General features: G+C 37.7%; 61 protein-coding genes, 2 tRNA genes, 1 pseudogene, 2 riboswitches and 1 other annotated feature (1 of these 67 cut by a window edge). Of the genes and pseudogenes, 12 read left to right on the top strand and 52 right to left on the bottom strand.

The window, feature by feature from the left end:
• Positions 1-96: 96 nt before the first annotated feature.
• The 15 genes and pseudogenes from FZC41_RS17690 to FZC41_RS01980 form a co-directional block, all read right to left on the bottom strand.
• Positions 97-219, bottom strand: a complete 123-nt coding sequence (locus tag FZC41_RS17690) for a hypothetical protein (protein ID WP_279235162.1) — start codon at positions 217-219, stop codon at positions 97-99.
• A 212-nt stretch (positions 220-431) separates the two neighbouring features.
• Positions 432-587, bottom strand: a complete 156-nt coding sequence (locus FZC41_RS02045; protein WP_420797207.1) for a transposase domain-containing protein — start codon at positions 585-587, stop codon at positions 432-434.
• A gap of 461 nt (positions 588-1,048) precedes the next feature.
• Positions 1,049-1,840: a hypothetical protein gene (locus FZC41_RS02040; RefSeq protein ID WP_148565700.1), complete on the bottom strand. Its 792-nt coding sequence runs from the start codon at positions 1,838-1,840 to the stop codon at positions 1,049-1,051.
• A 52-nt stretch (positions 1,841-1,892) separates the two neighbouring features.
• Positions 1,893-1,999, bottom strand: a pseudogene (locus FZC41_RS02035).
• Between the two features lie 128 nt (positions 2,000-2,127).
• On the bottom strand, positions 2,128-4,194 hold the full coding sequence (locus FZC41_RS02030; protein WP_148565699.1) for a CHAT domain-containing protein: 2,067 nt from the start codon (positions 4,192-4,194) through the stop codon (positions 2,128-2,130).
• 764 nt (positions 4,195-4,958) lie between these two features.
• Positions 4,959-5,288, bottom strand: a complete 330-nt coding sequence (locus tag FZC41_RS17575; RefSeq protein ID WP_243136629.1) for a lamin tail domain-containing protein — start codon at positions 5,286-5,288, stop codon at positions 4,959-4,961.
• Positions 5,289-5,649: 361 nt separating this feature from the next.
• Positions 5,650-8,154: an AAA family ATPase gene (locus tag FZC41_RS02020; protein WP_148565698.1), complete on the bottom strand. Its 2,505-nt coding sequence runs from the start codon at positions 8,152-8,154 to the stop codon at positions 5,650-5,652.
• A gap of 947 nt (positions 8,155-9,101) precedes the next feature.
• Positions 9,102-9,989, bottom strand: a complete 888-nt coding sequence (locus tag FZC41_RS02015; protein WP_148565697.1) for a hypothetical protein — start codon at positions 9,987-9,989, stop codon at positions 9,102-9,104.
• Between the two features lie 87 nt (positions 9,990-10,076).
• The gene (locus FZC41_RS17570) at positions 10,077-10,229 is read right to left on the bottom strand and encodes a hypothetical protein (RefSeq protein ID WP_243136628.1); all 153 of its coding nucleotides are present in this window, start codon (positions 10,227-10,229) and stop codon (positions 10,077-10,079) included.
• 104 nt (positions 10,230-10,333) lie between these two features.
• Positions 10,334-10,561, bottom strand: a complete 228-nt coding sequence (locus FZC41_RS17565) for a hypothetical protein (RefSeq protein WP_243136627.1) — start codon at positions 10,559-10,561, stop codon at positions 10,334-10,336.
• Positions 10,562-11,487: 926 nt separating this feature from the next.
• On the bottom strand, positions 11,488-12,246 hold the full coding sequence (locus FZC41_RS02000) for an ATP-binding protein (protein ID WP_148565696.1): 759 nt from the start codon (positions 12,244-12,246) through the stop codon (positions 11,488-11,490).
• Positions 12,243-13,010, bottom strand: a complete 768-nt coding sequence (locus FZC41_RS01995; RefSeq protein WP_148565695.1) for an ATP-binding protein — start codon at positions 13,008-13,010, stop codon at positions 12,243-12,245. Before FZC41_RS01995 ends, FZC41_RS02000 begins: the two co-directional genes overlap by 4 nt.
• 1 nt (position 13,011) lies before the next feature.
• Complete coding sequence (locus FZC41_RS01990) at positions 13,012-13,251, bottom strand: kinase (RefSeq protein ID WP_148565694.1); 240 nt, start codon at positions 13,249-13,251, stop codon at positions 13,012-13,014.
• Complete coding sequence (locus tag FZC41_RS01985; RefSeq protein WP_148565693.1) at positions 13,241-13,441, bottom strand: hypothetical protein; 201 nt, start codon at positions 13,439-13,441, stop codon at positions 13,241-13,243. The genes FZC41_RS01990 and FZC41_RS01985 overlap by 11 nt, the downstream gene beginning before the upstream one ends.
• 12 nt (positions 13,442-13,453) lie before the next feature.
• Positions 13,454-14,224: an ATP-binding protein gene (locus tag FZC41_RS01980; RefSeq protein WP_148565692.1), complete on the bottom strand. Its 771-nt coding sequence runs from the start codon at positions 14,222-14,224 to the stop codon at positions 13,454-13,456.
• A 164-nt stretch (positions 14,225-14,388) separates the two neighbouring features.
• Between FZC41_RS01980 and FZC41_RS01975 the strand changes: the two genes are divergently transcribed.
• Positions 14,389-14,970 (top strand): TetR/AcrR family transcriptional regulator, encoded by a 582-nt coding sequence (locus FZC41_RS01975; RefSeq protein WP_148565691.1) that lies wholly within the window; start codon positions 14,389-14,391, stop codon positions 14,968-14,970.
• A gap of 714 nt (positions 14,971-15,684) precedes the next feature.
• On the top strand, positions 15,685-16,314 hold the full coding sequence (locus FZC41_RS01970) for a DUF3786 domain-containing protein (RefSeq protein WP_186855121.1): 630 nt from the start codon (positions 15,685-15,687) through the stop codon (positions 16,312-16,314).
• A 50-nt stretch (positions 16,315-16,364) separates the two neighbouring features.
• On the opposite strand, the gene FZC41_RS01965 is transcribed toward FZC41_RS01970, so the two are convergent.
• From FZC41_RS01965 to FZC41_RS01955, 3 genes are all read right to left on the bottom strand, one after another.
• Complete coding sequence (locus FZC41_RS01965) at positions 16,365-16,940, bottom strand: TetR/AcrR family transcriptional regulator (RefSeq protein WP_207725013.1); 576 nt, start codon at positions 16,938-16,940, stop codon at positions 16,365-16,367.
• Positions 16,941-17,769: 829 nt separating this feature from the next.
• Positions 17,770-17,845: transfer RNA gene (locus tag FZC41_RS01960), tRNA-Thr, on the bottom strand.
• Positions 17,846-17,921: 76 nt separating this feature from the next.
• Positions 17,922-18,227: a rubredoxin gene (locus FZC41_RS01955; RefSeq protein ID WP_148565689.1), complete on the bottom strand. Its 306-nt coding sequence runs from the start codon at positions 18,225-18,227 to the stop codon at positions 17,922-17,924.
• Positions 18,228-18,394: 167 nt separating this feature from the next.
• A riboswitch (THF riboswitch) is annotated at positions 18,395-18,488 on the top strand.
• A gap of 52 nt (positions 18,489-18,540) precedes the next feature.
• Here FZC41_RS01955 and FZC41_RS01950 point away from each other — a divergent pair.
• The 5 genes from FZC41_RS01950 to FZC41_RS01930 all read left to right on the top strand — a co-directional run bounded on the left by FZC41_RS01950 (position 18,541) and on the right by FZC41_RS01930 (position 22,716).
• On the top strand, positions 18,541-19,299 hold the full coding sequence (locus FZC41_RS01950; protein ID WP_148565688.1) for a folate family ECF transporter S component: 759 nt from the start codon (positions 18,541-18,543) through the stop codon (positions 19,297-19,299).
• A gap of 311 nt (positions 19,300-19,610) precedes the next feature.
• A complete protein-coding gene (gene fba / locus FZC41_RS01945) occupies positions 19,611-20,540 on the top strand; it encodes a class II fructose-1,6-bisphosphate aldolase (RefSeq protein WP_148565687.1) in 930 nt (309 codons plus the stop codon).
• Positions 20,541-20,713: 173 nt separating this feature from the next.
• The gene (locus FZC41_RS01940) at positions 20,714-21,694 is read left to right on the top strand and encodes an RluA family pseudouridine synthase (protein ID WP_148565686.1); all 981 of its coding nucleotides are present in this window, start codon (positions 20,714-20,716) and stop codon (positions 21,692-21,694) included.
• 2 nt (positions 21,695-21,696) lie between these two features.
• Positions 21,697-22,233, top strand: a complete 537-nt coding sequence (locus FZC41_RS01935; RefSeq protein ID WP_148565685.1) for a Holliday junction resolvase RecU — start codon at positions 21,697-21,699, stop codon at positions 22,231-22,233.
• Between the two features lie 3 nt (positions 22,234-22,236).
• Entirely contained in the window at positions 22,237-22,716 is a 480-nt protein-coding gene (locus FZC41_RS01930) for an S-ribosylhomocysteine lyase (RefSeq protein ID WP_148565684.1), read from the top strand.
• Between the two features lie 28 nt (positions 22,717-22,744).
• Here FZC41_RS01930 and FZC41_RS01925 read toward each other — a convergent pair whose 3' ends face one another.
• Entirely contained in the window at positions 22,745-23,602 is an 858-nt protein-coding gene (locus tag FZC41_RS01925; RefSeq protein WP_148565683.1) for a hypothetical protein, read from the bottom strand.
• A gap of 33 nt (positions 23,603-23,635) precedes the next feature.
• The gene (gene thyX / locus FZC41_RS01920; protein ID WP_148565682.1) at positions 23,636-24,412 is read right to left on the bottom strand and encodes an FAD-dependent thymidylate synthase; all 777 of its coding nucleotides are present in this window, start codon (positions 24,410-24,412) and stop codon (positions 23,636-23,638) included.
• A 245-nt stretch (positions 24,413-24,657) separates the two neighbouring features.
• Between thyX and FZC41_RS01915 the strand changes: the two genes are divergently transcribed.
• Positions 24,658-25,191, top strand: coding sequence for a M48 family metallopeptidase (locus FZC41_RS01915; RefSeq protein WP_148565681.1), 534 nt, complete (start codon positions 24,658-24,660; stop codon positions 25,189-25,191).
• Positions 25,192-25,355: 164 nt separating this feature from the next.
• On the opposite strand, the gene FZC41_RS01910 is transcribed toward FZC41_RS01915, so the two are convergent.
• The 4 genes from FZC41_RS01910 to FZC41_RS01895 form a co-directional block, all read right to left on the bottom strand.
• Positions 25,356-25,994: a 3-oxoacid CoA-transferase subunit B gene (locus FZC41_RS01910; protein ID WP_148565680.1), complete on the bottom strand. Its 639-nt coding sequence runs from the start codon at positions 25,992-25,994 to the stop codon at positions 25,356-25,358.
• 11 nt (positions 25,995-26,005) lie between these two features.
• Positions 26,006-26,716 carry a CoA transferase subunit A gene (locus FZC41_RS01905; RefSeq protein ID WP_148565679.1) on the bottom strand — a complete coding sequence of 237 codons (711 nt, stop codon included), beginning with the start codon at positions 26,714-26,716 and terminating at the stop codon, positions 26,006-26,008.
• A 380-nt stretch (positions 26,717-27,096) separates the two neighbouring features.
• A complete protein-coding gene (locus tag FZC41_RS01900) occupies positions 27,097-27,816 on the bottom strand; it encodes a hypothetical protein (protein ID WP_148565678.1) in 720 nt (239 codons plus the stop codon).
• A gap of 4 nt (positions 27,817-27,820) precedes the next feature.
• Positions 27,821-29,119 (bottom strand): hypothetical protein, encoded by a 1,299-nt coding sequence (locus FZC41_RS01895; RefSeq protein ID WP_243136626.1) that lies wholly within the window; start codon positions 29,117-29,119, stop codon positions 27,821-27,823.
• A 332-nt stretch (positions 29,120-29,451) separates the two neighbouring features.
• A riboswitch (THF riboswitch) is annotated at positions 29,452-29,544 on the top strand.
• A gap of 139 nt (positions 29,545-29,683) precedes the next feature.
• On the opposite strand from FZC41_RS01895, the gene folE reads away from it, so the two are divergent.
• From folE to folK, 4 genes are all read left to right on the top strand, one after another.
• Positions 29,684-30,241, top strand: a complete 558-nt coding sequence (folE, locus tag FZC41_RS01890) for a GTP cyclohydrolase I FolE (RefSeq protein WP_186843883.1) — start codon at positions 29,684-29,686, stop codon at positions 30,239-30,241.
• 9 nt (positions 30,242-30,250) lie between these two features.
• Positions 30,251-30,733 carry an HD domain-containing protein gene (locus FZC41_RS01885; protein WP_148565676.1) on the top strand — a complete coding sequence of 161 codons (483 nt, stop codon included), beginning with the start codon at positions 30,251-30,253 and terminating at the stop codon, positions 30,731-30,733.
• A gap of 126 nt (positions 30,734-30,859) precedes the next feature.
• The gene (gene folP / locus FZC41_RS01880; protein WP_148565675.1) at positions 30,860-31,687 is read left to right on the top strand and encodes a dihydropteroate synthase; all 828 of its coding nucleotides are present in this window, start codon (positions 30,860-30,862) and stop codon (positions 31,685-31,687) included.
• The gene (gene folK / locus FZC41_RS01875) at positions 31,669-32,487 is read left to right on the top strand and encodes a 2-amino-4-hydroxy-6-hydroxymethyldihydropteridine diphosphokinase (protein WP_148565674.1); all 819 of its coding nucleotides are present in this window, start codon (positions 31,669-31,671) and stop codon (positions 32,485-32,487) included. The genes folP and folK overlap by 19 nt, the downstream gene beginning before the upstream one ends.
• A gap of 53 nt (positions 32,488-32,540) precedes the next feature.
• On the opposite strand, the gene FZC41_RS01870 is transcribed toward folK, so the two are convergent.
• The 28 genes from FZC41_RS01870 to acsV form a co-directional block, all read right to left on the bottom strand.
• A complete protein-coding gene (locus tag FZC41_RS01870) occupies positions 32,541-33,050 on the bottom strand; it encodes a hypothetical protein (protein ID WP_148565673.1) in 510 nt (169 codons plus the stop codon).
• Positions 33,051-33,142: 92 nt separating this feature from the next.
• Positions 33,143-34,594 carry a proline--tRNA ligase gene (gene proS, locus FZC41_RS01865; RefSeq protein WP_148565672.1) on the bottom strand — a complete coding sequence of 484 codons (1,452 nt, stop codon included), beginning with the start codon at positions 34,592-34,594 and terminating at the stop codon, positions 33,143-33,145.
• A gap of 223 nt (positions 34,595-34,817) precedes the next feature.
• Entirely contained in the window at positions 34,818-35,198 is a 381-nt protein-coding gene (gene rplL, locus FZC41_RS01860; RefSeq protein ID WP_148565671.1) for a 50S ribosomal protein L7/L12, read from the bottom strand.
• Between the two features lie 51 nt (positions 35,199-35,249).
• Entirely contained in the window at positions 35,250-35,771 is a 522-nt protein-coding gene (gene rplJ / locus FZC41_RS01855) for a 50S ribosomal protein L10 (RefSeq protein WP_148565670.1), read from the bottom strand.
• A 24-nt stretch (positions 35,772-35,795) separates the two neighbouring features.
• Positions 35,796-35,920 (bottom strand) — a sequence feature (ribosomal protein L10 leader region).
• Positions 35,921-35,991: 71 nt separating this feature from the next.
• Positions 35,992-36,681 carry a 50S ribosomal protein L1 gene (gene rplA, locus FZC41_RS01850; protein WP_148565669.1) on the bottom strand — a complete coding sequence of 230 codons (690 nt, stop codon included), beginning with the start codon at positions 36,679-36,681 and terminating at the stop codon, positions 35,992-35,994.
• A 61-nt stretch (positions 36,682-36,742) separates the two neighbouring features.
• Positions 36,743-37,168: a 50S ribosomal protein L11 gene (rplK, locus tag FZC41_RS01845; RefSeq protein WP_148565668.1), complete on the bottom strand. Its 426-nt coding sequence runs from the start codon at positions 37,166-37,168 to the stop codon at positions 36,743-36,745.
• A gap of 71 nt (positions 37,169-37,239) precedes the next feature.
• Entirely contained in the window at positions 37,240-37,794 is a 555-nt protein-coding gene (gene nusG, locus FZC41_RS01840) for a transcription termination/antitermination protein NusG (RefSeq protein WP_148565667.1), read from the bottom strand.
• A gap of 13 nt (positions 37,795-37,807) precedes the next feature.
• Complete coding sequence (secE, locus tag FZC41_RS01835) at positions 37,808-38,188, bottom strand: preprotein translocase subunit SecE (RefSeq protein ID WP_148565666.1); 381 nt, start codon at positions 38,186-38,188, stop codon at positions 37,808-37,810.
• An 18-nt stretch (positions 38,189-38,206) separates the two neighbouring features.
• Complete coding sequence (gene rpmG, locus FZC41_RS01830; RefSeq protein ID WP_148565665.1) at positions 38,207-38,356, bottom strand: 50S ribosomal protein L33; 150 nt, start codon at positions 38,354-38,356, stop codon at positions 38,207-38,209.
• Positions 38,357-38,594: 238 nt separating this feature from the next.
• Entirely contained in the window at positions 38,595-39,086 is a 492-nt protein-coding gene (locus FZC41_RS01825) for a GNAT family N-acetyltransferase (protein WP_148565664.1), read from the bottom strand.
• A gap of 71 nt (positions 39,087-39,157) precedes the next feature.
• Positions 39,158-39,343, bottom strand: coding sequence for a hypothetical protein (locus tag FZC41_RS01820; RefSeq protein WP_148565663.1), 186 nt, complete (start codon positions 39,341-39,343; stop codon positions 39,158-39,160).
• 159 nt (positions 39,344-39,502) lie between these two features.
• Positions 39,503-39,946, bottom strand: a complete 444-nt coding sequence (locus tag FZC41_RS01815) for an Hsp20/alpha crystallin family protein (protein ID WP_148565662.1) — start codon at positions 39,944-39,946, stop codon at positions 39,503-39,505.
• Positions 39,947-40,124: 178 nt separating this feature from the next.
• Positions 40,125-40,201 (bottom strand) — tRNA-Arg (locus FZC41_RS01810).
• 105 nt (positions 40,202-40,306) lie between these two features.
• Positions 40,307-41,098, bottom strand: coding sequence for a M15 family metallopeptidase (locus FZC41_RS01805; protein ID WP_148565661.1), 792 nt, complete (start codon positions 41,096-41,098; stop codon positions 40,307-40,309).
• A 139-nt stretch (positions 41,099-41,237) separates the two neighbouring features.
• Positions 41,238-41,462, bottom strand: coding sequence for a DUF8180 domain-containing protein (locus FZC41_RS01800; protein WP_148565660.1), 225 nt, complete (start codon positions 41,460-41,462; stop codon positions 41,238-41,240).
• The gene (locus FZC41_RS01795; RefSeq protein ID WP_148565659.1) at positions 41,463-41,885 is read right to left on the bottom strand and encodes a DUF3842 family protein; all 423 of its coding nucleotides are present in this window, start codon (positions 41,883-41,885) and stop codon (positions 41,463-41,465) included.
• 3 nt (positions 41,886-41,888) lie between these two features.
• The gene (locus FZC41_RS01790; RefSeq protein WP_148565658.1) at positions 41,889-42,086 is read right to left on the bottom strand and encodes a CooT family nickel-binding protein; all 198 of its coding nucleotides are present in this window, start codon (positions 42,084-42,086) and stop codon (positions 41,889-41,891) included.
• 110 nt (positions 42,087-42,196) lie between these two features.
• Positions 42,197-44,332 (bottom strand): acetyl-CoA decarbonylase/synthase complex subunit alpha/beta, encoded by a 2,136-nt coding sequence (gene acsB / locus FZC41_RS01785; RefSeq protein ID WP_148565657.1) that lies wholly within the window; start codon positions 44,330-44,332, stop codon positions 42,197-42,199.
• Positions 44,333-44,554: 222 nt separating this feature from the next.
• On the bottom strand, positions 44,555-45,064 hold the full coding sequence (locus FZC41_RS17560) for a DUF8180 domain-containing protein (RefSeq protein ID WP_243136625.1): 510 nt from the start codon (positions 45,062-45,064) through the stop codon (positions 44,555-44,557).
• A gap of 176 nt (positions 45,065-45,240) precedes the next feature.
• Positions 45,241-47,409, bottom strand: coding sequence for an acetyl-CoA decarbonylase/synthase complex subunit alpha/beta (gene acsB / locus FZC41_RS01775; protein ID WP_148565732.1), 2,169 nt, complete (start codon positions 47,407-47,409; stop codon positions 45,241-45,243).
• A 57-nt stretch (positions 47,410-47,466) separates the two neighbouring features.
• Positions 47,467-48,252 carry an ATP-binding protein gene (locus FZC41_RS01770; protein WP_148565656.1) on the bottom strand — a complete coding sequence of 262 codons (786 nt, stop codon included), beginning with the start codon at positions 48,250-48,252 and terminating at the stop codon, positions 47,467-47,469.
• A gap of 27 nt (positions 48,253-48,279) precedes the next feature.
• Complete coding sequence (gene cooS, locus FZC41_RS01765) at positions 48,280-50,178, bottom strand: anaerobic carbon-monoxide dehydrogenase catalytic subunit (RefSeq protein WP_148565655.1); 1,899 nt, start codon at positions 50,176-50,178, stop codon at positions 48,280-48,282.
• A 350-nt stretch (positions 50,179-50,528) separates the two neighbouring features.
• Positions 50,529-51,314: a carbon monoxide dehydrogenase/acetyl-CoA synthase methytransferase subunit gene (gene acsE / locus FZC41_RS01760; RefSeq protein ID WP_148565654.1), complete on the bottom strand. Its 786-nt coding sequence runs from the start codon at positions 51,312-51,314 to the stop codon at positions 50,529-50,531.
• 69 nt (positions 51,315-51,383) lie between these two features.
• Complete coding sequence (gene acsC / locus FZC41_RS01755) at positions 51,384-52,724, bottom strand: acetyl-CoA decarbonylase/synthase complex subunit gamma (RefSeq protein WP_148565653.1); 1,341 nt, start codon at positions 52,722-52,724, stop codon at positions 51,384-51,386.
• A gap of 19 nt (positions 52,725-52,743) precedes the next feature.
• Positions 52,744-53,679, bottom strand: coding sequence for an acetyl-CoA decarbonylase/synthase complex subunit delta (gene acsD, locus FZC41_RS01750; RefSeq protein ID WP_148565652.1), 936 nt, complete (start codon positions 53,677-53,679; stop codon positions 52,744-52,746).
• A 176-nt stretch (positions 53,680-53,855) separates the two neighbouring features.
• Positions 53,856-54,503: a DUF3786 domain-containing protein gene (locus FZC41_RS01745; RefSeq protein WP_148565651.1), complete on the bottom strand. Its 648-nt coding sequence runs from the start codon at positions 54,501-54,503 to the stop codon at positions 53,856-53,858.
• Positions 54,503-55,150, bottom strand: coding sequence for a DUF3786 domain-containing protein (locus tag FZC41_RS01740; RefSeq protein WP_148565650.1), 648 nt, complete (start codon positions 55,148-55,150; stop codon positions 54,503-54,505). Before FZC41_RS01740 ends, FZC41_RS01745 begins: the two co-directional genes overlap by 1 nt.
• Positions 55,151-55,165: 15 nt before the next feature.
• Positions 55,166-56,598, bottom strand: partial view of a corrinoid activation/regeneration protein AcsV gene (gene acsV, locus FZC41_RS01735; protein WP_148565649.1) — the 3' portion only. The gene runs 493 nt beyond the window's last position; the window shows 1,433 of its 1,926 coding nt (coding positions 494-1,926); its start codon lies off the right edge, out of view — the gene reads right to left on this strand; the stop codon is at positions 55,166-55,168.

The following is a 56,598-nucleotide window of genomic DNA, read 5'->3' as shown; positions in this document are numbered from 1 at the left end:
GTCGTCTGGTTGAACCCTGAACGCACGGAAGTCCTGATGCTGGATTCACTGGAAGAAGCATGATTTTAAAACGTTTACTGCCAAAATATATTTCAATTATAACTGCCAACTATCTTGACAACTACCGTTTCCAAACTTATTGTCAACTTCTTTTTTAAAGTTATTCCAATCTGCCATTTCCTCAATATGCAGGTCTGAAATATGCAACCATCTAACCATCCCAACCTCCATGTATAAAAGCATTTATTCTTTATTTTATACTGATTTTTGTTTATTTTCAATTTTATTCGTTCATATATTGAAATATCTTCAACATACAATAAATTCATCTTTCGTTATTCATGTTTCAAACGTAAGCGCTTAAATACAAGGTGCCACAAAAAATAAAAAAGAACCGGCGCTAGCAGCGGACCAGTTCTGGATAAATCCGTTTATTGTTTGCATTCCACCTGTATCTGCTCTGACCAGGGCATCAGTTCTTCCAGTACATCCGGATCATTCTGATAATCCGCATCCGGCATATAAAGCAGCAGGTGATTAAGGTAAGTGTGAACATTCAGTCCATTGGCTTTGGCTGTTTCAACAATGCTGTATATCGCAGCACTGGCAGAAGCTCCTTTGGGTGTATCTGAGAAAAAACTGGGTCATGATATTATTTCTTACTGGAGCTAGCGGGGGGAATCGAACCCCCGACCTACTGATTACGAAGAAGTAGGTAAACGGTATATTACAGACATTCATATATGATATACGACATTATTACGACACGTTTTACTCTTTTTTCCAATTGCTAACACATAGGGGCCGTCATTCTTTATGTAAGACACTTGTTGCAAAAAGAAATAAACAAATTAATTAAGAATCACTTTATCTTCATTGTCACTTTACTTGGTGGAGGCGGTCCGTACCAGTTCATGGTGACAATTGATATAGTTAATTATAGGCACCAGTAGAGTCTATGGTATGATCGAATCAGTTAGTCTAAAAAGATATCTGTCCCCAAATATTGCAATTTTGCTTGTCAAAATAAAACTTACTAAATAGTATTCTACTTTCTTTTAAATGCTTCCATTTTATTATGTTCTATACGTTTAAATGGCTGACAATAACTATCAAAGTTAGAATTTAATATCCTTTTCTTTTTCTCTCTGATTGAGACTATTTTATTTTGAATTCCACTATCGAAATTTGAATTCGCCTTATCTTTATACGTCACATACGAACTAATAATATCAGCAATTTCATTATAGTATTGCCGTAATATATCTAATTTTTGTACATTAGTATACAAATTTAAAAATGGATAATTAACTAACTTTTTATTTTTACTGTTAAATTGTTTATACCACTGACCATGTGCCAATCGATTTCGTATGGTAATGGCGTCGTCAATATCTACAAATAAGGAAAACACATTCTGATAATTTTGTTGACTAATGCTTCCATTTGAGAAATTATTAGCATAATTTTGTTCGGAAATATAAGTAAATCCATAGCTTTTGCATACGGCCATAGAAAAACATTCTTTCCATTTTATAGTCATGGTTGGAAAATTTCGAACAAGAAATATCTCATTATCTGTAAAAGCAGCGTTAGAACTTTCATAAAGCATTTTCATCAAACGAGCTTCTAACCATGAACAAATCAAAAATGTATACAATTGTGTTCCTGCAGTTATATCTTCTTCGCAAGATGAAACTTTACTGTTGTCTGAACCATTTTCTTGCAACCATAATTTGCGACCTAAAGTTACTTGAATAGATTTTTTGACTAAATTAATTTCACGTTCTAACATTTTCAAATTGGCTTGGTACACTTCATAGAAATCACTTTTTCTCATATCATCACCTAAAAATGAACTCTGCTACCGAAAAATATTGAAATTCAATACCTTTCGGTGGCAGGGTTCGAACCTGCGATACTCGTATTCAAACATCACAATTAGTACACTAGTTGTAATGTTTGAATACGTGTGTTTACCTATTACACCATCACCGCATTAATATTATACATAAAAAACAGAAATCTTTCAATTAAAAATCAATATACCGCGTATATGTACTAAATCTTGATTGATAAAGATTCTGAAATAACATACTATTATTTTATATCTAGTTCCTGTTCACTTCATTTCCTGAAAACATCATTATAAAGAAATATATTTTCTGGAAATCCTATCCATTGATAAAAAAATGATTCTGGAAAATAATTATCTTGACTAAGCACATCATCAAATTTTCCATCTAATCCTTCTTCGTGAAGCATCTCTTTTATTACTAAAATTGTATCTGTATATATTTTTGAGCTATGCAGTCGTCCTACGCTTCTTTTTAATGCAAATTCAATAAATCTAGAATGTCCATACTTATCATTTCCCATAATCCATTTTGAAAAGTTTGGTGAATCTTCTTTCATTTCAAGAATAGCATTTGTAGCTACAATCCCAGACCATAACTCAGCTAATGTTTCATATTGCATGCTTCCCTTTATCGCCTCGGCTATATATGTATACAACCGATTCATCAGTAACATATTCCTCTTTGCTCTAACAGGTACAAACGTTCCTAAAACAGCCTCTGCACCAACTCTTAGAAATAAATCCGCTACATTTACACAGCCACTCCCGCGAGGGCTTACATGACAAGCGCTTAATACTACTACGGGTGGTACTTGAAAGTTAATATCATCAGCCATCCAAAACTCATTACCGATCATTAATCCAGCCATATTATTTCTTCTATCATAGTGACCATGCGCTGAAATATGCAAAATATCTACATCCGAATTATCTTGAATAAACTTTTTTAATTCTCTTATTGTTAATGTTTCACAATAGGTCACCTGCATATTTGGGTTTTCTGAACATAATTTTTTTAGCATATACATAACACCCTCAGAACAATCTCGTATAAATTCATTCTTTTTATCGTTAATCACACACTCTGCAAATGCAATTTTACAACCCTTACCTAAAAAAAACTGTTGATGCTTTCTCATTTCAATTTGCATACAACGTGTTAAAGGACTTAATGGTCTATATGAAATATTTTTATAGCACTGCAATGAAGTATCACTCTCACTAAGTACAGCTAATCCTATTGGAAAATCAGAAAAGACCGTAATATGTTTAGCCCAATTTATTGCCCATATTTGTTCTTGTGTCAAGTTATTTTCAATTATTTCCCCGATATCGCGAAGTGTTTTTTTTACATATTTATTATTCGTTTCATTCTTGCAATTAATTTCAAGTTCATCTAATTTACCGAACAATTCCTTCCCTATCAAAGGTAATTCTATAAGTACAGCTTCTTTTGCAATCGCTCTGTGTAATCCTAATAATCTAATAACTTTCTTTTCTGATTCAGGTAAGTCATTTGCCAACCCACCATAATTTACCTGTCTCTTTGGAACTCCTGGCATAGTAATGACCACATTTATAAACGTGTTTTTTTTAGCTTTTTGCATGCCTTCTGCAAAAATTTTTCTAATTGTTTCTTCATCAACACCGACACCTATATAATCCCTACAGTTCATTAATCCATTATGAAAAATACACTGCTCCCAAATTATTTTAGTACAAGTCTCGAAATAGTTGGCCGATTTGATAATTTCACTACAAACATAATCAGTTTGTTCATATTGTCTAGCAGTATATAGCGCAGGTAGAAATAGTTGTTCATCATCAGTAAATAAAAACTGTTTGTCGACGTCTATTAATCTTATCTCATTCCAATTATTTCTTTTTGAATAAAGATCATTCCAGTGTTTTTTTAATAGTAACTCATTCAACTCACTTATAGAAACAGCACCAAGTAGTGAATTAAATTGTTTCGAGAATGATTTTATTTTTTCTGAACAATTCTCTGTGTAAATAATTAAAGTTAGTTGAATCTGCAACGGATATTGTAAAATTGCATCTTCGGGAATAATAAGAATATTCTGTGGAACATCGTATGCATTATCTAAAGTTAAAGTGTCTGTATTATATGTGTCCATTTCTGTTCTTGGCAAGTGTAAACAATACTCAAAAGCAGATAAAATAGGCACGAGACTATCGTCAAATAAATGCATTCTTCCCCTATTGTTTTTTTTCAATTCTGATATATCGGCATAACGCAAAACTGGAGATACATCCGAAGTATCCCCATCAAATAATATTATATAAGTATAATATTGCGGTATAATGTCATTCATATATTTGCTCCTTGTAAAATAATGTTAGGGTAAGGGTTGAAAACCCTACCCTAATGTTTCTTGTTCATTTATAACTTATTGTTCGGATTAACCATCGACACCCGGATTTGAAAGTTTAAACATCCATCTATAATCTTTTATTACGCTCTAATAAAGAGCTTACAAATTTCGCGTATTACATGAATTTAAAACCTATACTATCGTTTAATGACAGTAATATTTTATGTTTGTAAAGATTTATTGTTACACATTGTTTAAATATTACTCCTAATTTTAGGAAAAAGCCATTCTTAATTGAATTTTCTACACTCTCTTATCGTTATCGTAGTTTTTAATTTTAGTCTAGCATGATTCAAAATGATTGGTTTAATTTCAGATAAATACCGTTTTTATAGCTCCGTCGCGACCGCGGCGCAAGCCATCACAGCTGTAAAAGCCACGGATGACCAAGCCTCCGGCGTGAAGCCGGCACGACTACAAGAAGACCTAAAAGTAATGGTAGCCGTGCCGTAGCCCGGTAGCGACAGCGGAAGCAGGGCGGCGCAGTTCGATAGCAGTGGTCGCCAAAACGAACAAAGCCCCGGGCGTGGAGCCGGGGCGGGGGTGAACTGCTTAATGATCTCTCAACATTCCCTTATTTTTAATTGTTTAGTGTTTCCACCAGTTTACCCGTGCTGTCATATGACTCGGCCGGATCACTCTCGCTATTGTTCCAGATACCGCCGCCATCGAGCCAATGAAAATCGATGCCTGAATTAGTTGGCCTAATCGCCGATTTTAACCTCAGCACCTGCCGCTAGACTAAAGACTGGAAAGGTAAACGACTGATTACCTCTAACTGAGACAATTTTCCAGCCGGTGAGATCCACCGCATTAGCACCATAATTTTTGATCACAATATATTCGGTCTTTTTATCGAGCTCTCTGATGGTGACACTGATGTTCTGTCCATTTTGAATGGTGATACTAATTGTTTGGTTGACTTCGTCGGGATTGACATTATCAAATTCATCATTTATCACGTTGCCCTTTAAGGTGTAGGTATAACTGTAATAGCCTGGGATCTGGCTCGTCGTTGACGGATAAGTAATCACTGCCGTAAAATTGCTACAGCCTCCAGCATCGCGAATGACCTTTTCCTATACGCCTGATCGCCATCACGATTAAGGGTGCTGTCCTGTTGTGTGATATTGTAAGCGTTGGACACGCCCCCAAGCGAATCGGCGATGACATGCCCCTCATCCAGGGTTGACTTTCAGTGCCGGGAACCTTTGCCTCATCAGGATAATATCGGCCTAATTCCAGGACCAAATGAGCGCGCAAATGACTATATGAACAAACTGATTCGGGTACACGGTATAGAAATTGCTGTTTATCTCAAGCGCTTCGATCGAATCCATCAGCAGAAAGAAGCAGTTTCACAAATTTGACCATGTAACTTGGACAAGCATCTTTTTACTTTATTCTATTTTGATTAAAATACCTTTCAAAACAATTAATATATTCTTGTAATTGCTCTAAATCAGGCGCAGTTCCATTAATTTCTCTTGCTTGATCGTGACACCATGCTGAGCATTCAGTCATTCCTTCTTCAAGTTCCTGATATAACAATGTTGAAAATGGTGCTTTTTTTAATCTCTGTGTCTGAACACATGGATTAAATCTCTGTAGTGCATCATTAAATAATATTTCTTCAACTGCTCGCTCCCAACTTTCTCTGAGCAACTCACACAATTGCTTAGCTTCATAATAGTAATTATCCATATCTCCTGAATTACAAGTATGATTAATTTGTTGAAGATCATTTTTTAATTTTCCAATACGTTCCTTCACGCGCATTCCAGGCCATGGAATCACATTAGAAATATCACCTGGAATATTTCCAATTTTTCGCACCGTTTCTTGCACAAAAGAAACATCTTCTTTGTCAGCTAATGATTTCAACTCCATAAAAAACGTAATATCATGCGTAAATACAATCACCTGACGATTTTTGCTTTCATCTAATAATCGATTAGCAATAATCGATCTACGCTTATGATCCAACGAACATACTGGATCATCTAATACTATTCCTATATTATTATCATCCATCTTTACTTCTGTAAGAAAACTTGCTAAAGCAACAGCCCTTTGTTCACCTTCACTTAAAATTTCCCCTGGCTCACATCCTTTTATCTGCAATTTTTTTAATGTCACTCCACTATTACCTCTTGATTTTATCTCTGCATTAAAATTAGCATTTAAACGTTCACATTCATCGGAAAATGTGTTGATATAATCTTCCGTAACATATTTCTCAAAGAGTCCTTTTTGCTTGTAAGTAATAGAACGGGTTCCTATTTTTTTCTTTTGTGCAAGTCCTAACCACTGAAGTTGAAAAATATATTTAGAGATTAATGGTAATAATTCTATTGCCTTTTCCTTATCAGTAAAGTTTTTTTCCTTCCGTTCATATTCCTCTATGATTTCATTAATCACAGTACGATTCAATTTATCTCTTTTATCCTTTATTGCTTGATATAATTCATCAATTTTTGTCAGATCAATTAACACAATTGGTACATCTATCTTTTCTAACTTGTCTAAGCCTTGTAACACAATCACTTGATTATTTTTTATATTTTCAAATTCGGAGCAAATATTTTCCCCGTCTTCTTCAAAATTTGATTTTATCCATTCTTCCTGTATAGAAGATTTTGAATATAATGCAACCTCGATGTTTTCAATTTCCGCCTTTAAATCAGATATCTTTTCTTTACATTTATTATAATGTTGCTCAGCTGCACTTTCCAAGTATTTCCAATATTTATTAATTAGGTCTGATTCAATAATATCTTGACCACATAAAGGGCATTTTGAGTGTTTTTCAATTTGATCATAGTATTTTTTAGCAGAAACAATAAAATTTTTCCATTCCTTCGTACCTAATTTTTCGATCTTATAATCTTCAAACTGCTCAATCCCATTAGAATTCAGTAGTTTTTGGCACTCTATAGTTTGTTCAATTATATTATTATATTCCTCTATTCTTTCCTTGGAAAAATACAAAACGGATGACTCTGCATTAATCTTGACCTGTTCTATTGAACTGAGAACTTTTTCTATTTGACTATACTGTTTATCAATATCAAGAGAAATAAGCCTTGCTTTTTCTGTTTTTATTATTTTAATTTCTGCTTTTTCCTCATCTGATAGCTTAAATACTTGCTCAAGGTCATCAATTTTTGAATTCTCATTTAATTCAAAAATTTCTTTTACAATATTGCCCTCTCCAGTAAAAAATTTTAGAAATGGATTATCTTCACTCTTTTCTTTCATCTCATTTTCTAATCTATCTTGAATCTCTAAACATAAACTTGCGAATTTGTAGAAGAATTTTAACTCACTCGGCGCAAAATCAACTTCAGACTCCTTTGACATATCAACTGATGCACTTTTCCAATCAAAATCCCTTATTGTAGAAAATATAAATGAATTCTTCTCTTCCGGATATGATAAAATTGTATCATTTCCATCTATTGTAAATTTAAATTCAGCATGAATAGACTTCAAGTCATTACTGTAAATATCACTAACAATTTTCTTATCACCTCTTGATATAAAAGCATTGTTTAATAATCTTGTATAGCCAGATTTTCCACTACCATTCTCTCCATAAATAACAGTTATATTTTCACCTACTAACAATGGATCATGTGACTCTAATCTATTTACGCCCGTAATATTCCCTACAGACTTCCATAAGACAGCATTCTGCTTTGTTTTCAATTCTGTCATTTCCAAGCCACCAAAATCTTTTACAGGTCCATATAACAACCCATTTTCAATTTTGAAAACACTATAAATCTCATCTAAGAAATTCACCTCCAATGCTTCCCTTTCAAGAATTTTATCAGCCAATCTCTGTTGCCAGCTTGGAAGTGTACGTACCCAATTTGTAATATCTTCAATAATCAATTTTCGAATTTCCTTTCTGTAATTTTTGAATATTTCGGCTGAAAAAGGTTCAAACGCAAATATCTGTGTTTTGATTATTTATTGAATTGGAATCTAGCAATAATGCATATTTACAAAATTGACATTTTTAACAAACTTCAAAATGCGAAAGCACCTTTTATATATCTATTATTCATTATTGCTTTTTATCTGAACATCTTTTGAAACACTATTATTATATCATTCAGCTAATGGAATGTCGGTCTCATGTTCATTTGAATAATCATAATACTTCTGCACATCCAGATATTTTCTGCCGGAAGCTCATTTTTCATCCTACTCCATCAAAAAATCAAACCACTGATTCTTCATTGGGATAAATGCGAAATAACATTGGGCCTAGTGGTGTCGTTGTGTCCACCCATGGTTCTTTTAAATTTTAAAAATTTGCACCTTTCTTTTCTATTCGATCAACTAATTCAAGAAGGTCTTTTGCTGATCTTACCGAAGCAAGACAATTCAGTTACCATAATCGTATCACCTTCACGCAAATTAATCAAACATTCTATATTAGTTCTGGACAATCAATCGTCATTCCGTTTATTCTTATCCTGGAATATTTTATCACAACCCATATCGTTTAATTGATCAATTTGACGATCTAAATTCTGTTCGGGTTTTGAAACTTTTGTGTATCCAAATATCACAGATTCTATTCCACTTCATATTCTAAATTAGATAGTGTCATATACGTACAAACATGTTTTAATGACTATTAGTTTATGACACTTGTTTTGCCGCCAATATATCGCTATAAATTAGATAAGTTATGTTTCAATAACAAGGAGAGTCATAAACGGCCGTTTTTGACTCTCTTCTTTTCTGTTAAAAAATAATATTGAGTATAAATTGAAAATCAAATTTGAAATTTTTTTAATATATTCAATCAATAATGGGTTAAGTTATTATTATGGCATATCAAATATAATTCTAATATTATTATCTGGATTGAATAATTCATCTTCTTCCGATTCTATTTCTACTTCCTTGCTCCATGCACCAAAGAAATCATCAACCATTCCCTCTCTCAAAGTAAAATACAAATTGACTGGATATGATTGTTTTCTCTTGAAATAACCTAATCTGTAATAATCTTCATCATCAATAAATTCAAAATTCTTTCCTTCGTATATAAAACCTTTTTCTAAAAAAGATAAATCCAAGGTAAAACATCCATTTTTCATTTTATTTAAACAAAATTCTAATTGTTCACTTTGAAATTGAGCTATTTCAGCTAATGATGTACATATTTCAATAAATATATCCCAGCCATTCTCTTTGCTATCAAAATATGTTAATAAACCATTTGCCGGAAATTTATATGAGTATAATTCTCGCATTTCTTGTGCGCATGTAATGAATTTTTTTACTTTTTGCCCAAGATCACTATTTATTGATCCAATTGCACTACAAGCACTATTAATAATTTTTTTGTGTGTCATTGTCATTATTTCACCATCATTCCATTGCTTTTCTGGCGTAGTGTACACAACAGCTCTACATAATGTTAATACTGAGTAATAAAATAAATATGGTTCAACAATTCTAAGATTTCTTTCATTAGCAAAATCCATTGAATTAATCAAAAGGGTCGCGCTCATAATCATTTTAGTAGCTAAATAATGTCTTAATACCCATTCACTGTTTAATTCTTCATTCCATATATTTGTTATATTTTTAAACCGCTCTTGAACTTTAAGCTTTTTTCGACTCATTTCTTCATCTTCTATTATGCTATCCAAAATCCTATATCTATAAAAATCTCCCAATTTTCTCCTTACATATTCTTGAGTCATATTTATCCCCTTTAAATCGTATATGTTTATGGTATTCATTGTAAGATTAACGCGCTGTATTGTCAATTGATGAAACAAATCCTGTAACTAATGCTCTTTGCTCTCAACAAACCATTTAGGTTCCTCATAATAGATATAATCGTCTTTTTTCATAATTCGGCACAGGTAACGCATTCCCTGACCGCCAGCTTTCAGAGAAACGCCGGGACGCATATCTAAAACCTGATCAATTTCAAACACGCGTCCATCCTCCAGATTACCTTCTGGGGCGTAATTATTCCATCTTCTTCAAATCTTGCAATCACCGGTACAAATTTTTTTATGGCCATTCGATAACACCTCCTTTAAAAGTATCCGATCGGATGAATGATGTGATCTTTTTTTGGGTCCAGGCAGGACATTTGATCACCAATGGTAACGGCTCGACGCACTGCCAGATTGCCGAAACGCTTCCTTAGTCCATCAACGGCATCATAAAGCCGTGCCTGTCTCACCCGTATTGCTTCATTGCCAAATACATCCAACTGAATGGGTGTTGAATCCGGCACTAGATCCGTAACTCGGACGCCCATGGAGCGGATAGCCAAACTGAAATCATAATTTTTTTCAAACAGATCAATGGCTGCTTTGGCAATCTCTTTGGCAATAACAGCCGGTTTCGCTTAAACGCATGGCGACGCTTTCAGTAAGCATATATATGATGATCTTGACGTCCTTCGCAAATGTATTTGTTATCCAAAATGTCGTAAAAAAAGTGCGACAAAAAATAGGATACAAGTACGACAAAAACAGGGGTAAAATAGCCAGAGTTTTTTAATCTTTCACAGTCGGTCATACTTTAGGTGGAGATAAAAATCAAAAAATAAAAAAAAGAACCGCTAATTATAGCCGTTCTTTTAACTAAATATTATTTCTTACTGGAGCTAGCGGGCGGAATCGAACCGCCGACCTACTGATTACGAAGCAGTAGGTAAACGGCATATTGAAAGGATTCGTGACTCAAATACGACAACTTTACGACATGAAAATTGTTTTTAAATTGCAACCTATCAATATCCTATATGTAAGACACTTGTTGTCAATGAAAACATACAAATTAATTAATAAGAATCACTTTACTAGGAAGCGGTCCGTACCGGTTTGAGGGGTCAATGTAGAAAAACAAGAGTAATATTATTCTATTGTTCCAAAAAAGCTCCTTTAGTAGTACCTGGTGCAGCACCACCCTTTTCCACTAATTTAATTTCATTCCCCTCTAATCGATACCCGTAACCAGCAGTATATCTATCTCTCTGACAGGGAGAATATAGCACGATGTTTAAACTTTTCCAATACAGGTGTCGCTAATTGATCCAAACAATAAGTTTTAAATAATGAAAATCTAAATCTTTTGTCAAAGGATGTTGCAAGTTCTGGTAAATAGTTTTCCTTTAGTATATCCCTCCTTACCGCAGCATATCCTACAAAAGTAATACTAAAAATATAACCATCTGATGAATTACGATTGAAAATAACGCGATGATAATCTCCGCAAATCTGTTGCAATTGTTTCTGATAGAAATAATTCTTTGCCGGTTAATCCTGCTTCCATAATCTCTTGATCCAAACCAATTTCAGCAATAATTTTCTCGGATTTTTCAATGCTTTCACACATCACCTTTTTATTTCCATCAGTGGTCTTATTTAGTATATAATAAATTGGTTTATCAATACTTGCCGCCAAACCGGCAATTTTTTTTGTGAGCTTCAACGATTCATGCGATGGATCGACAACCATCAGAATCATATCAACGCCATTGTCAATGCTTCGACCAAAGTGTTCAACTCCTGCTTCCATATCCATCAGGGCAACCTGATCTTTATTTAGTTGCAGATTCGCAATAAATTGCCCGATCACCGTCCCCATTGCACAGGAACACCCTTCATTAGCCTGATTAATTTTCCCGCTTACCATTAGTTTAATTTTATTTTTTTCGGTATAGTATCCTGCCGGAATATCCGCTACGGTCCAAGCTTGATGAAAAAATTGATGGCTGAACTGAGACAGTAACATATCCGTCATCACCTTCTCCTTGCCACCAAAGTAACCGGTAAATCCTTTTGGCGACTCCATACCCAATTGGACATGTAAACCATAATTTGACTCGTCCGAATCAATAATCAGCACTTCTTTATTTTTTCCGGCCAATGTTTTTGCCAATAGGGTTGTAATCGTGCTTTTACCACAACCACCTTTTCCACATATTGCTATTTTCATTGTTTTTGTTCAATCCTTTCTTTAATGCTAATAATCTCATCAATCAGTCCCTGACTGCAATCAAAAGGTGATATGCCATTACGGTCAGCATCAATAACTTCCGAATTGAAATGAATCAGCCCCAACAGCTCCTCCTCGGGTATTTTTGAACGGATAAACGCTTCATCCTTCTCATCCCGAATTTTGTTGGCAACCACGCCCACGCGAGGAACCCCTAAGTCTCTGGCCAGCCGTTTGACGTTGCGATAGGTCTGGATGCTTCTGGCACCGGGCTCAATTACCACAATAAACTGATCCATTCCCTGTGTTGTTCCTCTGCCCAAATGCTCGAGACCAGCTTCCATATCCAAAATAGCTACCTCGTCCCTGAATAAAATCAGGTTGCTGATCAGTGTTTTCAAAATGATATTCTCCGGGCAAATGCATCCTCCACCAGCTGTTTCAACCGTTCCCAAAACCAGCAATTTAACACCCTCGTGCTCACGACTGTAAATTTCCGGAATATCTTCGACCCGGGGATTAAGTTTAAAAAACGTGTTCTGCTCAGTTACTCCAGTCCGTTCAGCAATCATTTTTTTCATTGCGCTGATCGGAACAATGGCATCCGCTTCTTCTTCGGTAAATCCTAATGCCAATGCCAAATTTGCATCGGGATCGGCATCGGCGGCAATCACCCGTTTTCCTTCTTGTGCATACAAACGCGCTAATGTTGCAGCAATCGTTGTTTTTCCGACCCCGCCTTTTCCTGTTACGGCTATTTTCATGCTATTCTCCCCATTTTTTCATAATCTCAATCAGATCATTTTCATAATCACCCAGAAATTCTTCAAGCTTTCCAATATTTTTCACATTGCTTTCGACACCATACTGGTCATCCATAAATTCCCAGACATGGTAACTGACACCCAGGTATTCAAAATCAATACTCCCCAGTTCTGCGACATCGGTGTAGCGATACGGCCACTCTTTTGATTCAATAAACTGTTTTATTTGATCAAGCGCCATGTTGTTCCCTTAAAATTTCTGATAGACTTAAACCTTCGCCAATCACATAATCACAGCTGGCACATTTTTCTGTTCCGATCGTTTTGCCATCTCGGACAAATAATTTAATATAATCACCGCATTCGGGGCAAGCAATTTCTTTTAAAACAAAATTATTACGGGCCTCATGACATCCTGCTAAGATACTCATTTTTTTACTCCTTTATAATTGCAGCTTATCGGCAATTTGCTTCAGTGCAGCACGAACTGGGGAATCGTCAGGCAACTTAACAATTGGTTTGCCATCACAGTCATACTGATAAACTTGCTGATCTTGTGGAACAACACCCAAAAGCGGTAATCCCTGAATTTGAACTTCTTCCAGCGTCCCGGGATCAAGCTTTCCTTCGGGTGCCCGATTGACAATTAGACCCATTTTCGTTGGCTGAACCTTTAATTCGCTTATCAGCCTGGAAATCCTTCCGGCTGCCTGTACGCCGCGGCGGGAACAGTCACTCACCAGAATCATCGTATCTATTTTTGGCAATAATCCCCGGCTGATATGTTCCATCCCGGCTTCATTATCAACAACGATAAACGGGTAATTCGTCTGAAGTCGCTGAATCTGAGTTTGGACAATCCCATTTACAAAACAGTAACATCCTTGGCCCTGTGAACGTCCCATCACCATCAGATCATAATCTTTTTCTTCGGTAATTGCATCGTTCATCCGCATTTCCATATAGACTGCCTTTGTTATTCCATTGGGAATCTCATAGCTTGAATCAACGCCAGCCCGCTCGATGATTTCTCGAAGTGCACCCATCGTTGGACCCGCCTCGACCCCAAGTACCTCATTCAAATTTGAATTGGCATCAGCATCCACTGCTAACACCGGCACCTTTCCGGTATCACACAAATACTGAATCAGTAAGCCACAAAGTGTCGTTTTGCCAACCCCACCTTTACCGGCTAATGCAATAATATGTCCCATTTTCTCTCCTCCTCAACTCAACGCATTGTAAAATTATCAACATACCGTTGATTTTTCTTACTGAATTCATTATAATAACGGGAGAGTAATTGTTCAATCATCAGTTTTTTCGATTTGTTTTGTTTATCAACAGATTGATGAATCTGTCAATTTCAGGAGTAAAAATGCGAAATCAAGAAGTAAAGAAAAATGATCGGCGAACCCGGTACACACGAAAAGCGATTAAGGAAGCTTTTTTAAATGAACTGAGCAAAAAAAAATTTGGCAAGATCAGCGTTACAATGATCTGCCAAATCTGCGAAATTAATCGGGGAACTTTTTATCTCCATTATTATGATTTGGATGATGTATTAGATGACGTATTAAGCGATGCGTTAGCCGATACCTCCGATGTTCTTGATCATGTCTTGTGTCCGGACAAAATGAACTGTACCTATCCCTTTTGTGAAAAAATGCAATCCAATCAGAAATACCGGCCGCTTTTTTTTGATGAAATCGCGGCATCGCGACTCATTGGTAAACTGTCGGATTTGGCCAAGGAAGATTTTGTGACCCGACTCATGCAAAACAGTATTCTAACCTATGAACAGGCCGAAGCCATTTTTTATTTTCAGATCAATGGTTGTCTGACCATCAACCAAATGATGTTTAAAAACCATTGCACTGACTGGAAAAAAATTCAGCTGACCATCGATGGCTTTCTTCGTGCTGGTATCCAAGCTTTTCTTGATCCTGATCGGGCATGAATTGCTTCTGCCGGGGCAGTCAGGAAAAATTACCATTGCAAAGGCAGGGCGCTTGAGTCCACACTAAGACCTGCCAGTTCGGCTAACTGATAGAGTGCAACCATATCAATTGTGACCATGCTTTCTCCATGAATAAAATCAGTGGCACTTATATCAAACAGCATGTTTGATTCCCCACATTAATTTTAATAACTTTTCCAATTTATCCATGTGTCCTGAGAAGGTTCTTGCAAATGGATCTAAAAGGCCATTTTCCTGTTTCAGGGGACGAGGCCGTTGCAACCATAATCATCACGGCATAGACATCCCATGTGGTGAAGTACGTTTCGGCGATAAGTTACGGCGGTCAAATCCTTTGGAAATCTCTGCCTATGCAACTTTTTCATTCATTTTTAACAGTCGGTTCAACAGATGCAGGCAAGCCTGCTCCTAGCTGATAACTCATATTTTTCCGCAAACTATTGTTGAGCATCACTTAAAATATCTTTATGTTTCATCGCTGTTCTGCTTGATTTTTTTTCCTGCAAATATACTGATCTCCAAAACAACAACCTCCTATTGATATTTTATCGATCTGTTATATAAATACATTAAATTTTATTGACAAATCAGAAAAACAACGTTAACATCAATGTGAATGCGTTCATAATTGAAATTGTTCACTAAAAATATTAACTCATCAATGCATGAATAGAAAATGGAGGAGAGATGGATATGCAAAAAGATAATTACAAAAATGTGTGCGAATATTGGAGACTAAAGACTTTGGAGACTGACTTCCGGGAACGCTATGTTGCCCTGGGACTACCCGGTTACAATGATAATAACCTGCCAATTACTTATTTTGGTGTCGATTATGAAATTAACCGATCTGATGCCAAAATTCATAATATTGAAAAACCAGAAGAAGAGTTGGATTTTTGTACTCAATCAGCCATTTATCATTTGTTTCATTTTTCTAAAGAAGCACCAAGAAATTCCAATAATTTTATTCCCCTACACGAACTGAGGGGAGCAGCACCATTTAGTCCGGCATTTAAAAAATCAACGCTAAATCCCTTTGCCAAAACATTTGAAGGTAAAACCCTACAATTAATCGAGACTGGAGAAAAACTTGGTTTTGAACGGTTGTCAAATTCAGATGCGGGATTTCAGGCAATGGCATTCACCTGTATGCCAATTCAGTTTCTTTTTTGGGACGGGGACGATGAACTACCGGCCCAGGCAACGATCCTGTTTGATGAAAAAATAACAGATTTTACCCATGAGGAAACCGTTATCGGAATTGGCAGTGATCTTGTGAATCGTCTTATCGATGCGGCAGGACTAAAACGACTGGCATAATTAAGATAATCGATCATGGAGAGATAAACCATTGTCAATTTATCGTGGTATTATTTCTCCAAAAGCCCGTTCATAAATAAACTTAATTTGCAACTCAGGTTTTTCTCAAAAGGGATTTTCGAATGGCTGGTGATTGCAGATTTAATTAAGCCCATAAACAGTTCAGTGATCATTTCAATGGGAATATCGTTTCTGAAGTCGCCATTTTTTTGTCCTTCCTGGATCATATTAACTAAAATATCCCTGAATTCAGTTCCGTGGGGTGGTCCCATCAGGGCGAGATGGTGATTGCATAAGTTAAATAATTGCTGATTTTCTTTAAAAATTTTTCCGATGGTTAATAAAATTTGTGCAATTTTTTCTGGCGGACTCATCGATGAGTGATTCAAGTCTTCCAGAGAATCCTTTGTGTCGTCCAGTTTTTTTGCCAGAACATACTTAAGAAGATCCTCTTTTGAATGAAAATAATTATAAAATGTTCCTGTGCCAATATCCGCTGTTGTTGCAATTTCAGATATGGTGGTTTCCTCAAATCCCTTTTCAATAAATAGTTTCATTGTAACATCAACCAGTGTAGCGAGTACCTGTCGTTTTTTTCTGTCTCTGCGACTGATTTCTTTTTTCATAAATTTACCTTCTAAAATAGGAGTCGGAATATTTCCGTTGATACATAATTCCGGTATCAATCCGTCCAAGCTGATGATTAATAGTTATTGTTAATAACTCAACTTTTATTTCTATTTCCATAATATCAGTTACCTCACATTTTCAATGATACGGCGGTAGTGTACAAGAGGATTAAGCGAGTTGAAATAGAGTATGTTTGATCGTATGTAAAGCTTAACGCAAAGAATCATAACATTCTATAATTAGTCGCCTACGATATAATTTGATAGTGTATCATTTTTATATTGCTTGTACAATGATCAAATTTAATAATCTCAACTTTCCCAGCTTCAAAATTCAGCTGAGACCTTAAAACAACACAATCTAAAGCTTCTGAAAAACAGAAGTTGACAGAAAAATGCGCCCAACATCTGATATAATGAAAATCAGATGTTGGGTGCATATCACTATGATAAACCAAAACAGCTTATCTGAACAGACAAATATTTGTGTTTTTAAAAGTCTGCCTGGGGTATTTATATCTTACTATAAACACTGTGAAGTCGAAGGATTTCTCGATACTTGGTCATAAATAGACCCCCTGTAGTTATTTATGCTTTATTGGCATATGATGATAAACTATACCCAGATGGCCCTCCTATGAACAGGGTGCTCTTTTTAATGATAATATTCAACACTCACTCAGCTTACAAAAGCACGACAAAAAATAGGGGTAAAATAGCCAGAGTTTTTTGATTTTTCACAGTCGGTCATACTTTAGGTGGAGACAAAAATCAAAAAAAGAACCACTAATTAAAGCCGTTCTTTTAACAAAATATTATTTTTTACTGGAGCTAGCGGGCGGAATCGAACCGCCGACCTACTGATTACGAATCAGTTGCGCTACCATCTGTGCCACGCCAGCAGTAAAACTTACTAAGCTATCATAACACAAACCTTCACTCTAATTCAATATCTTTTTATCATTTTTATTTTTCGACTTATCCTACCATTTCGGCCTTTGACATTTTATCAATCATATATCTTATTTCTTCTGCTTTTTGAAAAACCGCCACTTCAGAACGATCTAAATTAATATTACTTCTTTCTTTTGACAATTGAATTATTTCGTCTGATAACGTTGCCCATTTCTGATTCATCTCATTAGTGAAGTATCGATCAGAATCTTTTTGATCATTAGCTTCAATCATTTTTTTTCGAGATAGTCCGTATTGGGGACAATTATCCGGTGCTCCAATATATTCCATCATGTAATTATACTCACTGCATTTCCATAATTTTTTCATTTATTACCCTCCACCGCTTGTTATTTTGTAAACATTTACGACTATGATAATATATTTACCCAATTGACTATAAATTAACAATGTTTTCTAGATTTTCCCAATATTTTTGATAATTATTTATCCTTGTAATGATCCTTCTCTCCGTGTTAGAATGGCCATAACTTAATACCAGAGTAGACAAAGATGCGTAAAGTGTTAAAGGATGGGAAGTTGCCTTTAAACGAAATGTGACCATTGCGGTATCTTGTCGCTTCCGCTGTTACAATGCAGATTGTAGGCGCGGAAGCATTACTTTATAATCGAAGGAGGATTTATGAAAAGTAATGCTTTTATTAGTAGTCCCACAAGAACAAGAATTGTTGTCAATTGTGGTCTGCTTATTGCCATCAGCATCGTGCTGAAGATTTTATTTGAGGTGTATATCCCTCTCGGTGGTTTTCCTTCACTAAGGCTTAATATCACTGCTTTGCCTATCATGCTCAGCGGCATATTGCTAGGTCCTTTTGCGGGTTTTGCCGTCGGTATCATCTCCGACCTCATGTGTTTTATCATAAAGCCGGGTGGTCCATTTTTCATTGGATTTACCGTGGCTAGCGGTCTTACTGGCTTTATACCAGGACTTCTTTTTATGCTTTTAAGAAAGAAGAAAACCAAATATCTGGAATGGTTTAATTTAGTCTTTGTTGCTTTATCCGGGACTATTCTTGCTATTTTCGGCGTGTTTAGTTTTTCGAATGGTAGTGTTTATTATGCAGGCGAACCATTAAACATGGTTTTCTTTATCATCTTTATTGCTTTAATGATTGCATTTGCTGTCTTCCCCATTATTGTCGTAAAGAAATCAAATCTCGATAGTGAATATCGAAGCGATCACATTCTTTTTATCGTTAGTGTTTCACAAATGGTCACATCAATTTTATTGAACACGTGGTTTTTGAGTATTCTTTATGGACAGGCAGTTGCAGTTTTGCTCCCTGCTCGACTTATTACCAACATCTTTCTGATACCACTTTACACCATTATTTTGGTAGGATTATTAAAAACGCTTCCCGGATTTCTTAAACAACATTAGTTTTTAAAAACTCCTGCAAGCTCTCATCAAGTGCCCGATATCGTTAATTATCATTATTACTGATAATTAGCAAGATCGGGCACTTTTTTTAATATTGCCCTTGTCTTGCCACAACGCGTTCTAAATAATTATATTTGTTATAATTTTAACGCACTCTTTATCGATTTTTACAAATTTTGAAATTGTAAAAGTAGTATAAATTCTTGTCAATTTTCGCTCGAAGCTTGAGTATTCCTACAAAATAGAGTATACTGACATTGTCATAAATACAAACATCTTATAATTTAAATACACTTAGGAGGTTTTCGAAAATGGGATTAGTAACATCAACCGAAATGTTTAAAAAAGCTTATGAGGGTGGTTATGCAGTAGGTGCTTTCAATGTTAATAACATGGAAATCATCCAGGGTATTGTTGAAGCCGCTGGTGAAGAACAGGCACCGCTTATTCTTCAAGTATCTGCCGGCGCTCGTAAATATGCCAATCCAGTTTATTTAAGAAAACTAGTAGAAGCTGCAATTGAAGTCAGCGGTTTAGATATCTGTTTACATCTGGATCATGGTTCCGATTTTGAAATTTGCAAAGCATGTGTTGACACTGGCTTTACATCCGTAATGATTGACGGATCGCAACATCCCTTTAAAGAAAATATTGCCTTAACTAAACAAGTAGTGGACTACGCCCATGATCACGGCGTTGTGGTAGAAGCCGAGCTGGGTAAACTGGCTGGTATTGAAGATGACGTTGTTGTAAGTGCTCCTAATGCAACATTCACCGATCCGGATGAAGCGGTTGAATTTGTTGAAAAGAGCGGTTGTGATTCTTTAGCAATAACAATTGGTACAAGTCATGGTGCTTTTAAATTTAAAAGCGAACCGCGTCTTGATTTTGAACGACTTGATACCATTACAAACCTTCTTCCTGGATATCCACTGGTACTGCATGGTGCCTCTTCTGTCCCCAAAGAATTTGTGGATTTATGTAATCAATATGGTGGCCAAATTCCCGGTGCTCAAGGCGTTCCAGAAGAAATGCTTAGAAAAGCTGCGAAATCTGGCGTGTGTAAAATAAATATTGATACCGATTTACGTTTAGCAATGACTGCTTCTATTCGAAAAGTTTTTGTTGAAAATCCCGGTTGGTTTGATCCCCGTCAGTATTTAGCACCCGGTCGTTCTGCCATAAAAGCAATGGTTGCTCATAAAATCAAAAATGTTTTGGGTTGCAGCAATAAACGATAGGTTGTATCCCTAATTACTATGATTCTCCGTTTTAGAGCGTGTCGCAAAATGACTTATCAAGTTAAAATGCGACGCGCTCTTTTTAATTACTTTGATTAATGCTGTTCAAACGCTGTTTTTTTTGATCGTTTCCATGGTATAATAATTACAAAAATACAATAGAAGGATCCTATATGAAAGAAATTATTATTACTGAGAATGAAAACAATCAACGATTAGATCGTTTTCTAAAAAAGCTCATGCCCCAGGCATCCACTGGATTTCTCCAAAAAATGCTGCGTAAAAAAAGAATAAAGCTTAATGGCCAAAAATCCGAACCATCCACTAAGATTATAACAGGCGATGTGCTTCATATTTATTTTTCTGAGGAAACCATTTCAAATTTTCGATCATCACGGACACTCAATAAAAAGATTTCTATAAACGATACCTCTTTAGATATTATTTATGAAGACAGCAATCTTTTAGTCCTTAACAAACCTTCCGGAATTCTTACCCAACCGGATAAAACCGATGAATTATCGCTTGTTGATTATGCCGTTGATTATCTTATTAAAAAGGGTGATTACAATCCAAAGGTCAATCTTACCTTCACTCCCGCCTGTGCCAATCGCCTTGATAAAAACACGACTGGGATTATTCTCGTTCCCAAAAATTATAAAACCCTACAATCGGTTAATGAAGCGATCCGAACAGATCAAACGCGGAAAATATATTATGCTTTGATCTTGGGTCATCCAAAGGAATGCGGAGAGATTATCGGTTACTTAAAAAAAGATCCGATTAAAAACACCGTTACTTTTTCTGAAAAGCCGACTTCGGCTACGGACAAAAAATCCATTTTAAACTATGAAACAATCGAAAGTCACGGCGATTACTCTTTGTTGAAAATCACCTTACAGACCGGTCGGTCTCACCAGATACGGGTTCAGCTTTCAGCAATGGGTTACCCCATTCTTGGAGATCCTAAATATGGGAATCGTCATATCAACAGCCGTTTGTATGAAGATTTTGGCGTAAAAAACCAGCTGCTTCACAGTGCTGAATTCACCCTGACAACCATGAATAAAACCTTTGAGGCGCCCTTCCCTTACATTTTTCTGAAATCACTGAAAAATTTCGGATTCAGTGAGTCTTTTGACGCCGCGGTTTAGATATGGGCTATTGGACCAGTAGAGGGCTTCGGGGAAGTCAACTTGAAGAAAATTTAAATATCACCAATAAAATTTATTTGGAGCAGGGCTTAGCGGTGGTTCAAAAAATACCAACCGCCATTAAACCGGTTGAACTGGACCCCGGCAAGGGAACCATTAAGCTGGCTTATTTTGAAGAAAAGAGCACGGTGGATTATTTGGGAAACATTCAGGGCATACCGGTCTGTTTTGATGCCAAGGAAACCAATCAGAAACGGTTGCCGATAGCCAACATTCACCGTCATCAAATAGAATTTATGGACGCTTTTGACAAACAGGAAGGGCTCTCCTTTCTCATTGTTCATTTTAAATTCTGTGATGAAACCTTTCTGCTTCCCTTCGAAATCTTAAAAGCCTATTGGGATCGTGCCCAAAATGACGGACGCAAATCCATCCCTTATGCGGATTTCGATCAGCACCTGCGGATCTATTCCGCTCACAACATCCGCCTCCATTATTTGGAGACCATTAATCTTTATCTTACTGGAAAGGAAAAATAAAAAATGAATAAAATAGCAAGCTTCACCATCAATCATCTGGATTTATTACGAGGAGTCTATCTTTCACGAAAAGATTATTGTGATGATCACTGCATTACCACCTTTGATATTCGCATGAAAGAACCCAACCGAGAACCGGTCATCAACACCGCTGAGCTCCACGCTTTGGAACACTTAGGGGCAACCTTTTTAAGAAATGATCCCGTTCTTAGTGACAAGATCGTTTATTTCGGACCGATGGGGTGTCGTACCGGCTTTTATCTCCTGATGAAGGGGGAACTTACCCCTCAGGATATTATTCCTTTATTGACTGAATTATTCGCTTTCATGGCTGATTTTAACGATGATATTCCTGGTGCTTCTCCCCGCGACTGTGGAAATTACCTTGACATGAATCTTCCCATGGCTCGGTTTGAAGCAAAGAAATTTCTCGCCGAGATTCTTGAAAATATGCAACCGAAAAACATGGTTTATCCCCAATAAAACAAAAAGCCCTTGCGGGCTTTTTGTTTTATTTGAGTGTTTTTGTATCGGGAACTTTTTCTTCTTTTTTCTTTTTGTTTTTTCCCATCATCCGATCATAAAATTGTTCTGAGTATGATTTTTTTTCAGCTTTTTCTTTTTCCCGAATTCTTGAAAGTTTGTTAATCCGACTGATCCATTTTTTGGATTCAGCAATCACATCTTTATCATCGGGTTCCGGTATCACTGCCGACCATTCCTGAAAAAGTTTTCCATTCCTGGTTAATGACTCATAATTAATGGCTAAAACCTTATATACATCGTCACCATTATTATATTTTTTTATTTTTGCCTGAGCCTTCGACCATTTATGAAAACGTCCCATAATATAGGCACTGTCCTCATTAATGATGGTGACATACGGTTTAAGAAGTGCCCGGGCCTTAAAACTTTGAGGAAATACAAGCAGAAATAACAACGAAGTCCCCCCAAAGAAAACAAAAAACAAAACTCCCAACCATCTCATACTTCCGGAAAATGTTACCGTCATTAATATTGCTATGATGAGTTCTAATCCCAAAAGAATCCAAACTTTTTTCTTATCAGCATTTCTTTGAAGTTTACTTAACTCTCCAACAAATGCTCTGTATTTGGCTTCATCATATTCCCATACCAATGATTCATCTTTTTTTTCTAAAAAAGCATTGAATTGTCGATAACGCCTGTAATAAAAGACACTATAACCGATGGCAACCAGAATAACCAGCACGCCAAAATATATAAAATAGAAGCTATAACTAGCCAAACTTGCAATCACAAAAGGCACTAAAATAATAACGATTCCTAAAACAGCTACGATTAACGATATTAACACATTCTGTTTTTCAGGATTTTTAATTTCTGACATGCTTTTTCACAACCCTTCATTTTTTTATGAACTTTATTTGTTGAATTTCCCAAACTTTTCTCTTACTTCGTTAATTTGTCCACAAGTCATGCTGCCTTCGGGACAAGGTCCCTCGACACATCGCGGACCTCCATTTTTAAAAAGCAATGGTGCAACTTTTTTACATTCAATTAACATTTGCGTGGCCAACTCTCTTATTTCCCACTGAGCACGATTACAGCAGCGTTGATTAAAAAAATGCAACAACTCCCGGGCATTCATCGTTACCACAATTTTTGTTTCGCACGCATTGGGTAATACAAATCGCGCGTCTTCAATTCCCTGTTTTTCTGCTGCCGCAGCTGCTTTTTTTTCTGAAATGCCAGTCGCAACTAAATCCTTTGTTACCTTAGCGATAAGTTTTTCGGCAAGAAGATCATACGTCATTTGGGCATTTTTCATTCCTTCAATAAATATTTTTTCCCCATCAGGCAAGGATTTTATTTCCGGTGGAATGACATAATTAAACTGCCCTTCACTGACATACCGTTGCGATTTCTGACTAAAACTCGCCATCCGATGACGGACTAATTGATGGGTCAATGAACGGCTGACGCCTTCAATGGCAAAGGTAAAGGTGGCATGTTCAATCGGTGACGCATGACCCATGTCCATCAATCGGGATAAAAATCTTTCGACATTTTCATCAGTTAGATCTTCCATGATCTCCTTGGCACCGGCTTTTGAGTAACAAAGCTTAGCCGCAGCCGCCACTAATTTTTCTGGTTCCGGTGTATGTTGAATCAATGTGACACTTAGTGTTGTTTCCATAAATTCTCCTCTCATTTGAAAGATTTTTCCTTCTCATTTTTTGTTTTTGCGAATACTTTGCTTATTATAATATCTAATTATAACATTTTTCTCCTGATTGTACAGGTCTAATCGTTGATAGCAAAAATTTGTAATTCCACTACTAATTCTTTTCCTATGCTGACAACTATTTTCATTCTGCTTGGGCTGGTTTTTCGATATAATAATTATTATAGATCAGTTATTAGAAGATGGAGGTAAACCTTATGTTTGATAATCTTGATACCGTTCCTGAACTTTTGAAAAATTTTCAGTTTCAAACGGGAGAAAAGCATAAATTTCTTGGTGATAACTACCGCCTAATGGTGGAGGAATCCTATGATACCGGTGTAATCATTGATAATTACAACATGGTTCTTTCGGTCCAGGATATGAACTCAGCTAAACAAAAAGAATTTGTTTTAGATATGTGGTACCGGGAACAGGCCCGGGATGTTTTTGTGGATGCGATGTCCACCGCAATTGTCAAAGCCGCTCCGTATCAGGTCAGCTTTCCAGAATTGAAGATTTATCGCCTCGAAGACCGTTGGGGATCCTGCTCACCCAAAAGCAAACGAGTGATCCTTAATCTTGAATTGATCAAAACGCCTAAAGAATGCATTGAATATATTGCCCTTCATGAAATGCTTCATTTTCGTTTCCCCAACCATAGTTTATCTTTTTATGGCGCCCTTGGAACACTTATGTCTGATTGGAAAGAACGAGAAGACATGCTTAATCGGAAATACCGATTGCTTTAAAAAATAAGAACGAACCTTAAAGCCAACATTTATCTGGTAATATGCATCGAATTGGAAGAGTCAAAACTTGTTCGCGCCTGATGCATTTAATCAGAATGCTGGCTTAAAATTCACCTTGTTATTTTGCTTTATTTGATTAAAACACTATGAAAAACACTTTCGATTTATTCCCATTCCTTAATGTTGACAATTTCTGCTTCTGTCAGTTGTTTCACTTCAGAAGCCGTTACACCTGGTGCCAGTTCTTCTAAATATAAGCCATCTTTATTTACACGAAAAACTGCTTTGTCGGTTATAATTAAGTCCGCTACTCCTGCAGCGGTCAACGGCAATGTGCATTTTTTACGGATTTTGGCTTTCCCGTATTTATCTGTATGGGTCATTGCCACAATGACTTCTTTACAGCCATACAATAAATCCATTGCTCCGCCCATTCCGGTTAGTAATTTGCCGGGAATTTTCCAACTGGCAATGCTGCCCTCTTGATCAACTTCTAACGCCCCTACCACAGTCATATCAATATGCCCCCCCCTGATCATGGCAAAGGAGGTTGCCACATCAAAAACGGCTCCGCCTGGAAGCATGGTAATCGGTTCTGCTCCGGCATTGGCAATATCCGGATTACTTTCTCCTCTTTGCGGTTTTGGCCCAAACATGAGTCCGCCATTTTCTGTTTGCAAATAAACATGCGTGCCTTCAGGTATATAATTTGCAGATTCAGTAGGAATACCAATTCCCAAATTAACATACATGCCGTCTTTAAATTCTTTTGCAATCCGTTTCGCGATATAATTTTTCGGCATTTTCCAACCTCCTATAATTTATTTGTGGAAATCCACAAGGCTTCATAAATTTCTTTTCGTTCCTCATAAGTATGTCCCTGGACAATATAATCAACAAAAATTCCCGGTGTTCCAATCGCTTCACAGTTGATTTCTCCCACCTCAACAATTTCATCTACTTCAGCAATGACAATATCGGCTGCTGTCGCCATAATGGGATTTGTATTGCTCATTCCTTTGTATTGCAGATTTCCCAATGAATCGCTTCGAAAAGCTTTAATAATGGCTACATCGGCATGAATTGGTTTGAATAACAGATATTCTTTTTCATCAATTATAATTTTTTCGGCCATATCTTCAACTTCTGTGCCAATTCCCACTGGTGTTACGACTGCACCCAAACCGGCACCACCGGCACGCACTCGCTCAACAAAAGTACCCATCGGACTTAGCTCCAGTTCTATTTCCTGATTGACAATCTGTTTAATCAAATTAGGATCCGTTCCAACATGGGCAGTAATATACTTAGCAATCTGCCGGTTCAAAACTAATTTTCCGATATCCACCCCGCCACCACGATAACCTGCACCAATACTGATCACCGTTAAATCCTTTATTTTTTCTGCAACCATTTTGTCAATCATAACAAGCGGAACGGCAGCTCCTAAAAATCCGCCGATCATAACCGAGGATTTATTTTTGATTTTTTTAACGGCTTCTTCTGGTGTGATTTGCATTGCCATTATAATGCCTCCTTTAATTAATTTTCTCAACCATCAAATGATGGTTCCTCAATTTAACACAAAACCATTCAATCACACGGATAATTTTTTAATCTGTAGATAGAATTTTTCGCTCAATTTTTCTTATGTTTAAACCTATTTTCGCTAAATATATCGTTTTTCTATTAACGTTACACTTTAATTAAAATCGGCGTATCGTTAATCAAAATCCGGATCTGTTTTATTTACTTTCGCTAATCAGGAATTTTATTATTATTAAGAGTTCTTAAGAAAAAAAACCTGAACTACCGGGATTGAACCGTATAATTCAGGTTTATATTTTTTATTAATCTATCAATGATTTTGACGTTACCCATAATTCTTTGGCCATTCATTGATATTTAAATATGCAATTTCTCGCGGATTATTTTTCTCGTCTTTTCCGGAATCCGGTGATAAACTGTCTGAAGTAAAATAATGATACAGACTCCGGATGCCGCTACCACCAAAGACCAGGTCAAATGAAGGTTGCCCAAGATATTCAAACTAATAATTCCATCCAGACCAATGGCTAAAACAATGCCGAAAATAATGATATTCGTAGGAATAAAAACAAATTTACTTTGATGCCGGGTATGCTTAAGAACCAATCGGAACAGACTGACGCCTAAATACAGCAGGGTCGCTATGGGCAGTGCATAATCTAAGAACCAATTATTCTGACTGCCGCTGATATTATAGACACAATAACAGGTTATCACCACCGTCAGATAAGCGCCAAGGTAATTATAATTGGGTTTTAAATAATTCATAGCGAAAAAAATGATGGCAAAGATGCTGACGAATCCCAATGCCGCATATTTGAGCAGCGCATGATTCCAGGGATAAACCAAATAAACCACACCGATGATCACGACCATGCTCAAGGCAATGATGCCAATCGAAAAAAAGGCCAGATTTTTTTTCCCCAGATGGTCTTCCGAATAAGTATTGATCGCCTGAGGATATTTACTATTCACAGACTCATGCGCATCGCCGACATTGGGAATCGGGAAATCACACAAGGGACATTTTTCTACACCGTGTTCAACTTCAACCCCACATTTTGGACAATAAGCCATTTCTTCACCTCTTGTTCGTTTCTATTTTCACAGGAATGCCTAACTTTCTTATTTTTCTAAAAAATATTTTTTCTATCACTGTTTCCCCGGTCGTTTTTCCAAATGAAAGGGAAAGACTGCCATTATAACTGACCATCACCAGCTTAAGCCGACTTTCCGCGCTGGGCGGCGGGAAAACTTCAAAACTTTTAACATAAGCCTTAATTTCTTCAGGTACAGAGACAACACCCAGGTTCGAAAGCCCACTGGTATATCCCCGTTCTCCAAATCGATTATAAACGATTGGCATCAAAAGCTTTTTAACCCAAAGTGGAATGATTCTCAAAAATATAAATTGCTCATTTCGCACATTCCTTGAAATATAACGATTGATATTTTTTCTATTCATGTATAAACCCATGTATCCCTTTATTTGCTCAATGATTTCCTCACGCGTATAATAACCAAAAGCTAAATCAATTTCCGGATTTAAACTGATAAAAAAGTTTCTTAGCGTAATGGAGGGAAACATTTTTCTTAAATCAACCGGCACATTTATGGCTATTAGCTGACGTTGCTTCTTTTTTTCACTCATCGGTAAACCCTGGATGTATTCCTGAATGCTTTCAAAGTATAAGGCCAGCATAAATTGGGTAATGGTACACTGATGTATCTTTGCCAGACCTAAAAGCGGATCAACCGGAACAATTCCGGTGAGCAAAAGATACTCCCCTTTATCAAGCAACTCAAAAGGAAAATGGAATACTTTTCTACTGCTCGGCGGTGATGGCACCTTTCCTTTGTAATAGACTTTAAACGAATCTTCAAATTCTTTGGGATCAACTTCAGACTCGATATCCATGGCTTTACCCAAATTCTTGGGACTGATTCCTTTTTGTATTTTAAAATATTCGATGAGCAAGGTTTGGGTAAATACCAATCCCCCAGCACCATCACAGATACTGTGATTAAATTCAACGTGAATATAGGATTTATAATACAATACCCGAAATGGAAAGGTTTTTCCCTGCCGCTGCCGCATCGTTTTACAAGGATAATAGGTTTCTTCCCCAACCTTAGGGATCGCCTCGGTGTGCTGATAATAATACCAAAAAATGCCCCGTTTCAGGGTTACCTGAAAATAAGGGAAACGATGAATAATCTGTTCCAGCGCTTTTTGAAGAATAGTCGCATCAACTGGATCAGATAACCCTACCGATATTCGATACACGGTTGACATCCGGGAGGATGCAATGGCCGTATATAAAAATCCGGCATTATCCAGTGAATAGAATTTATTCTTATGCTGTTTTTCTTCCATCATCAATCGCCTCCATCTTAAAATCCCATTATTTTTTGATTCCGGTCTGTTTATATTAATTATTCTAACATAATGTTCTTAATTAAACGATTATATTCCATTCCTATTTTCGTAAAATAGATAGTTTATCACGTATTCGATTACATTATTTTAACAATACCATCTAAAAGCGGTTGAATTTTTTCAATTAATTTCTCTTTTTAGTTCTAGAATTTTCAAACTGTTTTTTTTAACCAAAAAACGTATTTATCGATAAGTTTATTCAGTTATTGATATACTTAATATTACTCTTGAATATAAACGTTTCGCATGTTAAAATACACTCAATTAAATATAACAGAGTAGATAAGATGCGTGAAGTGTTAGAGGATGGGAAGTTGCCTTTAAACGAAATGAACTCATTGCGATATCTTGTTGCTTCCGCTGGACCCCTTAAGCTACCAATTAAGGGTTGCGGAAGCATTGCTTAAAACATTTTGTTTTATTTGAGTAATGCTTTTTTTATTTGGTTTTAGTAAAAACCATTCCAAATCAACGCTTTATTGGTTTGGCGATAGGAGAAAAATGATCGATCAAAAGAAAATTCAAGAAGCTGTAGTTATGATTTTAGAAGCCATCGGAGAAGATCCGACTCGTGAAGGGCTGGTTGAAACCCCGGCGCGGGTTGGCAGAATGTATGCCGAAATTTTTTCTGGATTACATGAAACTCCAGAGCTTCATCTTTCAAAAACCTTTGCTGTTAAATCAGACGATATCGTTATCGAACGAGACATTCCTTTTTATTCAATGTGCGAGCACCATCTCTTGCCTTTCTATGGCAAGGTTCATATTGCTTACATTCCCAATGGCCGCGTGGCCGGACTTTCAAAACTGGTGCGAACCGTTGATGTTTGTTCAAAAAAACCACAGCTTCAGGAATCCTTAACCACTGATATTGGTGATGCCATGATGAAATATCTTCATGCTCGGGGTGTCATGGTTATTATTGAAGCTGAACATCTATGCATGAATATGCGTGGGGTTAAACGTCCGGGAACAAAAACAGTCACCGCTATGCAAGCAGGTATTTTTGAAAATAACAAAGAATTAAAAGACGAAGTTCATAACCTTTTAAGCATAAAGTAGGAGTGATCAATGGATCCTTTGAAAAACACCAATCATCTTTTACAAAATAAAGACTATCAAAAGTATCTAACCAAAATCAAAATCTGTGAAGCGCAACGAAAGTTTTGTCGGCATGATGTTTCGCATTATCTATCCGTAGCCCGCATTGCCACAATAAAAGCCCAGGAATCTGGATTAAACTGCTCCCGGGATCTTATTTATACAACAGCACTGCTGCATGATATTGGTCGTTTTGTTCAGTATGAAAATAAGACGCCGCACGAAATTGCATCGCACGAATTAGCTATTCCATTACTCAACACCCTGGATTATGATACTGTTGAAAAAGACGTCATTTTGGATGCGATCCTTAATCATCGCAACCCAGAGGCCAAAGCATTCAGTAAGATTTTTTACGAAAGCGACAAAATTTCCCGGGAATGTTTTTCTTGTCAGGTTGAAAAAGAATGTGATTGGCCGACACAGAAAAAGAATCTTAGGATCATTTATTAGAAACAGGCTAGCGCAAAACAATTGGTAAATTGATTCAAATGTCCGTTGTTGCTGAATGCTAATTGATATTCAGCAACAACGGACATTAAATCGTCGTTTTGCTAAAACCTCAACAAAGGAGACCAAATGCAAATTGGCAACAAAATTTTTGATTTAAATAACAAAGTTTACATCATGGGGATTCTAAACGTCACCCCCGATTCATTTTCTGATGGTGGCACCCACAATACCTTAGATACTAGTCTTAGACATGTTGAAAAAATGATCGCCGACGGCGCGGATATTATCGATTTAGGCGGTGAATCCACGCGACCCGGCTACACCGTTATCAGCGATGCAGAAGAAATTGATCGGATTATCCCCGTGATTGAAGCGATTCATCAGCGTTTTGATATTCCAATTTCCATCGATACCTATAAAGGGCAGGTTGGTGAAGCGGCCCTTAACGCCGGTGCAGACTTGATCAACGACATCTGGGGATTTAAAAATGATCCCTATCTTGCCGAGGTCACTGCCAAACATAAAGTTCCATGTATCCTGATGCATAATCGGGATAATCAAAATTATACCGATCTTATGACTGATATCTATCAAGATCTGGAAGCATCCATTGCCATTGCTTTAAACGCCGGAGTATCTAAAGATTCCATTATTCTTGATCCCGGCATCGGTTTTGCCAAAGACTACCATCAAAATATGAAAACCATCCAGCACCTGGAATCCCTGCAAACTCTCGGCCTGCCGATTCTTCTGGGGACTTCACGGAAAGGCTTCATTGGTATAACCTTAAACTTACCGGTAAACGAACGAGTGGAAGGCACCGTCGCCACTACTGTTATCGGCATTATGAAAGGCGCATCCATTATTCGCGTCCATGATGTGCTGGAAAACAAACGTGCGGCAATCATGACCGCAGCAATTTTGAAGGGGGAATCATGGATAAGCTCTATATAAAAGATCTGGAAGTTTTTGCCTATCACGGTGTTTTTCCTGAAGAAAAAAAGCTTGGTCAAAAATTTCTGATCTCAGTAACGTTGAGCCTCGATATGCGCGAAGCCGCGATTACCGGTGATTTATCAAAGTCTGTTCATTATGGTGATTTATGTCAGGCTCTTGAAACCGAATTTAAGAAAGCAAGTTATGATCTTATTGAAACCGCCGGGGAAATGCTTGTCATCTATATTTTAAACCATTATCCCATGGTTTCCCAAGTAAGCCTGATGATTAAAAAGCCATGGGCGCCTATTCTAAAATCACTGGATACTGTGGCCATTGAAATCAATCGCGAATGGCATGAGGTTTTTATTGGCTTAGGCACGAATATGGGCGATCGCTCCCAAAATTTAGAAGCCGCCATTGAAGCAATTAAAAATACCGAAGGCCTTCAGATTCTTACTCAGTCCACAATTATTGAAACCGAACCCTGGGGCTATACCGATCAGGCTCCTTTCCTTAACGGTGTTGTCAAGGCCAAAACATTTTTACCACCGCGGGAACTGATGACCTTGCTGCTGGAAATTGAACTTGATCTAAAACGTGAACGCACAATTCACTGGGGTCCCAGAACCATCGATTTGGATGTCTTGTTTTATGATCAGCTGATCAGCAATGATCCTCATGTTCTTCTTCCCCATCCGCGCATCCACGAACGGGCTTTTGTCATGGAATCCATGGCTGAAATCGCTCCCTATTTTGTTCACCCTGTTTTTAATAAGCGGATGATCGATATTTTAGCCGAACTAAAAAAGTCATAAGACATCATTCCACTAAAAAAGAGGCTCATCGAGCCTCTTTTTAGTTATCATTTTTAGGCAAAACAAATTGAATAAGCCGATCGACTGGGAGTTGGCAGTCCCATTTCTGAAATACTAACGCCAATTTTACTTTCAACATCGCCAAAAACATCAAATATTTTTTTTCCCGACTCCAAAAGAAAGCCTTCTTCTCCGGGAAAAATACATTCTTTTAATGCGATACCATAATTCTTCTTAATATCACGGATCATTGCATCCTTCGCAAATTGACAGGCAAAATTGCATATTTCCATAACAATGTATTGTTCCAGAACACTTTCTCTGGTGAAACAGTAATCCTCTATTTCTACACCGGCTGTCACAATATTCGGAATAACAAATTTTGAATCGGCAATTTTCTCAACCCCAATTTTACTGGTGAATAAAATCCCATCTAATGTAAACTGAGAATCGTTGACAATTTTCGCCTCGGATACACAATATAATGCCTTTGGTTTGGGGATCTCTTTGGCGCTATCTAAAATCCGTTCAATGGGCTTTGCACGTCTTGTTCCTCTTTCCATTCGGATCCGCTCATAAAATTCAGTTTCGTTCAAAATAAACTTAAGGCTGGTCAATTCAATGCTGCTCACGTGTTCACACATATCCTCACACTTTAATATGCTCGCGCGAAATAAGCCATTTTTTTAGCTGGCTTTCCACAGCATACGCATTTACCTTCATATAGAACTTCCTGTTCATCATCAAAAGGAATACAACGAATTGAAGCTCCGGTATCCTCCTTGATTTCATCTTCACAGCTGCGTTCTCCACACCACATGGCTTTTATAAAACCGGGATTTTCTTTGAGGTTCTTCTTAAATTCATCGGTGTTTTCTGCTGTTGATGTTTTTTCCTCACGCATTTTCAGTGCTTTATCATATAAATTACTTTGAATTTCTTTTAATAAATCGCCAACCGCTTTAAGAACATCTTCCAGACTGACCTGAATCTTTTCACCGGTATCCCGGCGTGCCAGAACACATTGTCCATTTTCAATATCACGCGGTCCAATTTCCAACCGGATCGGAACGCCCTTCATTTCCCACTGGTTAAATTTCCAACCGGGAGAATAACCGTCTGAATCATCAACTTTTACTCGATATTCCTTCTCAAGGATCTTGCCAATCTCCCAAGCCTTGTCTAAAACGCCTTCTTTATGCTGAGCGACAGGAATAACAACCACCTGAATCGGCGCAATCATTGGCGGCAGAACCAATCCATTGTCATCCCCGTGTACCATAATGATACCCCCAATTAAACGGGTTGATACTCCCCATGACGTGTGATAAGGATATGATTGTTCATTATTTCGATCAAGATAGGTAATATCAAAAGCTTTTGTGAAATGCTGCCCCAAATTATGGGATGTTCCGGACTGCAATGCTTGCCCATCATGCATTAATGCTTCCATTGTATAGGTTGCATCAGCACCCGCGAATTTTTCTTTTTCACTTTTTTGTCCGACAACCATCGGCATTGCCAGGCATGTTTCGGCAATTTCGCGGTAGATTCCCAACATCTGCATCGTTTCTGCCTGTGCTTCTTCCGCCGTTTCATGCAGCGTGTGGCCTTCCTGCCATAAGAATTCCGATGTTCTTAAAAATGGACGGGTTGTTTTTTCCCAACGTACAACATTACACCATTGGTTATATAAAAATGGCAGTTGGCGGTAGGAATTGAGCCATTTTGAATACATACTGCAGATAATGGTTTCTGAAGTCGGACGGACAGCCAATCGTTCCCCCAGCTCCTTATCTCCGCCATGAGTTACCCAGGCTACCTCCGGGGCAAAACCTTCAACATGTTCCGCTTCTTTCTTTAAAAGACTTTCCGGTATTAAAAGTGGAAAATACATATTTTCATGACCCGTTTCTTTAAAACGTTTGTCATAAGCTTTTTGGATTAATTCCCAAATAGCATAACCATAGGGACGTATGACCATGAAACCTTTTACGGGTGAATAATCCACCATTTCTGTTTTTGATATAACGTCCGTATACCATTGGGGAAAATCCACTTCCATGGGTGTAATTTCCTTAACTTGATTCGACTGTTTTTTTCCCATTGTTCTTCTTTCTCAGATCCTCGTCTGTTAAACCGCAAGCGACACGCTTTGCGTGTTTCTCTTTGGTTTGCGAAGGCGGATCGTCACCAATCATGTGCAAGCACTCATTTGGATCGTTGCTTCCGCGAAAATCAAAGGTTCGATTACCAAAGTAACCTACGCTTGTATAAACAAAAAAATCACCTGCGCAAGCAAGTGATTTTTTATATAGGTTATCGAGCAATTATTTTACTTCGATGCTTCCGCCTACTTCTTCAATTTTAGCTTTAATTTCTTCAGCTTCTTCTTTAGTAGCGGCTTCTTTGATTGCTTTTGGAGCTTCATCAACTACTGCTTTTGCTTCTTTTAAGCCTAAACCAGTTAATTCACGAACAACTTTGATTACTTTGATTTTTTGATCTCCAACAGCCGTTAAGATTACATCAAATTCAGTTTGTTCTTCAGCTTCTACAGCAGCTCCAGCAGCAGGAGCAGCAGCTACAGCCATAGGAGCAGCAGCACTAACACCGAATTCTTCTTCTAAAGCTTTTACTAATTCAGATAATTCTAATACAGTTAAACCTTTTACATCTTCAATTAATTGTGTTACTTTTTCACTTGCCATCTTATTATTGCCTCCAAATATTCTTTCTATAATTTAATTTTACCTATTGAACTAGGCTTGTTTTTGTTCTGCAATCGCATTTAAAGCGACAACCAATCCACGCATGTTTCCGTTTAAAACGTTGACAAAACCTGAAATTGGTGCGTTTAAGCCGCCAAGAACTCTGGCAACCAATACTTCTCGTGATGGTAATTCTGCAAGAGCTTCAACGCCTTTAACGTCTAAACACTTACCGTCAACCATACCGGCTTTAATTTCTAATGCTTTATGCAGTTTTGCAAAATCATTTAATAATTTCGCTGGTGCTACTGGATCAGTATCACAGAAAGCAACAGCAGTCGGACCAACCAGAACGTCTAGAAGACCTTCATAGCCTGTTTCTTTGGCTGCAAACCGCATCATTGAATTTTTGTAAACTTTGTAGTCAATGCCTGCTGCGCGTGCTTTAGCACGAAGCTCAGTCACTTCTTCAACGTTTAAACCGCGATAATCAACGAGTATCGCTGTCTGAGCATTGCGGAATTTTTCTGCAATTTCTTGTACAACAACTTGTTTTATTTCAATCTTTGGCATGTATTATGTGCACCTCCTTTAAAAAATCGTATCAAAAAAGCTCACTCCACCGTGTGAAGAGAGCTTTATTATTAATATAAGCTTTTTCTCTTCAGCCTCGGTAGGATTTATGGAACACCTACTGTCTATGGATGAATGATATTCTTTGACAACGACGCTATTGTATCATTTGTCATTTTCTATGTCAAGTCGTTTTAGGGCTTTGTAAAATTAATTAACCCTAGATTTTTCCAGTGTTGATTTTTACCCCAGGACTCATGGTGCTTGCTAACGTGACACTTCTAAAGTATAAACCTTTAGATGCTGCTGGTTTTGCTTTTTTTACGGCATCCAGTACTACTCTCATATTTTCATGCAATGCTTCTTCTGAGAAAGAAGCCTTACCAATGATTACATGGATAATATTGGTTTTGTCTAAACGATACTCTACCTTACCAGCTTTTGTATCGGCAACAGCCTTAGCAACGTCCATGGTTACTGTTCCGGATTTAGGGTTAGGCATTAATCCTTTAGGTCCTAATACTCGACCTAAACGACCAACTTTACCCATCATATCAGGGGTAGCAATCATAATATCAAAATCAAACCAGTTTTCTTTTTGAATTTTATCAATCATATCGTCTTCACCAAAGAAATCTGCACCGGCTTCTTCAGCTTCTTTCAATTTATCGCCTTTTGCGATAACAAGAACTTTAACTGTTTTACCTGTACCATGTGGAAGAACGACAGCTCCACGAACTTGTTGATCTGCATGACGTGAGTCAACACCCAATCTAATATGCAGTTCAATCGTTTCATCAAACTTTGCTGTTGCAAGTTTCTTTACCTGAGCAATAACTGCTTCTGGATCGAATAATTCTTGCTTGTCAAAGCTTTTTACCAAGTCTTGATATTTTTTTCCTTTTTTCATCTCTGCCTCCTTGTGGTAATAGCGGTTTCCCTCCCACTTAAGGTGTTTCTACCTTCTAAAATTATTCTTCGATTGTGATGCCCATGCTACGGGCTGTTCCTGCGATCATTCTCATTGCTGATTCTACTGTTGCCGCATTTAAATCCGGCATTTTCAATGTTGCAATTTCTCTTATCTGTTCATTCGTGACAGTCGCTACCTTTGTTTTGTTAGGTACGCCAGATCCGGACTCAATTCCTGCGCTTTTCTTTAGAAGAACAGCGGCTGGTGGAGTTTTTGTAATAAACGAGTAAGATCTATCTTGATAAACAGTAATCACTACAGGAATAATCATTCCTGCTTCATTTGCAGTTTTTGCATTAAATTCTTTACAGAATCCCATAATGTTAACACCATGTTGTCCCAGTGCAGGACCAACTGGTGGTGCTGGTGTTGCTTTACCGGCAGGTATTTGTAATTTTATTAGTCCCATTACTTTCTTTGCCATGTTAACACCTCCTTCATTTTAATATAGTATTTTTTACTCCGAACGGAGTTAGCATGAAGAATAGTTTTTCCTTAAGTGTTTATTTTTTCTATTTGTTCAAATCCCAGTTCAGCAAGCGTTTCCCTGCCAAACATGGAAACATTGACCTTAACCTTTGATTTTTCCGGATGTACTTCTTCAATAATTCCAGTGAAACCTTCAAGCGGTCCTTCAGTAACCTTAACCTCTTCTCCAACCTTCATGCTAATTTCCACACGCTGTTGACGAATGCCCATGCTTTTTAATTCAGCTTTGGACAACGGTACCGGTTTTGACGCTGGACCAACAAACCCGGTCACACCACGGGTATTTCGAACTACATACCATGAATCATCTGTCATGAACATTTTGATCATAACATATCCAGGAAATAGTTTCTTTTCTTTTACGACGCGTTTGCCGTTTTTGCTTTCGACGACTTCCTGTACAGGAACTTGAACCTCAAGGATCAAATCCTCCATATTTCTGTTTTCTACAGTAGCCTCAATGCTTGCTTTTACTTTATTCTCATATCCTGAATAAGTATGCGCAACAAACCATTGCGCCTGATCTTGTTGATCGAGTTGATCGTGCTGATTACTATCCATGGCTCTCCCTTACCTACTTTTTTAAAAATAACGTGGCAAGTCCACCTAGTCCTGTATCAACAATCCAAGTGAGAAGAGTAAAAATCGCAACAACTCCAGCTACTATGCCCGTCCGCTGAAGCAATTCTTCCTTTGTTAACCAAGTAACTTTTTTCAGCTCACGGTAAACCCCTTTGAAAAAGCCTACCATTTGTTGAAAGATATTTGGTTTTTTTCCTTTTTCACTTGACTTCTTTTTCGTTTTTTTGTCATTTTTTTCCGTTGATTGAGGCGTTTTTTTATCCTCTTTTACCAGGTTTGCAGCCTTATCCTCGGTTTTTTGCGCCTGTTTCTGGGTGTTATCATTTTTTCCTTGTTTATTACTGGCATTTTTTGCGTTTTTATTTGTTGCCATGATATCCCTCTTTATCCATTATTTCGTTTCTTTATGTGGTGTATGCTTCTTGCAAAATTTGCAATATTTTTCCGCCTCTAAACGATCAGGGTTATTCTTCTTGTTTTTCATGGTATCATAATTTCTTTGCTTGCATTCTGTACATGCTAAAGTAACTTTTACTCTCATTCCAGCACCTCCTACATCCTTATATATCAACACCCGCAGGAACACGCAGGCACACGGTCCCTATTTTCATAGTCACTAACATAGAATAGCACAATAAACCTGTTTTTGTCAATAAAAACATTAATAATCATGACATATTCTCTTGAAATTTTCTCAATAAAAAAAGGCACACAGCCTTTTCAACAACATTGACATTATATCAGTAATAACTGAAACAATCAAGAAAGATTTCTTTTTTTTACAATTTTAATCCCCAATAGTCGCAGCCAAAATTATTTCCGTCAATATCGACCACATCCGGCATATGTCCCCATCGCTCAAACCCATGTTTTTTTGCAAGTGATTGACTGGCGATATTGCTGTCAAAAATGATGGCAACCAGATTTCTAAACCCTATTTCCCGGGCCGCTTCAATGGCACACTTCATCAGCATTGACCCAACCCCTTTTCCATGGACACGGCTATCAACATAATAGCTGATTTCTGAAGTATAACGGAAGCCCTCACGTCCAGAACGAAATTCTGTAAGTGTCGTCCACCCTACTATTTCTCCATCCAACTCTGCGACAAACATCGGATGTCGGGTTCCGGAATGCTGAACGAACCATGGTTTTCGGATTTTCATCGTAGCCGGAGATAATTGCGCCGTAAATTTTCTTGCTTCAATCGCTTCATTTAGTATATCCAATACCCGTTGGTAATCTTTTTCTTCTGCTAATCTTATTTTCAAACGTTATCTCCTGTTTTATATTAGAATTTTACTTTAATTCTTTTTTCGTATCATCAGAACTTTATGGCCAATTATTTTCGACCGATTTTTCCAAACCACGCAATGATAACCGTAGCTGCAAAAATAATGATGATAAAACCGATGGTCGATATATAGGGCGAAAGAATCACATCCAACCATGCAATAATGACTGGCGAAATCAGCGCAAATAATAACAGGCAGCCGAACACGATCAATGTTTTTTTGTAATCTTCCACATCTATCTCCCCATATCAAATTATTCCAACTGATTTTCATTCGTTTTTCTAATATTTAAAAGTATAAACCTTGTCATTCAAATTTGCAAGATTTTTGTCTTATCCTTAAGCAACCGCGTATCTCCACAAAAAAGCAACCCCTCTCGAGGTTGCTTTAAATCAATCAATTTTTATTTCAGTTTTCTTTTCACTTTCTTTGGACTTTGGCGCCGTTACTTTTAATACGCCATTTTCAAAAGCTGCTTTAACTTCGCTTTCAGAAACGTTTGGAAGATATACTGTTCTCTGCATTGAACTGAAAGATCGTTCTTTGTGGATATATCGTTCATTTTCTTCATTTTTTTCTTCTTTTTTTGAAACCGAAATCGTCAGTCGGTCATCATTATATTTAACATGAATATCTTCTTTGTTATACCCTGCAATTTCCGCATCGATAATATACTCTTTGTCATTTTCTTTTACGTCAATTTTAAACGTGTCATTCTTAAGACTTCTAAATGGTGATTGAACATCATTGAAGAAATTTTCAACCAGATTATAGAAATCAACCACATCATCCGGCCTTGCAATCTGATTCTTTTTTAACGGTGTTAGATCTAACATAAATAAATGCCTCCTGTGAATAATTTTATCAGCACTCTGGAAATAAGAATGCTAATTTCTGTTTATTATGTACCCCGTTTTCCGGTAATAAACAAAAAAACCTTTCAAAAATTTTACATTTTCTTGAAAGGTTTTTAATATTCTGGCAGCTCACCGAAGGTGATTAATTTTAATTTGATGGTGCACCCGAGAGGATTCGAACCTCCGGCACGCAGTTTAGGAAACTACTGCTCTATCCACCTGAGCTACGGGCGCACAAAATTCGTGATTATTATATCAATAAATCAACCTTTTGGAAACTATTATTTTGTATGGAATGTTTCCCGCTATAAAAAAGGTGTCCTGACTGACACCTTTTTACTAATTCACGCCGTAATATTCTTCCATCGTTTTACCGCTATTGTAAATATCGGTCGCAACATCCACACCCAGATAACGGATGTGCCATGGTTCATAGGCATAGCCAGTAATATTCGTTTTGTCTTGAGGATAACGAATGATAAACCCGTACTTATAGGCATTGTTTTTAAGGAATTGACCTTCCGCTGTCGTCCCAAAGCTTTCCAATAGATCGAAACCAACAGATGCACTCGTAACATCCATCGCCAAACCCAGCTGATGCTCACTCATACCCGGTCGCGCACTGACAAGATCAGCCTGCTCAGCACCGTAAGTGCTGACGTTCCAATCATATAACTCCGATTGGGTTTCGTAAGAACGATAACCGGAACAACAATAAAGGTCCAATCCAGCACTGCTGGCGGCATTAAATAGTTTGACCAACGCTTCCGCGGCATCACTCCGAAGCTGGGTATCCCGCGTTGATGGAAGATCTAAAGTTACCAAATCATTGGGTACATAACTCGCAGAAATACTGTGATTTTTATTAACCAGCGCTGTAATACTGTCTGTTGATGTGCTACTTATTTTATCTCCCGCATCGTTTCCAGTCTCAGCCGTGGTTGTCGGGGAATTATTTTCTGTCGTCGCTTCCTGTGTTGTCGTTGTCTTTGCACTTGCTGTTTTATCTGCAACTTGAGCATTATTTCCACTGTGATATAATCTGACTGTAAATACCACAATAATCGCAATTAATATTGCTGCTAATCCACCGCAAGCAATAATAAAACGTTTTTTATCCTTAATCCTCATCTCATTGTTTCCTCTCACTTTTCCCTATATTATACACGATCATGAAAAATGGTCCTAACTTTTTTTGCTTTTTAAACAAAAAAAGACAGAACCAAATTAGTCCTGCTTTCAAGCATGGGTTGTTGTAATTATTGAAAATTTAACCTCTGAAAAGAATTTTTGCTTCCATCATTTTTTTTTGGACAGCTCGCATTTCTTCAATCGCTAAAAATATTTCTTTTGAAACAGCATCCTTTGATGTGCCTCTGAGCTTTTCTGCCCATTCTTGATAACCATCGATATGATCACCTGTATGGTTAATCCAATGCGCCAGAAACACTTTGAAAATTTCTTCTTGTTTTTGAATATCTAATTTGCTATCCATTTACACATCCTCCAAATGCAGTTCTTTTTTTATCAAAGCCACGGCTTCTCTAATTTGGAGCATCAATGGTTTTTGTTCCAAAGATACGATATGATGATTTTCGGGTAGAATCGGAATGTATATTTTTATCCCTTCGCAGCTTCCAATGGCTTCAACCATTCTCGGCGTCACTTCTCCCATCATCGAATTTGGAATGGTCATTGCAATCGAGCCAATAATAAAATCTGCTTTAACTACTGTTGTTGCAATGGCATTTTCTCCGGTTGCGCCTTTATTGGCACCTTTTTTCAACATTGCGGCTGTTGCCAAAGCATTGGTTCCTAATCCATATATTTCAATATATGGCGGCATTTCTTCTTTGAGAATTCCTACAATTCGCGACCCAATGCCGCCTCCCATACCGTCAAGCACAACGATGTTCATAAACTAAACCACAGTTCCTTCAATAATAATTTTGTGGGCAAGAAGTTTTACTTCCTTGAGTCTGCCTTGAACAATCTTTGTACCGCCCAATAAATCCGACAGGGTTAAACTCCCATCATCATTCGGGACAATATCAACAACGTAGTCCATTATTTTTTCTTCTCCTTCAGGAGTAGTCATATAAGCTGATGATTCACACATGTTCTCAGTCTCCTTTCTTTTATTTGAGATTATTCTAACACAGAATGCCCCTTAACACAAGTTAAGGGGCGACTGCATCTTTATTTTATTCAGTAATCCTAATGGAACTATTACATAATTGGATCCATCGCCAAAGCCGGATGTCCTTTTGATTCCAGGAATTCCAATACCGCTTCAGATTCAATAGCAATGGTTTCATCACAGACCATATCTGCAAAGTTTTCAATGCCGGTCATTTCTTTAACTGCTTTATTTAATCGTTCCGCAACATCATCTTTTAATTCTTTTGGCATCCAGACGATTCTTTCCAAACCGCCTTCAGCCGACATGAATTTCTTAGAACCGATCAATTGGCGACCATGACCCATGAAACCAGGAGTTTGAACCCCACCACCGGTCATCGAAGCCAGTTCTCCAAAGGTCATACCAACTGGTGAAACATCGCTAAACTCTCGGTTTACAATAACAACGCCGTTTGCTTCCGGCATAATGCCGCAGATACATTCGAAACATCCACAGGAAGTCATTGGATCTTCAAGAATTGAATATAATGTAACTTTTTCAACTGCCCCTTGTGAATTAGTAGCAACTGCTTCGTTGACCGAAGCCCAGATACCCAGTCGTTCGTCAATGGCTTGGCCTTTGACAACCGGCTGATTTGGTCCGGTTGGATCCAATTGTTTGGTTGCTTTGGCATCCAACCAGGAAACCGCACCGCAAAGACCTAAACGTTCTGGGGTAATGATGCAGACATGGCTTGGTGCAAATGATTGACATAATAGGCAGGTGTAGAATTCCTCAACACTTTCATCTGTCAAAGCGCTCATTCGATCATCACGTTGAACATAGATTGGTTTAACGCGTTCTTCATAAATTTCTTCCACATCTTCTTTTTTTGTATAAATAGTCACTTGACATTTATCGACAACATTGTCAAAGTCTGCCCGCATTTTTGCATAAAGAACTTCACCAATATGTTTTAACCGGAAGCCTTTTTCATATGCTTCTTTGGTCAGTCGAATCCATACCGTATTTCTTTGTCCAACATGCATAGCACCATCAATATAGTTCATAAAATAGTGAATACGTCTTTCCAGAACGGTTTCAAAGTCTTTTTGCATTTCTTTACCGGCAACTTCAACCAAGATACCTAAAGGCAACCGAACCGTTTTTCCATCTTCGAACATTGCATCATCGATATCTGGTCCAATAACGGTAATTTTATGATCTTCAAGTTCAGCTAAATCACCGGTTGTTACCAGTTCCCAGGCCGGTGTTTTGTTTCCGCCGAATTCTGCAAACATGGTGTCTTTACGAACACGTTCGCCTTCAAATGCTGCGGCCACTGAAACTGGTACGTCAATTTTTGTAACTTTAATTTTAATATCTCTTGATTCTAAAGAAGTTTCTACTGTTTTCGAGTGATCTGCTTGTGTCATCAGTGCTCCAGGGACTTCCGGCACTTCAACATCGGCAATGACTGGGAATCCTAATGCAATGGCACCGGCGCCAACTGATACAACCACTTCATCGATCGGGCCAAATGTGTTAACAAAAGCGGGAACTCTTTCTTTGGTATATGCTAAGAAATCCGCCAATTTTCCAGGTTCAACAGCGCCAAAGATTAAAGCTGTACGGATGGCAACAGAAACGACATGAATCACTGAAGTCACTTCGTGTCCTAATGGAATGACACGATAATCAAGGCCCATTTTCACGCCTGCTTCTGAAGCCTGCTCAATGATGTTCCCAACCATAAAAGTCAATAGACCTTTTTCCTGATAGTCTTTAACAATAGCGGCCAAAGTTTTGGGATCTGCTGATTCGCCTAAAAGAACGGCAATTCCAGGGATATCTCCGGTTACCAAGGGTACGCCAAGGGAACGAATGATCGGATCTGACACAAAGCCAATTCCAGCATCCTCGGCATAAGGATCGCCATCTAAATAACGAATCGCTTCAATTATTTCCGCTCCAACCGCTGTTGCCAGGCCTGCATTTAATGCTTCACCTAAATCATCCTTGTTGGTAATCAAACTTTTCAAAATACCCACTGCCGCCGGTAAATCACCTAAGGTCTTAATTTTAACTCCAGTTGCCGCATAAATAATAGGTAAAAAATAAGCCGTATCCGGATATCCCACTGCATGGCTTTCGCCATATTTTTCAATGGCATCATTTACAGCTCCTTCAGTTAAACCTGCTACTGCATTAGAACCAGCATAAATCAAATCTGTCAAACTCATAACAATTTCACTCTTCCTTTTCTAAAGAATTTCAATGCCTTCAGGCATCGTAATAATATATGAAATTGAAGAACTATATTACCATCTCCTGAATTTCATACACTTTTCTATATTTATACATTTATTTTACTATATTATCTGATTTTATACAAGTATATACATGTTTTCGCAAAGAAATTGCTGGATTCACATTATCAATCCAGCAATTTGTTATACACCGGTCTAGATCAAATCTTTTTTTGCCTTAATCAAATGTTTGTCTGCTTCTGCCATCAGCTCAATTGCTTCAGTTAACGCTTTAGCTACTTCACTTTTTCCCAGTTTGTTCATTTTTTCAACCCATGTTTTATATTCTGCAGCATGATCCTGATTATGCGAAACCCAGTGATCTAAAAGAATACTGATAATTTCGAGATCTTTATCTTCTACAGCAGAATTTCCTTCATGGGAGTGACCGTGTTCATCTCCATGAGTATGAGGATGAGTGTGTTCATGGGGATGTTCGTGGGGATGAGTATGTTCATGGGTGTGCTCATGCTCATGTTCTTCACCTAGTGTTTGTTCATGTTCATGTCCGTGGTCATCACTGTGGGGATGGGTATGACCATGTTCATGACTGTGTTCGTGGCCTTCTTCACTTCCATGTTCGTGTTTGGTACATCCTTCATGCGGATGTCCTTCTGTGTGGTCATGATGTTCACCATGACTATGGAGTTTTTTATCTTCAGACATTTTATTTCCTCCTATTATTTTTCATTTTTCACTGTTTTAATTATAACATTTTTTACTTAAAAAATACATGGCAACTCAATATTTTCAATGATATCTGTGTCCATGATGCGAAAAAAGGCAGAACACAAATGTGTTCTGCCTTCAGACATACAGTTTTTGACTCGGTCAAAAATTAATTACATAATTGGATCCATAGCTAATGCTGGATGTCCTTTTGTTTCTAAGAATTCTAATACTGCTTCAGAATCAACAGCGATTGTTTCATCACAAACCATGTCTGCGAAATTATCAATGCCTGTCATCTCTTTGACTGCTTTATTCATACGTTCAGCAACATCATCTTTTAATGCTTTTGGCATCCATACGATTCTTTCCAAGCCGCCTTCAGCAGACATGAATTTTTTAGAACCAAGCAATTGACGACCATGACCCATGAAACCTGGAGTTTGAACTCCACCACCTGTCATTGAAGCCAATTCACCGAAGGTCATACCTACTGGAGTAATATCAGCATGCTCACGATTTACAATAACAACACCGTTTGCTTCTGGCATAATTCCACAGATACATTCGAAACATCCGCAGGAAGTCATTGGATCTTCAAGAATAGAATAAAGTGTTACTGATTCAACTGCACCTTGTGAGTTGGTAGCAACTGCTTCGTTAACTGAATCCCAGATTCCAAGACGTTCATCAATAGCTGTGCCCTTGACAACCGGTTGGTTTGGTCCGGTAGGATCCAATTGTTTGGTTGCTTTAGCATCCAACCAGGAAACCGCACCGCAAAGACCTAAACGTTCTGGTGTAACGATACAAACATGGCTTGGAGCAAATGATTGACATAATAAACAAGTATAGAATTCCTCTACGTTGTCATCTGTCAAAGCAGCCATTCTGGTATCACGTTTATCGTATACTGGTTTAGCACGTTCTGCATAAAGTCGTTCAACATCTTCTTTGTTTGTATAAATAGTTACTTGACATTTATCAACAACTTTATCAAAATCATCTCTCATTTTTGCATACAGTACTTCACCGATATGTTTCAAACGGAAGCCTTTTCCATATGCTTCTTTGGTTAAACGGATCCAAGAACTATTTCTCTGTCCAACATGCATTGCACCTTCAACATAGTTCAAGAAATAGTGAATACGTCTTTCCAGAACGGTTTCAAAATCTGCTTGCATATCTTTACCGGCAACTTCAACTAAAACGCCTAAAGGTAAACGAACCGTTTTTCCTTCTTCGAACATGGCATCGTCGATATCTGGTCCGATAAGAGTGATCTTATGATCTTCGACATCTGCTAAATCAATGCTTGTTACAAGTTCCCAAGCTGGTGTTCTGTTTCCGCCGAATTCAGCAAACATGGTATCTTTACGAACACGTTCGCCTTCAAATGCTGAAGATACAGATACTGGACAGTCGATTTCGGTAATTTTAATTTTAATTCCTCTAGCTTCAAGAGAAGTAGCAACAACCTTTTCGTAATCTGGTTGATAGAGTAATAATGTTGGTACTTCATTGATGTATTTATCTACAGTTGCTGGGAAGCCTAATTCAATGGCAGCAGCACCGGCAGCAATAATTTTGTTATCCCATCCGCCAAATACATTAACAAACGCTTTAACACGATCTTTTGTATAAGTTCTATGAGCAAGGAAATCTCCTGGTTTTGTTGCCCCGAAGATTAAGCTGGCACGGATTGCTACAGAAACAACGTGGATAACAGATTCGATTTCATATCCCAATGGAATAACTCGAAGGTCTACACCCATTTTAATGTTTTGTTCAATAGCTTGATCAATTACTTTACCAACCATGAAGGTCAATAAACCCTTTTGTTGATAATCTTTAACAACATTTGCCAGTGTTTCAGAATCTGGTGCTTCACCGATAAGAACAGCAACACCTGGAATATCCTGTGTAACTAACGCAACACCGAATGAACGAACTTCTGCATCTGGTAAGAAACCTAAAGTACGTACATCTGCAGTATTTAAATCTTCTGCGTCACGGCCTTTGTATGGGATTGGATCATAAACAAATTTCACTGCTTCAATAATTTCAGCTAACATAGCAGAAGCGGTACCAGCATCTAAACCAGCTTGTAAAGTTTTTGCTGGATGAATGTATTCTTTTGCCAGTGCCAAAGCTTCTTCCAATTCACCTACATTGGTGATTTTTTTACCTGTAATAGCGTAGATGCAAGGTAATGCGTAGGCAGTACCTGGGAATTTAACGGGTGTTTCTTTTCCCTTTTCAGCGACAACCTTGGCAACCATTTCTTCAGCACGTTGAAGATATTGGGCTTGACCGTCGTAAATAATATCTAAAAGATTCATATTCATATGGACTTTTCCTCCTTAAATTGGTTCAATTAATATAAGATTTTTGTAACTCTATTTCTTTTTTTCCTGTACGATCTCTTGAATTCTTTTGCCAAGAGCAGCAATGTCAGTCTTCATGACTGGATCGTCATAGGGTGATTTATTGTTTCTGTCTGATTCGGAGATTTCATCACGATAGTTTAAAAAACCAACAATGTTTTCTGCTCCGATTTTTTCTGTAAGAAAGGCAATATCTCCGTCATTCCGGATTTTATTTCCAATAACATAAACTTGCTTGACACCAATATCCATCGCCATGGATTTAACTTTATGATAGGTTTGAATACTGCGAACTCCCGGTTCAACAACAACAATAAATGCGTCGACTGCTCCGGCCGTTCCTCTCCCCAAATGCTCAATTCCGGCTTCCATATCCATAACAACCACGTCTTTTTGATAAAGTACCAAATGATTCATCAGCGTTTTTAACAAAACGTGTTCAGGACAGACGCAACCAGAACCTCCGGTATCAACCGTTCCCATCGTTAAAAGCTTAACGCCATTAAATTCTTTAGCATAACGCGCTGGAATATCGGCAACCTCAGGGTTCATTCTAAACATTGAACCAAAAGATCCTGTATTGGCAGCGGTCCGTTCTTCGACAAGATCTTTCATCTCGGAAATCGGCACAATGCTGGCAATCATCTCTTCGCTCATGCCCAGAGCAAGCCCGAGATTTGCATCTGGATCTGCATCAACAGTTAATACGTTAAATCCTGCTTCGGCAAAATATCGGCTTAAACTCGCTGCGATGGTTGTTTTTCCAACCCCGCCTTTTCCTGTTATTGCAATTTTCATTTATATCACCTGTCTATCTTTTATAAATTAGATACCTAATGCTGTTCGTTTATCTTCTAAATCGACCATGATTTTATCAACTGTAACCAGCGGATCTTTTTCAAATACGAAGTGAGCGCCCAGGAATTCCTGACAATCTTCGGTCAATAATTTTGTGAAGTTAGGACTTCCTAAAACTTGTGGAATGACGCCAAGGTAAGTATTAATACCAGAACCAACAACGTAGTTAGCAATTGATACGGCTTTTTCTGACATCCATTCTGGTGCAATACCAACAACTGGTAATAATGCAGGATCGATACCTTTTACGTCAGCACATAAGTTTACTAAGTGAAGGATACGGCTGATATCAACGCAAGATCCCATATGAAGAACTGGCGGAATATTGACACGTTCGCATACTTCTTTCAAGCCACGACCGCACAATTCTTTAGCTTCCAACTGTAATAAGCCAGCTTTTGCAGCAGCCTGAGCGGCACAACCGGTAACGACACAGATGACGTCACGTTTGATCAGTTCTTTGATAATTGTTACATGAGCATAATCATGTTCAACTTTAGGGTTGTTGCAACCAACAACACCAGCCGCCCCACGAATAACGCCGGCATAGATAACATCGGTTAGTGGTTTAACGGTTCCCATTGGGTCAGAAGTGTTTGTGTTTACTACTTTATCCAAATGATCGATAATCGCTTCAACAGAGTATCCAACCATTGTGTCTGATTTAAGATCAGGAATTTCAACTTTGGAAGCATCTCTGTTTACAAAATTTTCAACGGCAATTTTTACGATTTCATTGGCATTTTCCAAACCGGTTGCTTCAGAGAATTGAATGAACATATCTCCAGAGATCTTTGCTTTTTCAGAAGTACTGATAAAACGCGTATGATATTTTTTAGCCAGTGCAGGAAGTGCTGGGAAAATACATTGAACATCTACGACAGCCGCTTCAATCGCACCGGTAATGATGCACAGTTCCTGTTGGTAGAAATTACCGGCAATTTTGATGCCATGTCTCATGGTCATTTCATTACCTGTACAGCACATACCAACGATGTTAATGCCTTTAGCACCTTTAGCTTTTGCCAATTCAATCATTTCAGGATTTTCAGCAGCCAAAACAATCATTTCGGCAAGATTGGGATCATGGCCATGAATCAGAATATTGACCTGGTCTTTATCGATAACGCCTAAGTTTGAAGATGACGCTTGTGCTGAAGGTGTTCCGTACATAATATCAGAGAATTCGGTTCCGATCATCGATCCGCCCCAACCATCTGACATACCCGTTCTCATGCCTCTTCTGAAAAGACTTTCATAGTCTGAAGCACATCCGATATGAGTCGAGTGCATTAATGTGGTTACTTCCATATCAATGGCTCTTGGTTCGATATTTTCTCTTTTCCAAATATCCTGTCGCGCTTGTGGTGCTCTTTTTAAGAAACGTTGTGTTCCAAAAGGTTTACCGAATTCTCCCAATGCCATTTCAGACAATTCGTGAGCCAAAGCATAGGTTTCTTTGGTGTCTGCATCGGCAATGCCCCATTCTGCAGAGATTCTTCGTAATTTTGCTTCATCTCTGATTTTAAAAGGACCCTCAGCTTTTGCTGCATGCATCGCATGAACAATATCACGGGCATGATCGGAATGGGCAGATGTTCCGCCGGCTACCATTCTAGCAAAGTTTCTTGCTACGATTGTATCAGCATTTGCTCCGCAAATACCTCTTTCAGCGCCTTTTCCAGGTACTGGGCTTACACGGCAAGGTCCCATTGCACAAATCCGGCAACATACTCCTGCTTCTCCAAAACCACATTGAGTTTTCTGTGCGGCTTTACGATCCCACATAGTTTCTGCGCCATCTCTTTTAGCTTTCGCGAGTAGGGCTTCAGCCGTCTGATCAAATTTCAAATATTCATTACTCATATTTTTTCTACCTCTCTAAATTTTATAATTTATATCTCAATACCTTTTTATACAATATTTATTTAAGCATTTGTAAAAAAGTACGCATTTAATAAAAAATGTTCTTTACAAACATTGTTAAATGTTATACAATGTAGGCAATCGATACATTATACATTATTGTTTTGCTCCTGAATGTTCATTTGTTTCTTGTGCTGCAAGTGACGAACATAAATCAGGGGCTTTTTTGAGTATTTTCAAATACCTATTGCTTTTTTTTAAAAAGGTATCTAAAAAGTCGAGCACTATATCTATATAAAATAGCTTGTTCGATTATTTTTAAATACCTTTTATTTATTTATAAAGGTATCTTAGAACTCTAATACTGAATCAGCATAAAGAATATTATTTTTGATAATATCACAAGCTACAACAGTTTCCATTAATCTTCTATCACAAGGATTAACGATTGCAGAACTAAATCCACATTGCATAGCCATTGCTATCGTTGCAGAGTCTAATAATGGACGAATATGTTTTGGCGCACCGTTGGAAACGTTGCTTAATCCACCCGTTGTTAACAAGCCCATGTCAGTAATCATCTGGATTGCTTCAAGAACATCCATTAATTTATCCTGCATTCCTTTGATAACGATGAAAAGTGGGTCAAATAACATATCTGTTGGTTCCATGCCATGTTCCATACCACGTTCTAATAATTCAGAACAATACATAATACGTTCGTCATTATCTGCTGGAACGCCTTCTTTTGAACATAAAGCGATACACATAGCATCATTAGCAGCTGCTAAGTCAAGATATCCAATTCGATCGCCTGCATCTGCAGAGTTAACGATTGGTTTTCCTTTTGCGCGGTTGTAAACTTTAATTCCAGCTTCAATAGCTTTCATATTTGCAGTATCAAGTGCTAAAGGCACATTGTCGAAGTTTTCCTGGAGTAATTTGACACCCCATTGCATTAAATCTTCGCCGTCTCTTTCAGCAGGTCCGATATTTAAATCTAAATAGTCTGCACCAGCTGTTAATTGTTCTTTGGCTCTCAAAAGAATTGGATCAGGATTTCTATCTGCAAATGCCTGTCGAATTGCTGGAGATATACAGTGAATTCTTTCACCAATAACCATGAATTTTGACATATTGTTCCCCTTTCAAATTAAAAAATATTTATAGGTGTGCCCGGGGAAATCCCGGACACAGATTGGATATTATGCTTGTAAGTCTCTTAAGAACTTAGGTATTTGCATTGCTTCGGTTGGTCCAACAACTATTTCCCATTCAGGTAATAATTCAGCTAAATCACCTTGAAGTACGGCAACTTTACCAGGTAAGATTAACTTACGTGATGTTGTAAGGTCTGCAATATTGTTTTCTTTAACAAAGTTAGCAATTACGGTAGAACCGAATTTACCAGCAGCCCAAGAAGTTAGTACTGAGTAACCACCAGCATCTGGGATAGCTAAGTATGCAGGTACTTTTGAACGTTCAATTTCGCCAGCAACAACAAAGTATGTTAAAGCGAAATCAACAGTAACAAGTACTGGATCTTTGCCGGTTGGTTTATTGAATTCATAAATCTTAGGTTCAACACGCATTGGTTTTTGAGGATCTGTAAAGATGTTTTGTCTTAAACCAAACAGTGGCAATGCTGCATTAAAGTCCATTTCTTCCATAACGATGATTGAACCGTAACGAAGAACGAAAGCTGAAGCCAATGCAATTTGCATGTTGATATCGCCAGGTGCAAGTTTATTTGTAAATACAACTGAAGGATATCCGAAGGTACGGTCACTGCCTTTAATAGCAGCTGTTCGAATATCTACTGCATTTGCATATGCTTCTTTAATAGAAGTTTCGCCAACATTTAATACAAGTTTCTTGTATCCTAGTTTTTCGATTGATTCTACTAAATCATGTAATGCGTCAATGCTGTCTGCAGAAACACCAAGAACAGCATCTGCTGCTTTGGCAACTTCTACCATTGCTGCGGCGTTATCTTTGGTTGCTCCCATAATGATTGCGCCGGCACCAGCAACTGCAACTGCTGCTTTTGCTGCTTCAGCATCAGTTGTAATGATCATTGGAATTTTGCCGCATTCAGTAACTTTTTTAACTAATGCAACAAATTTAGCCTGATCAGCTGCAAAACGAACGCCAACAATTTCAACGAACATCATTTCGCCAATACGGTCATAGTTAACTTTTTTAAGCTTATCACAAGCTGCTGCTACTTCAGCATCACTCATTGCATCTGATAATTCAATTGCGAATAAGTTTTTACTTACTAAAGTTTTTTCATGTCTGAATAATACTGTTTCGCCACCAAGAACTCTTTCAGCATCGCCAGATCCAACTTTAATTGTTTTCATCGGAGGAGCTGTTGCTTCTGATAATAATTCTTTTGATTCATCTGAAATATGTGGACATTTTTCGATGGGAACAGCACCAGTTGCTGCTTTCATTGAGAAAGCCATACATGTTGGGAATCCGCACTCTTTACAATTTGACTTTGGAGTGAGTTTGAAAATATCTAAACCTTTAACTGCCATTTGTATTCGCCTTCCTTTCTTAACCTATTAGTCCAGCAATCATGCTTTTGATTGTTTTAGCTGATTCTGGATGTCTTACGATGATAGCGTTTGATCCGCCAACAACACATGCTGCTGCTGTTGTAACTTCCATGCCAATACCACGGGCTTCTAAGCTACCCCATTCTGGTGCTTCAGCTTCTGTAAATACAGATTCTTTTACACTCCAGGAATCACTAGAAACGTCTGTTATAATTGGCATTTGTAAGCTTTCATCATTTTGACCAAGGCCTGCTAAGCGAATACGATCCATGGTTGAAGCAACATATTCAAAACCGTAACCGGCAGCTGCTGAACCAACATCCATAACGATATCTTGACTTTTAACACCAAGTTGTGTCAATAGAATATTTAATTGTTTTGCAAGGTTAATATCAACTGCAGATTCGGCAGATACTTTCTGTCCGTAAGCCATTGCTCCGGCAGCACCGATTGTTTTGTAATTATCTTCTACTGCAGAGAATAAAACAACATTTTTGTTTTCCAGAGCTTTTGCTACTGCTTCCAATAACTTAGCATCTTTTTCTGCGTTTTTGCATCCTTCAATAACGACTGGCACTTTAACTGCAGCTTCTACAGCTACTGCTGTAGCAACACAATTTTCTACTGAATTGTCAGCACCGTTTGGATCTGCGCTAGCAAGTTTAACCAGTATGAAATCAGCACCTGATTTTTCTACTGCAGCCTTTGCGAAAGCTGCTGGGTTTTTAAGATCATCACCGTAAATAGTTTTGAAGCAATCAGCCCAATCTTCTGGGGCATCTGAAATTGCTATTCCAACTGCGGTTTTGAATCCTTCATCACCTAAAAATGGTAATGTTTTTTCTCCACCTATGCTTATAGCTGCATCTCCAGCACCTATCTCACATACGTTGATCTTGCCATTGAATTTTTGTTCTGTTCTTTTGTATGGCATTTGTTTGTTTCCTCCTAACCTGTTACCTTTTTTCAAAATATTTATTTCAAAGCTCGACACTTTAAAACCAAAATAAAACCATTACATATTTTTACAGATATTGACCTGTATATATAAGTATACACAGATTGTACTATATTAGTTAAAAGTTTGTCAATTAATTTTCGAATATTTTTTTATTTTTCTAAAGAGAAAGTAAAGGTTTTCAATGAAATGATCAAAACGTCTCCTAAAATTGCTAAGTCTTTAATATTAAAGACCTTTGTTAAACTTTTGTCAAATAATATCTGCGCCTCTGCTTCAAACTCATCGTCACCAAACCAGAGGATGCCGGCCGCCGTTACTCCCGGCATGACTGTGAACTGCCAGGATAAATCCCCTTTTCCTAAGGGGATCCCGTTGATGGCGTTCATATATTTTTTAAGTTCATCCGGCATTTCGTTGCCAATGTTCGCGAAAACCTGAATACAACGTTTATAAAAATTAGAATAGTATAGGGGGCCGTCAGGAAATTCTTTAAAGCTGATTAGCTCATCTTCATTTTCTTTTCCTTTGGCATTCATTAAATATCGAAGAATAATGATTTTTACCGAATAGTTGTCAAAATTTTCTTCCTGGGCATTGCAGACCTCGCCGCTGGGATAATGAACAATATACTTTTCTCCCAGTACTGCTATCTCGAAGGTCCCACTTTTCTGATCAAAACTGCATCGGGATTTTTCGCTCATTTCAAAAGGGTCATGATTTTTAAACAAATCCCGACTTACAAAATAGCTACTTTCAGAAAAATGAGGATCGATTTTCTGTATTTTTGATTGTTTCATTATTTCTTACTTAAATCTTTCAAAATTGGGATGAATATATCTCCCATTACTGCCATATCCTCAGCACTGAAAGCCGATGGGAAATTAGCATCAAACAAAATCTGCGCCTCTGGCGGAAATTCATCATCACCCAGCCACAGGATCGCTGTCATGAACATATTATTAATGACCTCGAATCGCCATGAAAAATCGCCATTCTTTTGTGGTTCTGCACCTAAAAAGGCCATGGCTTTTTTCAAACCTTCAATGTTGTAATTAAAAGTGAAGGCAAACCGTTTCAGGCAGCGCCCTTCAAAACATGCAAAATACACATTTCCGCCGGAAACATCGCGATAAGCAATGTTTTCTCCGGTTGAGGAAATCCCTTTCGCATTGATTAAATATCTCAGAATCATGGTTTTTAGTTTGTAATTGTCAAAGTCGTGTCCTTCTGAATCAGTGACATCCCCCTGTGGAAAGGTCACCTTGTATGGTGCGCCCATCACGGTGACTAAAAAGGAACTTGTTGCTTCATCATACGGACAGGTACTTAATTTTGAAACATTCTGGGGATCCTGGTCTTTTAATAAAGACTTGTAATGTTCATAAGGAATTTTATCTTTTCTTTTTTCTTCAATTGCGGCTTCATCCCGTAAAGTAATTTCCATTTAATTCTCCTATTTTTAGTATTCAACGGAAGGAAATAATTTCAAATTTGTATGAGGAATAAAGCAAGCGGATATAAATTCATCCATATAGCTTGGGTAGACGCTCAATTCCATATAAGTCATGTTTTTAGAAATCTCTCTAATCTTATCTTTTCCTTCAGTAAGAGTTAATGCAAGATAACACCCCTGCATTGAACTGTTGCCAATATAATGATATTTTTCTACCGGTATATCCGGCAGCATACCTAATGCAATGGCATTTTTTATAACCAGGTTGGTGCCAATGCCTCCGGCAACATAAATGTCGTCTAAGACATCAATGGGCATCTCCAGGCTTTCCATTAAAGTATAAATAGCGGAAAATACCGCACCCTTCGCTTTAATAAAACTGCTAATGTCAATCTCAGTAATATAAACATCCCTGGAACCATTATCTAATTCTTTTGAGTATAAAATATATTGTCCAATGTTGTATTCGTCGAAACGAATGCGGGGATGATCCAAAGTCCGATCGATTCGGCCTCTGCCATCAATAATCCCGGTTCGTTTCATTTCACAGATCAAGTCGATAATCCCTGAACCGCAAATTCCAATCGGACTCTGATGTCCGATCGTATTGTAAAAAGGCCTTAAATCACTATCGTTAATATATATCTGTTCAATTGCTCCGGGTACAGCTCGGGTTCCACAACTGATTTCGCCACCTTCAAAGGCCGGACCGGCTGAACAGGCACAGGTCATTAAAAAATCTTTGTTGCCAAAAACGATTTCCCCGTTTGTTCCTAAATCCACCAGCATGCTGAAGCCTTCCCGTATCCAAATCGGCACTGCAAAAACTCCGGCAGTAATATCCCCGCCGACATAACTGGCTACCGATGGGGCAAGATATATTTTTCCCTCGGGATTGATATTAATTCCCAGTTCTAAACATTTCATTTCCGGGATGTCATTAATTACCGGAATAAATGGTTCTCTTCTTAAATAATCCGGGTTTATTCCCAGCAGCAAATGGTTCATGGTGGTATTTCCTGCGGCACAGACTTCATAAATATCTTCTTTGGCTATATTAGTGGCTTTCACTAACTTTTCAATAAGCATATTGATACTTTCATCCACAATAGCCCGGCGAAGATTTTCCAATCCGCCGCTTTTTTGAGAATAGACAATTCGATTAATAACATCTGCGCCATATTTAACCTGGGCATTTCCCATGGACGCCTTTGTTACAATTTCATTGGTATTCATATCCACTAAACAGGCTGAAACAGAAGTTGTCCCGATATCCAGGGCTATTCCATAGAGAACCGGCTTATTTCCGTTTGCCGGTTTAATATCAAGTATTTCCGCCACATCCCTACGTTTAAGGTAAACCACTTCAATTAAAAATTCTTTTTCCCGGAAAGCATCCGGAATTTTTCTCATCACGTTCAGGCTCATGACGATATCAT

The sequence above is a fragment of the Acetobacterium paludosum genome (assembly GCF_008086595.1).
Classification (GTDB): Bacteria; Bacillota; Clostridia; order Eubacteriales; family Eubacteriaceae; genus Acetobacterium; species Acetobacterium paludosum.
Note: the sequence above shows the minus strand (reverse complement) of the source record. Positions and strands in the feature narration are given on the sequence as shown.

Excerpts from the sequence above, each read along its gene's own strand:
- FZC41_RS01805 (WP_148565661.1), bottom strand. The coding sequence starts at position 41,098 with ATGAGGATTAAGGATAAAAAACGTTTTATTATTGCTTGCGGTGGATTA.
- FZC41_RS01895 (WP_243136626.1), bottom strand. The coding sequence starts at position 29,119 with ATGATGGAAGAAAAACAGCATAAGAATAAATTCTATTCACTGGATAAT.
- rpmG (WP_148565665.1), bottom strand. The coding sequence starts at position 38,356 with ATGAGAGTAAAAGTTACTTTAGCATGTACAGAATGCAAGCAAAGAAAT.
- acsB (WP_148565657.1), bottom strand. The coding sequence starts at position 44,332 with ATGAGTTTGACAGATTTGATTTATGCTGGTTCTAATGCAGTAGCAGGT.
- acsB (WP_148565732.1), bottom strand. The coding sequence starts at position 47,409 with ATGAATCTTTTAGATATTATTTACGACGGTCAAGCCCAATATCTTCAA.
- FZC41_RS01745 (WP_148565651.1), bottom strand. The coding sequence starts at position 54,503 with ATGAAACAATCAAAAATACAGAAAATCGATCCTCATTTTTCTGAAAGT.
- secE (WP_148565666.1), bottom strand. The coding sequence starts at position 38,188 with ATGGCAACAAATAAAAACGCAAAAAATGCCAGTAATAAACAAGGAAAA.
- acsE (WP_148565654.1), bottom strand. The coding sequence starts at position 51,314 with ATGTCAAAATTCATGGTTATTGGTGAAAGAATTCACTGTATATCTCCA.
- FZC41_RS01815 (WP_148565662.1), bottom strand. The coding sequence starts at position 39,946 with ATGTTAGATCTAACACCGTTAAAAAAGAATCAGATTGCAAGGCCGGAT.
- FZC41_RS01885 (WP_148565676.1), top strand. The coding sequence starts at position 30,251 with ATGGATCCTTTGAAAAACACCAATCATCTTTTACAAAATAAAGACTAT.
- rplJ (WP_148565670.1), bottom strand. The coding sequence starts at position 35,771 with ATGCCAAAGATTGAAATAAAACAAGTTGTTGTACAAGAAATTGCAGAA.
- rplL (WP_148565671.1), bottom strand. The coding sequence starts at position 35,198 with ATGGCAAGTGAAAAAGTAACACAATTAATTGAAGATGTAAAAGGTTTA.
- FZC41_RS01900 (WP_148565678.1), bottom strand. The coding sequence starts at position 27,816 with ATGGCTTATTGTCCAAAATGTGGGGTTGAAGTTGAACACGGTGTAGAA.
- FZC41_RS02015 (WP_148565697.1), bottom strand. The coding sequence starts at position 9,989 with ATGACTCAAGAATATGTAAGGAGAAAATTGGGAGATTTTTATAGATAT.
- nusG (WP_148565667.1), bottom strand. The coding sequence starts at position 37,794 with ATGGATAGTAATCAGCACGATCAACTCGATCAACAAGATCAGGCGCAA.
- FZC41_RS02040 (WP_148565700.1), bottom strand. The coding sequence starts at position 1,840 with ATGAGAAAAAGTGATTTCTATGAAGTGTACCAAGCCAATTTGAAAATG.
- acsC (WP_148565653.1), bottom strand. The coding sequence starts at position 52,724 with ATGGCAGTTAAAGGTTTAGATATTTTCAAACTCACTCCAAAGTCAAAT.
- FZC41_RS01740 (WP_148565650.1), bottom strand. The coding sequence starts at position 55,150 with ATGGAAATTACTTTACGGGATGAAGCCGCAATTGAAGAAAAAAGAAAA.
- FZC41_RS01915 (WP_148565681.1), top strand. The coding sequence starts at position 24,658 with ATGTTTGATAATCTTGATACCGTTCCTGAACTTTTGAAAAATTTTCAG.
- FZC41_RS01910 (WP_148565680.1), bottom strand. The coding sequence starts at position 25,994 with ATGCCGAAAAATTATATCGCGAAACGGATTGCAAAAGAATTTAAAGAC.
- FZC41_RS17560 (WP_243136625.1), bottom strand. The coding sequence starts at position 45,064 with ATGTCTGAAGATAAAAAACTCCATAGTCATGGTGAACATCATGACCAC.
- FZC41_RS01940 (WP_148565686.1), top strand. The coding sequence starts at position 20,714 with ATGAAAGAAATTATTATTACTGAGAATGAAAACAATCAACGATTAGAT.
- FZC41_RS01955 (WP_148565689.1), bottom strand. The coding sequence starts at position 18,227 with ATGAAAAAATTATGGAAATGCAGTGAGTATAATTACATGATGGAATAT.
- FZC41_RS01965 (WP_207725013.1), bottom strand. The coding sequence starts at position 16,940 with ATGAAAAAAGAAATCAGTCGCAGAGACAGAAAAAAACGACAGGTACTC.
- FZC41_RS01935 (WP_148565685.1), top strand. The coding sequence starts at position 21,697 with ATGGGCTATTGGACCAGTAGAGGGCTTCGGGGAAGTCAACTTGAAGAA.
- FZC41_RS01790 (WP_148565658.1), bottom strand. The coding sequence starts at position 42,086 with ATGTGTGAATCATCAGCTTATATGACTACTCCTGAAGGAGAAGAAAAA.
- FZC41_RS01995 (WP_148565695.1), bottom strand. The coding sequence starts at position 13,010 with ATGAAAATAGCCGTAACAGGAAAAGGCGGGGTCGGAAAAACAACGATT.
- FZC41_RS02000 (WP_148565696.1), bottom strand. The coding sequence starts at position 12,246 with ATGAAAATAGCAATATGTGGAAAAGGTGGTTGTGGTAAAAGCACGATT.
- rplA (WP_148565669.1), bottom strand. The coding sequence starts at position 36,681 with ATGAAAAAAGGAAAAAAATATCAAGACTTGGTAAAAAGCTTTGACAAG.
- FZC41_RS01925 (WP_148565683.1), bottom strand. The coding sequence starts at position 23,602 with ATGTCAGAAATTAAAAATCCTGAAAAACAGAATGTGTTAATATCGTTA.
- FZC41_RS01795 (WP_148565659.1), bottom strand. The coding sequence starts at position 41,885 with ATGAACATCGTTGTGCTTGACGGTATGGGAGGCGGCATTGGGTCGCGA.
- FZC41_RS01930 (WP_148565684.1), top strand. The coding sequence starts at position 22,237 with ATGAATAAAATAGCAAGCTTCACCATCAATCATCTGGATTTATTACGA.
- FZC41_RS01905 (WP_148565679.1), bottom strand. The coding sequence starts at position 26,716 with ATGGCAATGCAAATCACACCAGAAGAAGCCGTTAAAAAAATCAAAAAT.
- FZC41_RS17690 (WP_279235162.1), bottom strand. The coding sequence starts at position 219 with ATGGTTAGATGGTTGCATATTTCAGACCTGCATATTGAGGAAATGGCA.
- proS (WP_148565672.1), bottom strand. The coding sequence starts at position 34,594 with ATGGGAAAAAAACAGTCGAATCAAGTTAAGGAAATTACACCCATGGAA.
- FZC41_RS01980 (WP_148565692.1), bottom strand. The coding sequence starts at position 14,224 with ATGGGACATATTATTGCATTAGCCGGTAAAGGTGGGGTTGGCAAAACG.
- FZC41_RS01870 (WP_148565673.1), bottom strand. The coding sequence starts at position 33,050 with ATGGAAAGAGGAACAAGACGTGCAAAGCCCATTGAACGGATTTTAGAT.
- thyX (WP_148565682.1), bottom strand. The coding sequence starts at position 24,412 with ATGGAAACAACACTAAGTGTCACATTGATTCAACATACACCGGAACCA.
- FZC41_RS01770 (WP_148565656.1), bottom strand. The coding sequence starts at position 48,252 with ATGAAAATTGCAATAACAGGAAAAGGCGGGGTTGGAAAAACAACCATC.
- fba (WP_148565687.1), top strand. The coding sequence starts at position 19,611 with ATGGGATTAGTAACATCAACCGAAATGTTTAAAAAAGCTTATGAGGGT.
- rplK (WP_148565668.1), bottom strand. The coding sequence starts at position 37,168 with ATGGCAAAGAAAGTAATGGGACTAATAAAATTACAAATACCTGCCGGT.
- cooS (WP_148565655.1), bottom strand. The coding sequence starts at position 50,178 with ATGAGTAATGAATATTTGAAATTTGATCAGACGGCTGAAGCCCTACTC.
- FZC41_RS01990 (WP_148565694.1), bottom strand. The coding sequence starts at position 13,251 with ATGGCGCTTGATCAAATAAAACAGTTTATTGAATCAAAAGAGTGGCCG.
- FZC41_RS01970 (WP_186855121.1), top strand. The coding sequence starts at position 15,685 with ATGCAAAAAGATAATTACAAAAATGTGTGCGAATATTGGAGACTAAAG.
- FZC41_RS01985 (WP_148565693.1), bottom strand. The coding sequence starts at position 13,441 with ATGAGTATCTTAGCAGGATGTCATGAGGCCCGTAATAATTTTGTTTTA.
- acsD (WP_148565652.1), bottom strand. The coding sequence starts at position 53,679 with ATGCCATACAAAAGAACAGAACAAAAATTCAATGGCAAGATCAACGTA.
- FZC41_RS01950 (WP_148565688.1), top strand. The coding sequence starts at position 18,541 with ATGAAAAGTAATGCTTTTATTAGTAGTCCCACAAGAACAAGAATTGTT.
- FZC41_RS17565 (WP_243136627.1), bottom strand. The coding sequence starts at position 10,561 with ATGGGCGTCCGAGTTACGGATCTAGTGCCGGATTCAACACCCATTCAG.
- folP (WP_148565675.1), top strand. The coding sequence starts at position 30,860 with ATGCAAATTGGCAACAAAATTTTTGATTTAAATAACAAAGTTTACATC.
- folK (WP_148565674.1), top strand. The coding sequence starts at position 31,669 with ATGGATAAGCTCTATATAAAAGATCTGGAAGTTTTTGCCTATCACGGT.
- FZC41_RS02030 (WP_148565699.1), bottom strand. The coding sequence starts at position 4,194 with ATGAATGACATTATACCGCAATATTATACTTATATAATATTATTTGAT.
- FZC41_RS01975 (WP_148565691.1), top strand. The coding sequence starts at position 14,389 with ATGCGAAATCAAGAAGTAAAGAAAAATGATCGGCGAACCCGGTACACA.
- FZC41_RS01800 (WP_148565660.1), bottom strand. The coding sequence starts at position 41,462 with ATGGATAGCAAATTAGATATTCAAAAACAAGAAGAAATTTTCAAAGTG.